The 56,472-nt window shown below is 61.6% G+C and carries 55 protein-coding genes and 1 riboswitch (1 of these 56 cut by a window edge); of the genes, 24 read left to right on the top strand and 31 right to left on the bottom strand.

Translation table 11 applies throughout. The features are described 5' to 3' along the window. Positions 1-277 carry the 5' portion of an NAD(+) diphosphatase gene (gene nudC / locus ACNPM8_RS07330; RefSeq protein WP_286134184.1) on the bottom strand. 560 nt of this gene lie to the left of the window's left edge, so only the first 277 of its 837 coding nucleotides appear in the window; it begins with the start codon at positions 275-277; its stop codon lies off the left edge, out of view. Between the two features lie 259 nt (positions 278-536). Between nudC and ACNPM8_RS07325 the strand changes: the two genes are divergently transcribed. Next, positions 537-1,847 (top strand): phosphotransferase, encoded by a 1,311-nt coding sequence (locus ACNPM8_RS07325; protein WP_448939554.1) that lies wholly within the window; start codon positions 537-539, stop codon positions 1,845-1,847. A gap of 23 nt (positions 1,848-1,870) precedes the next feature. On the opposite strand, the gene ACNPM8_RS07320 is transcribed toward ACNPM8_RS07325, so the two are convergent. Genes ACNPM8_RS07320 through ACNPM8_RS07310 form a run of 3 tightly spaced genes read right to left on the bottom strand, consistent with a single transcriptional unit; the run spans position 1,871 to position 8,783 of the window. Then, positions 1,871-5,188: an ATP-dependent helicase gene (locus ACNPM8_RS07320; RefSeq protein WP_448939553.1), complete on the bottom strand. Its 3,318-nt coding sequence runs from the start codon at positions 5,186-5,188 to the stop codon at positions 1,871-1,873. Next, on the bottom strand, positions 5,185-8,397 hold the full coding sequence (locus ACNPM8_RS07315) for an ATP-dependent helicase (RefSeq protein ID WP_448939552.1): 3,213 nt from the start codon (positions 8,395-8,397) through the stop codon (positions 5,185-5,187). Before ACNPM8_RS07315 ends, ACNPM8_RS07320 begins: the two co-directional genes overlap by 4 nt. Next, positions 8,394-8,783, bottom strand: coding sequence for an MGMT family protein (locus ACNPM8_RS07310; protein WP_400342167.1), 390 nt, complete (start codon positions 8,781-8,783; stop codon positions 8,394-8,396). Before ACNPM8_RS07310 ends, ACNPM8_RS07315 begins: the two co-directional genes overlap by 4 nt. 88 nt (positions 8,784-8,871) lie before the next feature. Here ACNPM8_RS07310 and ACNPM8_RS07305 point away from each other — a divergent pair, with 88 nt between their 5' ends. From ACNPM8_RS07305 to ACNPM8_RS07290, 4 genes are all read left to right on the top strand, one after another. Further along, positions 8,872-9,555: a 3'-5' exonuclease gene (locus ACNPM8_RS07305; RefSeq protein WP_105657505.1), complete on the top strand. Its 684-nt coding sequence runs from the start codon at positions 8,872-8,874 to the stop codon at positions 9,553-9,555. A 246-nt stretch (positions 9,556-9,801) separates the two neighbouring features. Then, a complete protein-coding gene (locus tag ACNPM8_RS07300) occupies positions 9,802-10,794 on the top strand; it encodes a methionine ABC transporter ATP-binding protein (RefSeq protein WP_448939551.1) in 993 nt (330 codons plus the stop codon). A 3-nt stretch (positions 10,795-10,797) separates the two neighbouring features. Further along, positions 10,798-11,463, top strand: coding sequence for a methionine ABC transporter permease (locus ACNPM8_RS07295; RefSeq protein ID WP_105657507.1), 666 nt, complete (start codon positions 10,798-10,800; stop codon positions 11,461-11,463). Between the two features lie 103 nt (positions 11,464-11,566). Continuing rightward, complete coding sequence (locus tag ACNPM8_RS07290; protein ID WP_332489383.1) at positions 11,567-12,415, top strand: MetQ/NlpA family ABC transporter substrate-binding protein; 849 nt, start codon at positions 11,567-11,569, stop codon at positions 12,413-12,415. 176 nt (positions 12,416-12,591) lie between these two features. Here the strand turns inward: ACNPM8_RS07290 and hemL are convergent, their stop codons facing one another. From hemL to hemE, 8 genes are all read right to left on the bottom strand, one after another. Continuing rightward, positions 12,592-13,899 carry a glutamate-1-semialdehyde 2,1-aminomutase gene (gene hemL / locus ACNPM8_RS07285; RefSeq protein ID WP_402695962.1) on the bottom strand — a complete coding sequence of 436 codons (1,308 nt, stop codon included), beginning with the start codon at positions 13,897-13,899 and terminating at the stop codon, positions 12,592-12,594. A 4-nt stretch (positions 13,900-13,903) separates the two neighbouring features. Beyond that, positions 13,904-14,887, bottom strand: coding sequence for a porphobilinogen synthase (hemB, locus tag ACNPM8_RS07280; protein ID WP_448939550.1), 984 nt, complete (start codon positions 14,885-14,887; stop codon positions 13,904-13,906). Between the two features lie 62 nt (positions 14,888-14,949). Next, entirely contained in the window at positions 14,950-15,741 is a 792-nt protein-coding gene (locus ACNPM8_RS07275) for a uroporphyrinogen-III synthase (RefSeq protein ID WP_448939549.1), read from the bottom strand. 9 nt (positions 15,742-15,750) lie between these two features. After that, positions 15,751-16,725, bottom strand: coding sequence for a hydroxymethylbilane synthase (gene hemC / locus ACNPM8_RS07270; protein ID WP_448939548.1), 975 nt, complete (start codon positions 16,723-16,725; stop codon positions 15,751-15,753). After that, positions 16,722-17,927: a ferrochelatase gene (locus ACNPM8_RS07265; protein WP_133833702.1), complete on the bottom strand. Its 1,206-nt coding sequence runs from the start codon at positions 17,925-17,927 to the stop codon at positions 16,722-16,724. The genes hemC and ACNPM8_RS07265 overlap by 4 nt, the downstream gene beginning before the upstream one ends. Next, the gene (gene hemQ / locus ACNPM8_RS07260; RefSeq protein WP_105657676.1) at positions 17,924-18,610 is read right to left on the bottom strand and encodes a hydrogen peroxide-dependent heme synthase; all 687 of its coding nucleotides are present in this window, start codon (positions 18,608-18,610) and stop codon (positions 17,924-17,926) included. The genes ACNPM8_RS07265 and hemQ overlap by 4 nt, the downstream gene beginning before the upstream one ends. A gap of 92 nt (positions 18,611-18,702) precedes the next feature. Beyond that, a complete protein-coding gene (gene hemG / locus ACNPM8_RS07255; protein ID WP_332594822.1) occupies positions 18,703-20,295 on the bottom strand; it encodes a protoporphyrinogen oxidase in 1,593 nt (530 codons plus the stop codon). A gap of 106 nt (positions 20,296-20,401) precedes the next feature. Then, entirely contained in the window at positions 20,402-21,457 is a 1,056-nt protein-coding gene (gene hemE / locus ACNPM8_RS07250; RefSeq protein WP_448939547.1) for a uroporphyrinogen decarboxylase, read from the bottom strand. Positions 21,458-21,605: 148 nt separating this feature from the next. Between hemE and ACNPM8_RS07245 the strand changes: the two genes are divergently transcribed. The 6 genes from ACNPM8_RS07245 (at position 21,606) to ACNPM8_RS07220 (ending at position 28,393) form a co-directional block, all read left to right on the top strand. Next, a complete protein-coding gene (locus tag ACNPM8_RS07245) occupies positions 21,606-22,925 on the top strand; it encodes a glutamyl-tRNA reductase (protein WP_332498431.1) in 1,320 nt (439 codons plus the stop codon). 138 nt (positions 22,926-23,063) lie between these two features. Continuing rightward, on the top strand, positions 23,064-23,687 hold the full coding sequence (locus ACNPM8_RS07240; protein WP_448939546.1) for a TetR/AcrR family transcriptional regulator: 624 nt from the start codon (positions 23,064-23,066) through the stop codon (positions 23,685-23,687). Between the two features lie 64 nt (positions 23,688-23,751). Further along, entirely contained in the window at positions 23,752-23,973 is a 222-nt protein-coding gene (locus ACNPM8_RS07235; RefSeq protein WP_105657517.1) for a DUF3107 domain-containing protein, read from the top strand. A gap of 121 nt (positions 23,974-24,094) precedes the next feature. Then, positions 24,095-25,540 (top strand): RNB domain-containing ribonuclease, encoded by a 1,446-nt coding sequence (locus ACNPM8_RS07230; RefSeq protein WP_448939545.1) that lies wholly within the window; start codon positions 24,095-24,097, stop codon positions 25,538-25,540. Positions 25,541-25,804: 264 nt separating this feature from the next. Further along, complete coding sequence (locus ACNPM8_RS07225) at positions 25,805-27,430, top strand: DEAD/DEAH box helicase (RefSeq protein WP_448939544.1); 1,626 nt, start codon at positions 25,805-25,807, stop codon at positions 27,428-27,430. A gap of 78 nt (positions 27,431-27,508) precedes the next feature. Then, positions 27,509-28,393, top strand: a complete 885-nt coding sequence (locus tag ACNPM8_RS07220; protein WP_448939619.1) for a DNA-methyltransferase — start codon at positions 27,509-27,511, stop codon at positions 28,391-28,393. On the opposite strand, the gene ACNPM8_RS07215 is transcribed toward ACNPM8_RS07220, so the two are convergent. Then, entirely contained in the window at positions 28,378-29,223 is an 846-nt protein-coding gene (locus ACNPM8_RS07215) for a PHP domain-containing protein (protein WP_448939543.1), read from the bottom strand. The two genes, ACNPM8_RS07220 and ACNPM8_RS07215, sit on opposite strands and share 16 nt — an antisense overlap. A 65-nt stretch (positions 29,224-29,288) precedes the next feature. On the opposite strand from ACNPM8_RS07215, the gene ACNPM8_RS07210 reads away from it, so the two are divergent. Continuing rightward, the gene (locus tag ACNPM8_RS07210; RefSeq protein ID WP_448939542.1) at positions 29,289-30,836 is read left to right on the top strand and encodes an aminopeptidase P family protein; all 1,548 of its coding nucleotides are present in this window, start codon (positions 29,289-29,291) and stop codon (positions 30,834-30,836) included. An 86-nt stretch (positions 30,837-30,922) separates the two neighbouring features. On the opposite strand, the gene ACNPM8_RS07205 is transcribed toward ACNPM8_RS07210, so the two are convergent. Further along, positions 30,923-31,780, bottom strand: coding sequence for a general stress protein (locus ACNPM8_RS07205; protein ID WP_448939541.1), 858 nt, complete (start codon positions 31,778-31,780; stop codon positions 30,923-30,925). Positions 31,781-31,912: 132 nt separating this feature from the next. On the opposite strand from ACNPM8_RS07205, the gene ACNPM8_RS07200 reads away from it, so the two are divergent. The 3 genes from ACNPM8_RS07200 to ACNPM8_RS07190 are packed head-to-tail and all read left to right on the top strand — an operon-like array spanning position 31,913 to position 34,921. Beyond that, on the top strand, positions 31,913-33,163 hold the full coding sequence (locus ACNPM8_RS07200) for a magnesium transporter MgtE N-terminal domain-containing protein (protein ID WP_448939540.1): 1,251 nt from the start codon (positions 31,913-31,915) through the stop codon (positions 33,161-33,163). A gap of 42 nt (positions 33,164-33,205) precedes the next feature. After that, positions 33,206-33,814: a DUF1003 domain-containing protein gene (locus tag ACNPM8_RS07195; RefSeq protein WP_332498436.1), complete on the top strand. Its 609-nt coding sequence runs from the start codon at positions 33,206-33,208 to the stop codon at positions 33,812-33,814. Between the two features lie 3 nt (positions 33,815-33,817). Next, positions 33,818-34,921, top strand: coding sequence for an Mrp/NBP35 family ATP-binding protein (locus tag ACNPM8_RS07190; RefSeq protein WP_448939539.1), 1,104 nt, complete (start codon positions 33,818-33,820; stop codon positions 34,919-34,921). A gap of 12 nt (positions 34,922-34,933) precedes the next feature. Here the strand turns inward: ACNPM8_RS07190 and ACNPM8_RS07185 are convergent, their stop codons facing one another. Both ACNPM8_RS07185 and sigE read right to left on the bottom strand, forming a co-directional pair. After that, a complete protein-coding gene (locus ACNPM8_RS07185; RefSeq protein WP_105657525.1) occupies positions 34,934-35,338 on the bottom strand; it encodes a sec-independent translocase in 405 nt (134 codons plus the stop codon). Between the two features lie 77 nt (positions 35,339-35,415). Continuing rightward, complete coding sequence (gene sigE / locus ACNPM8_RS07180; protein ID WP_105657526.1) at positions 35,416-36,033, bottom strand: RNA polymerase sigma factor SigE; 618 nt, start codon at positions 36,031-36,033, stop codon at positions 35,416-35,418. Positions 36,034-36,171: 138 nt separating this feature from the next. Here sigE and ACNPM8_RS07175 point away from each other — a divergent pair, with 138 nt between their 5' ends. Next, positions 36,172-36,837: an O-methyltransferase gene (locus ACNPM8_RS07175; protein WP_105657527.1), complete on the top strand. Its 666-nt coding sequence runs from the start codon at positions 36,172-36,174 to the stop codon at positions 36,835-36,837. A 96-nt stretch (positions 36,838-36,933) separates the two neighbouring features. Here ACNPM8_RS07175 and ACNPM8_RS07170 read toward each other — a convergent pair whose 3' ends face one another. From ACNPM8_RS07170 to ACNPM8_RS07160, 3 genes are all read right to left on the bottom strand, one after another. After that, positions 36,934-37,101 (bottom strand): DUF3117 domain-containing protein, encoded by a 168-nt coding sequence (locus ACNPM8_RS07170; RefSeq protein ID WP_013349509.1) that lies wholly within the window; start codon positions 37,099-37,101, stop codon positions 36,934-36,936. A gap of 123 nt (positions 37,102-37,224) precedes the next feature. Beyond that, positions 37,225-37,569 carry a DivIVA domain-containing protein gene (locus ACNPM8_RS07165; RefSeq protein WP_105657528.1) on the bottom strand — a complete coding sequence of 115 codons (345 nt, stop codon included), beginning with the start codon at positions 37,567-37,569 and terminating at the stop codon, positions 37,225-37,227. Between the two features lie 3 nt (positions 37,570-37,572). Continuing rightward, a complete protein-coding gene (locus ACNPM8_RS07160; protein ID WP_434692795.1) occupies positions 37,573-38,358 on the bottom strand; it encodes a TIGR00730 family Rossman fold protein in 786 nt (261 codons plus the stop codon). Between the two features lie 177 nt (positions 38,359-38,535). On the opposite strand from ACNPM8_RS07160, the gene ACNPM8_RS07155 reads away from it, so the two are divergent. From ACNPM8_RS07155 to ACNPM8_RS07140, 4 genes are all read left to right on the top strand, one after another. Next, positions 38,536-39,267 carry an amino acid ABC transporter ATP-binding protein gene (locus ACNPM8_RS07155; protein WP_181148852.1) on the top strand — a complete coding sequence of 244 codons (732 nt, stop codon included), beginning with the start codon at positions 38,536-38,538 and terminating at the stop codon, positions 39,265-39,267. A gap of 31 nt (positions 39,268-39,298) precedes the next feature. After that, on the top strand, positions 39,299-40,129 hold the full coding sequence (locus tag ACNPM8_RS07150; RefSeq protein ID WP_105657531.1) for a glutamate ABC transporter substrate-binding protein: 831 nt from the start codon (positions 39,299-39,301) through the stop codon (positions 40,127-40,129). 139 nt (positions 40,130-40,268) lie between these two features. Then, entirely contained in the window at positions 40,269-40,946 is a 678-nt protein-coding gene (locus ACNPM8_RS07145; protein ID WP_105657532.1) for an amino acid ABC transporter permease, read from the top strand. Further along, the gene (locus ACNPM8_RS07140; protein ID WP_105657533.1) at positions 40,943-41,854 is read left to right on the top strand and encodes an amino acid ABC transporter permease; all 912 of its coding nucleotides are present in this window, start codon (positions 40,943-40,945) and stop codon (positions 41,852-41,854) included. Before ACNPM8_RS07145 ends, ACNPM8_RS07140 begins: the two co-directional genes overlap by 4 nt. An 89-nt stretch (positions 41,855-41,943) precedes the next feature. Here the strand turns inward: ACNPM8_RS07140 and dapE are convergent, their stop codons facing one another. Continuing rightward, a complete protein-coding gene (gene dapE, locus ACNPM8_RS07135) occupies positions 41,944-43,020 on the bottom strand; it encodes a succinyl-diaminopimelate desuccinylase (RefSeq protein WP_105657534.1) in 1,077 nt (358 codons plus the stop codon). 82 nt (positions 43,021-43,102) lie between these two features. Here dapE and dapD point away from each other — a divergent pair, with 82 nt between their 5' ends. Next, complete coding sequence (gene dapD / locus ACNPM8_RS07130) at positions 43,103-44,056, top strand: 2,3,4,5-tetrahydropyridine-2,6-dicarboxylate N-succinyltransferase (RefSeq protein ID WP_105657535.1); 954 nt, start codon at positions 43,103-43,105, stop codon at positions 44,054-44,056. 62 nt (positions 44,057-44,118) lie between these two features. Here dapD and ACNPM8_RS07125 read toward each other — a convergent pair whose 3' ends face one another. From ACNPM8_RS07125 to fdxA, 4 genes are all read right to left on the bottom strand, one after another. Beyond that, positions 44,119-44,667, bottom strand: a complete 549-nt coding sequence (locus ACNPM8_RS07125) for a hypothetical protein (protein ID WP_133833694.1) — start codon at positions 44,665-44,667, stop codon at positions 44,119-44,121. 202 nt (positions 44,668-44,869) lie between these two features. After that, positions 44,870-46,156: a citrate synthase gene (locus ACNPM8_RS07120; RefSeq protein ID WP_105657537.1), complete on the bottom strand. Its 1,287-nt coding sequence runs from the start codon at positions 46,154-46,156 to the stop codon at positions 44,870-44,872. Between the two features lie 98 nt (positions 46,157-46,254). Further along, positions 46,255-47,370, bottom strand: a complete 1,116-nt coding sequence (dapC, locus tag ACNPM8_RS07115; RefSeq protein WP_448939538.1) for a succinyldiaminopimelate transaminase — start codon at positions 47,368-47,370, stop codon at positions 46,255-46,257. Between the two features lie 12 nt (positions 47,371-47,382). Further along, a complete protein-coding gene (fdxA, locus tag ACNPM8_RS07110) occupies positions 47,383-47,706 on the bottom strand; it encodes a ferredoxin (protein ID WP_013349521.1) in 324 nt (107 codons plus the stop codon). A gap of 214 nt (positions 47,707-47,920) precedes the next feature. Here fdxA and ACNPM8_RS07105 point away from each other — a divergent pair, with 214 nt between their 5' ends. Both ACNPM8_RS07105 and ACNPM8_RS07100 read left to right on the top strand, forming a co-directional pair. Continuing rightward, positions 47,921-48,163, top strand: coding sequence for a putative acetyltransferase (locus tag ACNPM8_RS07105; protein WP_400288366.1), 243 nt, complete (start codon positions 47,921-47,923; stop codon positions 48,161-48,163). A gap of 125 nt (positions 48,164-48,288) precedes the next feature. Next, complete coding sequence (locus ACNPM8_RS07100; RefSeq protein WP_448939537.1) at positions 48,289-48,798, top strand: helix-turn-helix domain-containing protein; 510 nt, start codon at positions 48,289-48,291, stop codon at positions 48,796-48,798. 63 nt (positions 48,799-48,861) lie between these two features. Here ACNPM8_RS07100 and ACNPM8_RS07095 read toward each other — a convergent pair whose 3' ends face one another. The 7 genes from ACNPM8_RS07095 to thiO all read right to left on the bottom strand — a co-directional run bounded on the left by ACNPM8_RS07095 (position 48,862) and on the right by thiO (position 55,280). Beyond that, a complete protein-coding gene (locus ACNPM8_RS07095) occupies positions 48,862-49,299 on the bottom strand; it encodes a hypothetical protein (RefSeq protein WP_105657541.1) in 438 nt (145 codons plus the stop codon). Beyond that, positions 49,280-51,187 (bottom strand): translational GTPase TypA, encoded by a 1,908-nt coding sequence (gene typA, locus ACNPM8_RS07090; protein ID WP_105657542.1) that lies wholly within the window; start codon positions 51,185-51,187, stop codon positions 49,280-49,282. Before typA ends, ACNPM8_RS07095 begins: the two co-directional genes overlap by 20 nt. Positions 51,188-51,334: 147 nt before the next feature. After that, positions 51,335-51,877: a GNAT family N-acetyltransferase gene (locus tag ACNPM8_RS07085; RefSeq protein ID WP_448939536.1), complete on the bottom strand. Its 543-nt coding sequence runs from the start codon at positions 51,875-51,877 to the stop codon at positions 51,335-51,337. A 67-nt stretch (positions 51,878-51,944) separates the two neighbouring features. Then, entirely contained in the window at positions 51,945-53,090 is a 1,146-nt protein-coding gene (gene moeB, locus ACNPM8_RS07080) for a molybdopterin-synthase adenylyltransferase MoeB (RefSeq protein ID WP_448939535.1), read from the bottom strand. Next, positions 53,087-53,908: a thiazole synthase gene (locus ACNPM8_RS07075; RefSeq protein ID WP_448939534.1), complete on the bottom strand. Its 822-nt coding sequence runs from the start codon at positions 53,906-53,908 to the stop codon at positions 53,087-53,089. The genes moeB and ACNPM8_RS07075 overlap by 4 nt, the downstream gene beginning before the upstream one ends. A gap of 2 nt (positions 53,909-53,910) precedes the next feature. Next, the gene (gene thiS / locus ACNPM8_RS07070) at positions 53,911-54,156 is read right to left on the bottom strand and encodes a sulfur carrier protein ThiS (RefSeq protein WP_448939533.1); all 246 of its coding nucleotides are present in this window, start codon (positions 54,154-54,156) and stop codon (positions 53,911-53,913) included. A 26-nt stretch (positions 54,157-54,182) separates the two neighbouring features. Next, a complete protein-coding gene (gene thiO, locus ACNPM8_RS07065) occupies positions 54,183-55,280 on the bottom strand; it encodes a glycine oxidase ThiO (protein WP_448939532.1) in 1,098 nt (365 codons plus the stop codon). After that, positions 55,278-55,382, bottom strand: a riboswitch (TPP riboswitch). It overlaps the preceding gene by 3 nt. A gap of 79 nt (positions 55,383-55,461) precedes the next feature. Here thiO and ACNPM8_RS07060 point away from each other — a divergent pair. Continuing rightward, positions 55,462-56,421, top strand: coding sequence for a GNAT family N-acetyltransferase (locus tag ACNPM8_RS07060; protein WP_448939531.1), 960 nt, complete (start codon positions 55,462-55,464; stop codon positions 56,419-56,421). Positions 56,422-56,472: the final 51 nt, after the last annotated feature.

Genomic DNA, 56,472 nt, shown 5'->3' with positions numbered 1-56,472 from the left:
CGAAGAGTTCTGCATGCAGTTCATTGAGCAGGTTGAAGCCTTCACGTAGCGTCGTCCAGCGCTCGATGCCGCTGGAGGCATAGTCCTCGGCATCAACGAGAGCCAGAACGTATTCCGTGCCTGATGCACGCCCCAGGTACACCTGGCGCTCGGAGTCTTTTGCGAGGTAGTCCGTGCCGTTGAGAAAGAAGAGATCAGAGCCGATAGTTGCCGCGCCACCACCACTGATCAGCAGCACCTTGGTGCTGCGCTGCTTAAATAGGCCAGGCAAAAGCATCGGGTCTTGCTTTTCGGTCAGTGGGCGCTCAATCAGAGACTGTCCGAAGTGAAGTCCGGTAAGTGGGGTTCGATAAGTTTCTGCCAGAGCCATACCTCTAACCTAATGCACGTAGCGCTCCAGAATCTTGATGCTTGCTCAATGTGGATAGCTGTTGATCAATGAGATTCGTCGCAACTCTGAATGTTGCCGGTGAATCCCGCCATATTCCGTGCGTCATTCAACGATAGAAAAGGGAATCTCGCATACGGTGGAACTTGTGAAACGCACTGCCATGGAACTCGCCGCAATTGCCACCGCCGCCGTCCCCGGATTGAGTCCGGTAGGCTTCGCGGCGCTGTCCGACGATGCAGAAGATTTTGACTCAGCATTGATCGTCGACGCACTCAAGCATCGCTGGCGCGTTCGTTCACCTCGGCATGACGAGGCAAGCATGCGTCTGGAAGCAGAGCTTTCGGCCTTGCGCGCTTTCTCCGCCAAGGTCCGCGCTTCACTGCCGTTTTCCTTGCCTGCCGTAGCCGGCACCGTGCGCCAGGGCCCACTGCGCACCTTTGTCTACAAGGATATGCCCGGACACGTTCCGACCCTCGATGAATTGGTTGATGTCGGCAGCAACCTGGCCAAGTCGCTGGGCCAGTGCATGGCTGCCATCCACCAGATCCCAGATGAAGCTGTTGAAGTGGCAGGCCTGCCGACCTACACTGCCGACGAGATTCGCCAGCGCAAACTCAACGAACTGGATACCGCCGCGGCTACGGGCAAGGTGCCAAGCGGTTTGCTGCGCCGTTGGGAACACGCCATGGAGGACGTGGCGCTGTGGCGTTTCAACGCTGCCGTAGTTCACGGCGACTTCGATGAAGAGCAGCTGCAGATTTCCCATTCCAGCATCACTGCAGTCAAGGGCTGGACAGATTTGCACGTCGGTGATCCCGCTGATGACTTCGCTTGGCTTTCGGCCATAGAAGACCAGAGCTTCAGCGAGCGCGTTTTCACCGCCTATGTCGAAGCCCGCGGCAAGGCTGCGGATCCGCACATCATGCGTCGCGCCGCGCTGGCCGCCGAATTCGCGCTGGCGCAGTGGCTGGTGAAGTCTTTGGATTCCAAGGACTACGAGCGCATCGCCGAGGCCGAAGAGATGCTACGCGAATTGGACCAGAACATCGCGGAGTACGGTGGCCAGCCATTGTCGGTCGTGGAAGCTCCGCGCCCTTTGGCTCCCCAGCCAGAAGCACCGGCCCAGAAGGCTCCGGAAAAGCCGGCCGCCGTCGCCGCGCCAAGCATTAACACCGACAAGGTCACTCCCCTGGCAGCGGAATCGCCGAACTCCGCAACACCCCGAAGCACAGCGTCCAATGTCCAGGCCGCGCCAGAGGAGTCTGGTGACCAGCCAAAATCTGATGCTGTTCAGGCTGATGCCAAGAACAGTTCGCCTGCGAAGGATGAACCCGCCTCCAAGGCCGCCGAACACGATAGTGATGCAGCGGAGGCCGAGTCAGCTGCCGCACGGCCAATGAGCACGGCTGAGCCTGCTGAAAAGAACAACAAGCCTGTTGAGGACGCCGGGAAGTAAAGACTTCCCAGCGTCCTGAGCGGCTAGCCTTCGAGCTGTTCAAACGCGCTGCTGATCATCTGTTCCAGTTCTTGCTCATCGGAGAGATACTCCGCGTGGATCGTAATGCCCGCCGCCACATAGTAGAAGGCGGCCTTGATCTCCTCTAGCGGGATTCCGTGCAGGCGTGACCAGCCCAGACGATACACCGCGAGCTGGACCAGCTTGCTCTTCAGATCCTTGCCGCTAGGAACTCGACCGGTTTTCCAGTCCAGCATCAGCCACGTACCGTCGTCCATCCGGAAGACGGCATCAATGCGGCCACGCACAGCCACCGGACCCACACGGGTCTCCAATGGAACCTCGACATAGGCCGGCTGCAGCTTGGACCATTCGCTGGATAGGAACGCTTCCTTCATGGATTCAAGGTCCAGCGCCTCATCAAGATAGCCATCTGCCGGATCCTGCAGGTCTCCCAGATCAAGCATTGACGTCTTCTCGTAGAACTCTTCAATCCAGGCATGGAACGCGGTACCGCGCCGTGCAGCGAGCCCCGGTCGACGCGGCACCGGGCGTCGAAGGTTTTCCAGTACCCCAACCGGGTCCTCGGCCAGCTCGACAAACAACGAAGCACGCACATGCTCTGGTGCCTCGATGCTGCGCTCACGGCCAGCCAAGAACTCGCGCTGGCCTAGAAGTTTCTCGGCTTCTTCAGCCCACTGCCTCCCGAAGCTGGTCAGCGGCTCATGATCTGTTGGAACGGATTCGAGATCCTTCGCCACTTCCGCAATGACATTGCGCCGTGAATACGGGTATGGAGTCTTTTGCACTCCCCCCGTGACGACGGGGCCTTCCAATGGATCGTACGGCCACAGCGCTTCAAGGGGCGTCAAAGTGCTCGGGTTTTGTTCCGGCGCTTCTTCGTCCTTCACCCAGACCCCGATCTCCGCCTGGGGTTCCTCGCCTTCGGCCAGCGGAAGCAAACAGGTGAAGAATTCTGATGGCTCGGTTGGCTTGGTACGGGTGCTCGTCCAGACGCTGCTACTGCAAATCAGCAATGACTTGGCGCGGGTCACCGCAACATAGGCCAGGCGACGCTCTTCGGCAATGTGGTGGTCCTCTACCTGGTCCTTGAAGACCGATTCGGCTTCCAGCAGTTCCTTCAAGGCCGGCTGTTCGGTGTCCCATTGGGGCAGGTCGCGGGCGTCGCCACGGATTTCCCAGGGCAGCGCTTTGTCACCGCTGGTCCACCGGTCGGATTTGGAACCCGGGAACACCCCGTCGTTCAAGGTCATCACCGCCACGATGTCCCATTCCAATCCCTTGGACGCGTGAACCGTCAGCAATTGGACTGCCGCGGGGTCAGCATCTTCGCTTGGCAGCGGTAGTCCCTTTTCCTTTTCGGCGGCCTGTTCCAGCCACATCAAGAAGCCGGACAGTTCAACGCGTGGCGCATTGCGGCAGTATTCGCGCACCACATCGGCGAAGGCATCGAGGTTGGCTCGCGCCTTGTCTCGAGATATCCACGGACGGGCAGCCACCTCGATGTCCAGGTTCATGGCGCGTTCGGTCTCGCGAATCAGCGTTTCAAGGTCGTCATTGGCCAGCAGCCGCAGGCCGGCGAGTTCATCGCGCAGGGCCGCCAAGCGCTCGTAGCCCGCTGCGCTAATGGTCCTGCCGTCATTGCTGGTCCACCCTTCCCTGGGCAGGAAGTCCAGTGCTTCGACGAGGCTGGCCGCATCATTGAGTTCGGCGCGGGCCGCCTCGGTCACTGCTTCTTCGGGGCTCTGCGCCTCTTCGCTTTCTGCCGGGTCTGGCTGCAGCCCGCGGGCTCGCCGCCGTTCCAGCTGGCGGGACCAATCGGCGAAGGCCATCAGGTCTGCGGCACCCAGCCGCCAGCGCGCTCCAGCCAATAAGCGCATGAGCTTGTCGGAGCGCAGCGGGTCAACCAGCACGTGCAGGTACGAGACCAGGTCGGTGAGCTCAGGGGTGCTCAGCAATCCGGATAGTCCCACGAGCTGGTATTTGATGCCCCGCTCAGCGAGCACCTCGGCCATGATGCTCAACTGGGTACGATTTCGCGAGAGGACCGCACTGGTCTTCGGCTCGGAAGATGCCCTATTCTCGGCAACAATCATGTCGGCTATGGCGTCTGCCTCGTCGCGAACCGTTGCGCAACGGTTGAGCACCACACGACCTGGCTTGGCATGCGCCGAGGAATCCAAGGGCTTGACCGAGACCGGGCCTTCATGCTGCGGCCCGCCGGCAGTGATGCTATTCGCTGCCGCGAGCACGTTGACGGTATTGCGCCATGCGATGGTCAGGTGCTTCACGTGGGCGACGTCCCGGCCTGTGTCCCGAACAATCGGGAAGACTTCTGGGAATCGGAACAGCTGACCGGCGCTAGCCCCGCGGAATCCGTAGATGGATTGGTTAGGGTCACCCACCGCGGTGACCGGATGGCCTTCGCCATAGAGTTGAGAGAAGAGCACCATCTGCGCGTGCGAGGTGTCCTGGAATTCATCCAGCAGCACCACCTTGTGGCTAGCCCGTTCGGCGAGCGCAGCTGCCGGCACCTCCTGGGCGATACGCGCTGCGTGGGCCACCAAGTCGCCGTAGTCCATCACCCCGAGGCGCTTCTTTTCCCGGGCGTACTCTTCAGCCAACTCAGCGATGGTGGCACGTGAAGCCAGCTTGTCGATGAGCTTGAGGGCTGCTTGGGTAGTTTTCTTGGGCTTCTCTGCGTCCATCGGCAAGGTGCGCAGGCGTGCCACCAGTACATCAATCCACTGATGGGCCTCCGGTGCGGTGACCAAGTGCTCGGATGCTTCGGAACTGAAGGAAACGATGGCATCAATCAGTGTGCTGGTGGCACTGTTCAGGTGCTCGTAGTTGCCGGTGTATCTTTCCAGCACCGAGTGGGCCACCTGCCATGATTGGGCCGCGCCCAACAAGGCACTGTCTTCTTCAAGGCCAAGCCGCAGCCCATGGTCTTGGACCAGGGTGTTGGCGTAGGAGTGGTAGGTGGATACCGCAGGGTTCAGGAAGTCCCGGGTTTCTTCTGGGCTGAGCAGACCGGTGGCCACAAGCTGCGCGATCTTGGCACGGATACGCACGGAAAGCTCTCCCGCTGCCTTGCGGGTAAAGGTCACCCCGAGAATCTCTTCCGGCCGGACCAGCTGGTTGGCTACCAGCCAGACGACTTTATCCGCCATGGTTTTGGTCTTGCCCGAGCCGGCGCCGGCGATGACCAGCATCGGTTCCAATGGCGCAGCGACTATCTCAGCCTGCTGCGCGGTGGGCGGAAACTGCTCGCCCAGGGCTGCGGAGAGTTCTTCTGGAGTGAATCTGATATTGCTCATGGTTCGGTGACCTGTCGTCCTTGGGCGCACAAAGGGCAGATTTCAGGCAGCGTGCAGTTGCCGAGGATCCCTGCGGCTCCCGAAACGTGCCGGGTGATGAATTCACTGTTTCCCATCAGCGAGGCAGCTTCGAAGATGAGCGCGCGGGCCCAGTCCCCTTCACCAATTGATGGTTGTTCACGGACCGAGGCGCCCTTGGTGCTGGTACCGACGTAGACCAAGGATGCGCCGGCTGGCTCATCCGGGAGTCCTGCAGTTTCCTCGTGATCTTGCAATGCACCGAGCTGGATTGCGGTTTGGTAGACGCCTAGCTGCGGGTGTTCCAAGGTTGCGTCCTTGGATGGCGCAGTGGAACCGGTTTTCAGGTCAACGACCCTCACCTTGCCGTTGGCGTCAGCTTCGACGCGGTCGATAATTCCGCGAAGCTGGATATGCGTGCCGTCAGGGGCCGGGACCTCGATCTGGAACGGCATCTCGCGAGCCACCAGTTCGCGTCCTTCTTGGCGCATGGTGACGCAGTAGGCGGCGAACTTCTTGAGCATGCTATTGGCACGGTCGAAGTCCCTTTGACCTTCCCAGTTCTCCAGTTTTTCCAGCTCTGGCCAGCGTTGCTCTAGGATCTGCTGGTATTCGCTTCCGCTTGCATCGGGATGCTCTTCGGCGATGGAGTGGATCAGCGTACCCAAGGAGGCCGCGAAATCGCGGGCAGCGGTTCCACCAGCGCTTTGCACAAACCAGTTCAGCGGCGATTTCACCAGGGTTTCCACCTTCGACGGTGACACCCGCCGAGGCTGGTCTCCCGGGATAACCGGTTCATGGGTAGTCAGTTCGCGCAACCCCCACCAGGAACTTGGATGCGCTCCTCGCACCGGGCGATCTGCCTGAGCCAGGCGTCCAAGCACGTGGGTGGCGTCCTGGTACAGGTTAGCTGCTTCCACATCGTCCGGCGCTGGCACTGCCCCAAGGCCGGCGGCCCTGGCTCTCTCGGCGGTGCTGCGCAGCTCTGCCACCAAGGTTGGAAGCGAACGGATGCGCGCAACCGCGGTTGGTTCCCTGCCTTCTGGCCCCGGTGGCTCGACCAGGTCCAGGAAAGAGGAAGGCTGGCTGTCTTCGTTATCGACCGCCGTGCAAATCAGCTGGTCTCCAGCACGGGAGACGGCATTGCTGAAGCTGCGCAATTCGTCGTTGCGGATTTGGCGTACCAGATGCGTTGGCGTTCGGGTGGCCAGGAATTCAATGCCATGCTCCGCGGCGTCGGCGAGCGCATTGGAACCGAGCAGCTCGCCACGGAGCCGGAGGTTGGGCCAGGAGCCTTCTTGCAGCCCGGGGATAAAGACCACTGGCCATTGCTTTCCGGCAGCGGCAGCGGTAGTGAGAACCGTGACGGTTTGCCCACCGGCAGCACGGGTTGCCAAGGAGTCCATGGGCAATTCCTGCTGCAAGATGTGCTCGATGAACTGCTGGACGCTGGCGCCGGGAAGCTGATCCACAAAACGTTCTGCGGCTTGGAAAAGCGACAGGACAGCATCCAGGTCATGATCTGCGCGGCGGGCGGCAGTGCCGGTGCCCAGGGCCTCTTCGCGCCAGGCCTTTGCCCGGCCCGAGGCCTCCCACATCACCCAGAGCGCTGTTTCCGGTGTAGCGGTTCCGCTGGCCAGTTCGTCTTGCAGCGCGGAGTACATCTTCAGCAGCCGGTTCAATCCGTAACCCGGCTTGCCCAATTTCTCGGCCATTGCCGGTTCACGCAGGCAGGATTCAAGCAACTCCTGGCTGGAGCGGCGTCCGCCGGCTGCGGCTTCCTGCTGGCGCAAGAGCTGGCGGATCCGGCGGATTTCCAAGGCAGTGCTCATCCCATAACGCGACAGCAGCAGGTTCTGCATCAGGAGCGGGTCATCGGTGACAGAATCGCTGAACGCCAAGTTCAACAGGTCAAGCAGCGGACGGACCGCACCTTCATCCTTCAATGGAATTTCGGCCGGCGGCACCTGCACGCCGATTCCCTGGCCTTCAAGAAAACGGCTGAAGGAGCGCACCTGTGAACCGTTGCGCACCACAATCGCAATTTCAGCTAGGCTGCGGTTCTCGTAGAGGTTCAGATGCACTATCCGCTGGGCAATGAAACGTTCTTCCAAGGTGGAATTCTCGAATACCAGTGCCTGGCACAGTTCGTGTTCCGGCATGTTCAACGGCTCAATAGCTCGTCCGCGCAAGCCTGCAGCCAGCGGCACGCGGCTGACGATCCGTTTCCATGCCTCGGTGATCTGTCCAGACATTCGATAGCCGTGGGTCAGTTCGAGGCACGTCGCTTCGCCAGCACTCGCGTAATTCTGTGCGAAACGATGCAATTCATCGGTGCGGGCACCGCGGAATCCCTGAACTACGCTGTCGGGTGCAGCGAAAGCGACCATGGCGCGGTCCTTGCCGAGCAGAGCCAGGAGGCGGTGCTGCGACAGGGTGGCTTCTTGCAGGTCATCCACGAGGATCAGGGCCAACCGGTCCTGTTCTGCGTGCAGGAACGCTTCATTGTCTTCCAGAATTTGTGCCGCCCGGGTAATCAGCCCTGCCGGGTCGAAGGCTTCGGCGCTGCCCAAGTCCAGCAGGTCGCGGTATTCCTGGTAGAACAGCGCCGCAGCGTGCCATTCGGGGCGGTTGGCTTGCTGGCCGAGGTCAGCGATGTCTGCAGGTTCCAATCCCAGCTCTGAAACACGGTCGAAGAACTCGCGGATTTCCTTGCGGAAGCCGCGAGTCCCTACTGCCAGCGCCAGTTCGCTTGGCCACTGCGGTCCTTCGGTGAGGCCTTCGGCATGGCCTTCCAGCAGGTGGCCGATGAGGGTGTCCTGTTCCGGACCGGAGAGCAAGCGGGGAATGCGTTCGAGCTGGGGCAAGAGTCCTTCAACGCGGGCACGGCGGATCAAGTCAAAGGCATAAGCCGACCAGGTGCGAACCACCGGTTCGGTGAAAGTCCGTTCTGCTCGGCGGCTGAGCTCATCACGGATCGAGGCAGCGGTCAGTCGAGTTGGCCCGATGATCAAGAGGGCCTGCGGATCGAGCCCGGCGTCAAGGTGCGCCACCGCGGTGTCGATGAGCAGATGGGTCTTGCCGGTACCCGGAGCCCCAGTGACCAGGACCGGGCTTTCCACCGAATGCAAGTGGCCAAGGACCGAGGTGGCTTCTTCGCGGGGCTGGCTTCGGGCCTCTTCCATACTCATAGTTGATCATCCATCTCGGACATTTTGGGGTTGCCCAGCGCCGTACGCAGCGCGTCAATTTTTTCCCACGCCCAGTCGTTGGGGTTCCAGCGGTATCTATTCATGTTCACGTGACGGCCAGGTGCTGACAGTTCTTCTGCGATCCAGTGCCGTTCTGCTGCTTCGGCAAGCGCATCGGCCATGGAACCGTTGGAGCGGATAATCCGCCACCATGGTGTCCCTTCCGGCGCGCTTGCCATCGCCTTGCCCGTTTGGCGTGCTCCCCCGCTTCCGAGAAGTTCTGCCACGTCCTTGTAGCTGAGCACCGCCCCTGCCGGGACGAGTGCTGCGAGGCGATGCACCGCCTCTGAATAGTCCAGGGGCTTTTCGGCTGCGTCAGATGTCATAGCCCTATTCTGCCAATTAGCTTGCAGGACTCCACAACACGCAATTCGCAGGGCCGTCCTGTCCCGCCTTGGCTGTAGCGTTATATCCATGACTGAATGGCACAAGGGCCTGGCAATTGGCTTTGATTTGGAAACCACTGGTGTTGATACCAATACTGCACGCATCGTTACGGCATCGGTTGTCTTGCTGGATGCCGATGGCAAAGTGGTGAACAACCGCGAGTGGCTGGTAAACCCCGGGGTCGAGATTCCAGAGGCCGCGGCCGCAGTTCACGGAATCTCCACCGAGAAAGCCCGCGCCGACGGTGCCCCGGCGAAACAGTCCGTTCAGGAGATCTTGAATTTGCTGAAGTTCGCCTCGGAGCAAGCGCCAATCGTTGCTTTTAATGCTTCGTACGATTTCTCAGTGCTCTACAGCGAAGCCGTTCGCTACGACCTTGAGCCGTTTTTCCCGGGCAATGTGATCGATCCGTTCATCATCGACAAGCAGGTTGACAAGTTCCGCAAGGGGAAGCGCACCCTTGCGGCGGCTTGCGAGTTCTACGGTGTAGTCCTCGAAAATGCGCACACCTCGTTGGCCGATGCAGTTGCCTGCGTCGAGGTCGCTCGCCAGCTGGGCGAACGCTATCCGCAGTTGCAAGTAGATCCGATGGTGCTGCACGGCTGGCAGATCGGTTGGGCGAAAGAACAGGCAGAAAGTTTCCAGAAATACTTGCGCAAGACGAAGCCTGAAGCTGTTGTCGACGGCGCTTGGCCTATCACCGAGTCGTAAAGATTGAAATAATCAGCTTCTTGTGCCCCGTTTCACATGGGGTCAACAGGCCTCGCGACCACCATGCGGAAGCCAATCGTTCATTTTCTGTCACAAATCAACAAATTATATTCGAAGGCTCCCCCATTAAGACCTCATACTAAGAATCTTGACTGTAATTTCCCCTTGATTCGGGCGATTTTGTTCGATGATGATTCAATGGAGGGTACTCTCTACACCCTTTGAGAATCTGAAGGAACACGCCTAGTGATCACAGTCAGTGACCTGCGCAAGGTCTACCAGCAAGACGGCAAGGATGTTGTTGCCCTTGATGGTGTCAGCCTTGAAGTCCCTACCGGGAAAATTCATGGCATCGTCGGACATTCCGGAGCGGGTAAATCCACTCTCGTCCGTTGCTTGACCTTGCTCGATGAGCCTACATCCGGAACCGTTGCCGTTAACGGCAAGGAGCTGACCAACGTCAGCACCGACGAGTTACGGAATGCGCGACGTCGAATTGGCATGGTTTTCCAGCACGCGAACCTCTTCGACTCGCGCACCACCGAGCAGAATGTGGCATACCCGCTGGAGCTTGGTGGCATGCCCAAAGCCGAAATTGATGCCAAGGTCGCTGAACTCCTGGAGCTCGTGGGCCTAACCAGATTCGCCAAAGGGTACCCATCCCAGCTTTCCGGTGGCCAGCGCCAGCGCGTTGGTATCGCCCGGGCGCTGGCCACCGATCCGGATGTCCTGCTCTGTGATGAGCCGACCAGTGCCTTGGATCCGAAGACCACCGATGAAATCCTCGATTTGGTCAAGAAGCTGCGCGATCGGTTGAACATCACCGTGCTGATCATTACCCACGAAATGCACGTCGTGAAGCAAGCCTGCGATTCCGTTTCGCTGCTGGAAGGCGGCAAGATCGTGGAGCACGGCAATATCGAACAGGTCATCACCAACGCCGAAGGCACTTTGGCTTCCACGTTGCTCCCGCTTCCGGGCGACGCACCACGCATCGAGGGCGAAGGACCGATCCTGGACCTGCTCTACACCGGCGGCCAGGCGACCCAGCCTGTCATCTCTTCCATTGCCCGCTTGTTCAATACCGATGTCAATGTCTTGGCTGGTTCGGTCGAGCAGCTTGGCAACCAGCAGTACGCGCACTTGCGCCTGCAGCTGGCTCCCGACGCGGATCTGGATGCAATCGTGAACCACCTGAAGTCCACCGGCATCGCCGTAACCGTGAAGGGAGCCAAGTAAGCAATGGATTTCTTCACCCCCACCGTACTCAAGGCCGTAGGCCAAGCGACCGTCGAAACCCTGCAGATGGTCTTGATCTCAGGTGTGATCACCGTGATCATCGGACTGCTGCTGGGTATCTTGCTGCATGTCACTGGCAAAGGCGGACTGGCGCCGGTCCGCTGGCTAAACGCGATTCTCTCCACGGTGATCGTGAACATCACCCGTTCCGTCCCGTTCGCCATCTTAATGGTCGCCCTGATTCCGTTCGCCGCGATGCTCATCGGCACCGCGCTGGGCCCGATCGCTGCCTCGGTCTCTTTGACCATCGGCACGGTCCCATTTTTCGCCCGCCTGGTGGAAACCGCCTTGCGCGATGTTTCCGCTGGCAAGGTCGATGCCGCGCTGGTGATGGGTTCCACCAAGCTGCAAACCATTCGCAAGGTCCTGGTGCCTGAAGCCATGCCCGGCATCATTTCGGCCGTCACCACCACTCTGGTGACCTTGATCGGCTACTCCGCGATGGCTGGCTTGGTAGGCGGTGGCGGTTTGGGTCGTCTGGCCTACAACTACGGCTACGTCCGCTACAACATGCCCATCATGCTTGCGACCATCGTGATTATCGTGATCATGGTCCAGCTGGTGCAGGTCATCGGTGATGCGATCGCCCGCAAGGTCGATCACCGCTAGTCAAAACTTCCGCCGGTCTATCCGGCGGAGCCGTGGAACCGCTGAGGACACGGCAAATCCACTCGCATCGTGCCTCACGGCTCTACCTAAGGAAAGACAAGTTATGCGCAAGAAACTCGCACTCGCCATCACCGGTGTTGCCACCGCATTCGCCCTGACTGCTTGCGGCAGCAGCGAACCAACTGCTGATGCTGCAGCGACCCTGGATCCGGCAAACCCTACGGTTATCAAGGTAGGCGCCAGCCCGGTCCCACAGGCAGACATCCTGAACTTCATCGATGAGAACTTGGCGAAGGAAGCCGGCATCGACTTGGAAGTCATGGAGATCGATGACTACGTCACCCCGAACACCGGACTTGCCGACGGCTCGCTGGATGCCAACTACTTCCAGACCGAGGCCTACCTGGCTACCGAGATGAAGGAAAAGGGCTACGAGTTCGCGCACGGCGCTGGCGTTCATGTGGAGCCAATGACCGTCTTCTCGAAGAAGTTCAAGGACGCCAAGGACGTCGCAGAAGGCACCAAGGTACTGCTGAACAACGACCCGGTGAATCAGATCCGCGGCATGCGCGTCCTGGAAGAAGCAGGGCTGCTGCAGAACCTCAGCGATGATGATTCCCTGCTGACCGTCAACGGCAACGCGGACAAGAACCCGCTGAACCTCGAAATCACTGACGCCAACGCCGAGCAGGTCGTCCAGTACTACAAGTCCGATGATTCCATCGGCTTGGCGGTCATCAACGGCAACTACATCGTCCAGGCCAAGCTGGACAAAGCAGAGATGCTTGCCCAGGAGTCGGGCGAGAACAACCCCAACGCCAACTTCCTGACCTGGCGCGACGGCGAAGAGACCCCGGCTGTTGCGAAGCTTGAAGAGCTGTTGCACTCCGATGAGGTCCGCGATTACATCGAGAAGACCTGGACCGACGGCAGCGTTATCGCCGCTTTCTAATCCGGTTTCCAGCCACGGGGCATTCCCGAACGCTTGAACCTTGACTGCCCGAGTTCCATATACGGAACTCGGGCAGTTCCGTTTCCCACCGTCTTTCCAGGCTTAAATGAGCCAGGGCCAGACAAGCACCTCACGGTGCCTGCCTGGCCCTGGCTGTTGACCTCGGGAGCCTGCAATTAGGCCGTGGCGGCCGCAGCGGCCCGGGCAGCTGCTGGGAGGGCCGCGAAGATCTTCTCCATTGCGGCATCATCATGGGCCGCCGAGACGAACCATGCTTCGAAGACGCTTGGCGGCAGGTACACCCCGGAGTCCAGCATCGAGTGGAAGAACGGTGCATAGCGGAAGGCTTCCTGCCCCTGCGCGTCAGCGTAGTTGCGCACTCCCCTTTCGGAGGTGCCGAAAGCTACCGAGAACAAGGTACCGGCGCGCTGGATCGAGTGGTCCAGGCCAGCGGCATTGAAGGATTCGGTGATGGCACCCTGCAGCGCCTCGGACTGCTTGGCCAGGTGCGCGTAGACGTCCTCGGTCGCGTGGGTCAGCTGGGCGATGCCGGCAGCCATCGCTACCGGGTTGCCCGACAGCGTGCCTGCCTGGTAGACCGGACCCAATGGTGCCAGGTAGTCCATGACCTCAGCGCGTCCGCCCAGGGCCGCGGTGGGCAAACCGCCGCCGATGACCTTGCCGAAGGTGTAGAGGTCTGCGTTCCAGCCCTCTTCCTTGCCGGTCAGGCCCCAGTAGCCCGATGAGGAAGCGCGGAAGCCGGTGAGGACCTCGTCGAGGATCAGCAGCGCGCCGTGCTTGGCGGTAGTTTCCTTCAGGAACTTGTTGAATCCGTCCTCTGGAACTACGACACCCATGTTGCACGGAGCAGATTCGGTAATCACCGCAGCGATATTCGCACCGTGCTCGGCGAAGGCGGCCTCGATGGCGGCGCGATCGTTATAGGGCAGCACCAAGGTCTCTGCTGCCGTGGCAGCGGTCACGCCGGCGGAACCTGGCAAGGCCAGGGTGGCAACACCCGAGCCGGCGTCGGCCAGCAGGCCATCGAGGTGGCCGTGGTAGCAGCCGGAGAACTTGATGACAAGGTCACGGCCGGTGTAGCCGCGGGCCAGGCGGACGGCGGTCATGGTGGCTTCGGTGCCGGTGGAGACCATGCGCACGCGTTCCACCCCGCCCATGCGGGACTTGATCAGCGCGCCGAGCTTGGCCTCATCCGGAGTGGATGCGCCGAAGGACAAACCGCGGTCCACGGCCGCGTGCACTGCAGTCTGGATCTCCGGGTGGGCGTGGCCCAGCAGTGCCGGACCCCATGAGCACACCAGGTCGACATACTCCTTGCCGTCGGCGTCGGTCAGGTATGCGCCCTTGGCGCCGACCATGAATGGAGGAACACCGCCGACCGAACCGAAGGCGCGCACCGGGGAGTTCACGCCACCTGGCATGACTTCGCGGGCTTCGGCGAAAAGCTTTTCAGAGTTCGACATGTTATTACTTGCCTTCCTTGAGCCAGCCGGCAACTTCGGCTGCATAGTAGGTGAGGATCTGCTGGGCACCGGAGCGCTTGATCGACAGCAGCGATTCAAGCACGGACGCCTTGCGGTCAATCCAGCCGTTGGCGGCGGCGGCCTCGATCATCGAGTACTCGCCGGAAATCTGGTAGGCGGAGACTGGAACTGGGGAAATATCGGCAATATCGCGCACGATATCCAGGTAGCTCATGGCCGGCTTGACCATGATCATGTCCGCGCCTTCGGCAATATCCAGTTCAGCTTCCAGCACCGCTTCGCTGCGGTTGGCCGAATCCATCTGGTAGGTGCGGCGGTCCCCCACCAGCTGGGAGTCCACTGCCTCGCGGAACGGGCCGTAGAAGGCGCTGGCGTACTTGGCGCTGTAGGCGAGGATGGAGACATCCTGGCGCCCGGCAGCATCCAGTGCCTGGCGGATGACGCCGATCTGGCCGTCCATCATGCCCGACGGGCCCAGCATGTGGGCGCCGGCCTCGGCCTGGGCCACTGCCATCTGGCCGTAGATTTCCAGGGTGGCATCGTTATCCACGTTGCCCTGGGCATCGAGCACGCCGCAATGGCCGTGCGAGGTGAATTCATCCAGGCAGACATCGGACATGACCACCAGTTCATCGCCTACCTCGGCGCGCACCGCGGCAATGCCGCGGTTCAAGATGCCCTGCGGGTCCAGACCGGCCGAGCCGTTTTCGTCGCGTACTTCCGGGATGCCAAAGAGCATGATGCCACCCAGCCCCAGCTCGGCCGCGTTCGCCGCGGCAGCCTTCAGCGAGTCCATGGTGTGCTGGTAGACCCCCGGCATGGAGGTGATCTCGTTGGGTTCGCCCAGTCCCTCGCGCACGAAGGCAGGCAAGATCAGTTGGCGTGCCGAAAGCTCATTTTCTGCCACCAGGCGGCGGATGGCAGGATTCTGCCGCAACCGGCGCGGGCGATGCTGAGGGAAACCCATGGCTCCTCTTTCTCCAGTTCTCGTAACTTCTTATTCCGTTGTGCACACTTCCGGTCCCGGAGTTACCGGTGCCGGAGCAAATCTTGGGCCGCACGGGCCAGGCCCTGCGGGGTGGGAGCGGAAGCCACGGCATGCACCGGCAGCCCGGCACCCTCCATAGCCCGGGCCGTTGGATGGCCAATCGCGATGGTCTGCAGCTTCCCGGGCAGCTGCGTCCCTGCCAGCTGCACGAAGCGGCGGACCACGCTGGGCGCCGAGAAGACCACCAAATCCTGTTCTTCCAGTCTGTCACCGATCCGGTTCGCCGGTAGGACGTTGAGTCCGGCTGCCGCTTCCGGCTCAGAGACCGGGGTGCCGGGCGCCGGGGCATCCACGGTTTCATAGGCAATGAATTCGTTGACCTGCACCGGGTATTTGCCCAGCCCATCAGCCAGCGTGGAGCTGGCCAGATCGCCGTGCGGATAGCAGATCCTGGCACCCGGCTCAGGGATCCATGCCGCAAGCATGCCGGCAGCCGATTGCTCTTCAGCTTCGAAGTCCACGCTGCGGCCCAAGTGCCGCTTGATGGCCTCGGTGGTCTTCTCTCCAACCGAGGCCAGACGCAGCTGCTCCGGCAGGAGCGCTCCAGCCAGCACTTGCTGCACCACCTTGACGGTATTCACCGAGGTGAAGACCAGCCAGGAGTAGTCTCCGGCGACCAGATCGCTGGCCATGCGATGCAATGCGCTGCGGTCGGCGGGCCAAACAGTTTCGATCAGCTGGGCGCACCACGAGGTGATGCCCAGCCGATCGAATTCCTGCACGGTGGCCGCGGCACGTGCCGGGTTGCGCAGGATCAGTGCCTGATAAGCCATGGTCCGGAACTAGGCCAGCCCGGCAACTACGGCAGCGCCATCAGCGATCATCGACTGCGCCAGCGAACGGCCCAGCTGCTGTGCTGCATCCGCCGTGCTGCAGGAGATCCGCGCACTGCGGCGCATGGTCTGCGAGCCATCGGGGTTGCAGGCCACCGCTTCGAGGACCAGCTCATCGCCCTCGATATGGGCCAAGGCGCCAATCGGGGCAGCACAGCCTGCTTCCAATTCGGAGAGCAGCGCACGTTCGGCCTCCACCTGCATGCGGGTGGCGGCATCATCGAACTGCGCCAGAGCCGCATCCAATGCGCCGTGGCCGGTGCCCGCGGTACGGGTTTCCAGCGCCAAGGCGCCCTGGCCCGGGGCGGGCAGCATGATGGAGGGATCCAGGTACTCGGCGATGTGCTTGTCCAAGCCCAGGCGGCGCATCCCGGCAGCTGCCAGGATCACCGCGTCCAGGTCACCCTGGGTGCCGCGGCCCACGCTGCCATCATCCAGCGTCTTCCCGACACCCTTGACCCGGCCTAAGCGGGTGGGGACGTTGCCGCGGATATCGACAATCTCGAAGTCGCTGCGGTAGGCCAGCAGCTGGGCTGCACGGCGCGGCGAACCGGTACCGATCTTCGCACCCTGGGGCAGCTGGTCCAAGCCCAGCGAGTCGCGCGAGCACAGGGCATCGCGGACATCCTCGCGCGGCGGGATCGAGGCCAGGACCAGGCCCTCGGGCTGCGCAGTGGGCAGGTCCTTGAGCGAGTGCACGGCCAGGTCGCAGCCGGAATCGAGCAGGTGCTGGCGCAGCGCGGCGGCGAAGACGCCGGTGCCTCCGAGGGTGGCCAGCGAGCCGGTCACCACATCGCCTTCGGTCTTGACCAGCACGGTCTGCGCGGCCAACCCGGAAATCCCGGCCAGCTTCTGCGCGGCCCATCCGGTCTGGGTGGTCGCCAGCGCGCTGCCGCGCGTTCCTACGCGAAATGCTTCGGTCATGGCTGGGGTACACCAACTTCTGAATCGACTGCGCCGATGGTCGGGCGCAAGGTTCCGTCCAGGGCGCGCTTCTCGCAGCAGCCCGGACGGCAGACATCAAACCATGGGCCGCATTCGAGAACCGAGGTGCGGCCGGCGCGCAGGGCCTTGCCATCGGGGCCGGCCAGGCGTTCTTCGACCAAGTCCACCAGTCCGGAGATGAACGCCTGGTGGGTGCCCGGGGTGGCGACGCGGTCAAAGGCCAGGCCCAGTTGGGCGCAGCTGTCCTTGGCTTCGGTATCCAGATCCCACATGACTTCCATGTGGTCCGAGATGAAGCCGATGGGCACGACCACGACGCCGGCGACACCGGCTGCGGCATCCTCTTCCAGCGCGTCGTTGATATCCGGTTCCAGCCATGGCACATGCGGTGCCCCGGAGCGGGACTGGTAGACCAGGCTGTGCTCCAGGCCCTTGGCCTCCTCCACCTGGGACAGGATGTAGTTGGCCACCGCCTGGTGCTGGCTGGTGTAGAGATTCCCGTAGCCTGCGGCCCGGATACCTTCGGGTCCTGCGGCCTCGGCGTCGGCCATCGGAATGGAGTGGGTGACGAAGACGATCTTGATCGCCCCGTCTTCCTTGCCCGCTTCGGCCAGCTGCGCACGCACATTGGCCAGCGAGGAACGCAAGGACTGCGCAAAGGGCGTCACGAAGGCAGGAGTGTCGAAGAACTGGCGCAGCTTGTCCACTTCCACCACACCGTCCAGCCCGGTGTTGACTAGGCCCATGCCCGCATCCTCGCGGTACTGGCGGCAGGCCGAGTAGCCGGAGTAGGCGCCGGTGCCCATAAGCAGCACCTTGCGGTGGCCGTCGGCAGCCAGCTGCTTGAGGGTGTCGTCGATAAACGGGTGCCAGTTGCGGTTGCCCCAGTAGATGGGGAGGTCGATGCCGCGGGTAGCCAGCTCTGCCTCCAGCGCGGCCTTCAGTGCACGGTTCTGCGCGTTGATTGGCGAGACGCCGCCGTTCTTGCGGTAGTGCACCGCAACTTCTTCCAGGCGCTCGTCAGGGATGCCGCGGCCCTCGGTGACCTTGCGCAGGAACGGGATGACATCATCCTGCCCTTCCGGTCCGCCGAAGGATGCCAGCAAGATGGCATCGTAGGACTTGGGAATCATCTGGCCGTTGCGGTCATATCCCTCGCGGGGGTCAAAGGCCTGGCTCACTTCAGTACCTCTAGCGCTTCAGCTGCCGAGATGCGGCGGCCGGTGTAGAACGGAGTCTCCTCACGCACATGGTGGCGGGCTTCGGTGTAGCGCAAGTGGCGCATCATGTCGACGAGATCGATCATGTCGTCGGCTTCGAGGCAGATCTGCCATTCGTAGTCGCCGAAGGAGAAGGCCGCTACGGTGTTGGCCAGCACGTTCGGGAATTCGCGGCCCAGGATGCCGTGGTCGCGCAGCATCTTGCCGCGGGCCGCTGGATCCAGGGTGTACCACTCGGTGGAGCGGACGAATGGGTAAACGGTCATCCATTCCTTCGGATCCAGGCCGCGCGCGAATGCTGGCGAGTGGTCCTTGGCGAATTCCGCTTCACGGTGCACGGCCATGGTGGAGTAAACGATTTCGGTGCCGGCCAGCAGGGCCGAACGGCGGATCTTGCGCATCGATGCCTGCAGCAGCTGGGCCGATGGCCCGTGCACCCAGAACATCACGTCAGCGTCCTCGCGCATGGCCGAAACGTCGTAGATGCCGCGCACGGTGGCGCCTTCGGCGGCCAGCTCGGCGACCAGCGCATCGAATTCAGCGGCAGCAGCCTCGGAGCGCTCGACAATTTCCGAACGCTTGAAAATGGTCCAGAGAGTGTAGAAGAACGTCGGGTTTTCTCCTGCATTTTCGCGTTCACGAATTACTGGGGAATTATGCTCCGGTGCGTTGCTCACTTGATATTCTCCTTGATCTGGTTTCGGACAAAAGTCCAGGATAGTTGGCCCGGGTGCGGTTAGCGGGCGCTGATCGCGACGGCACTGCGGGCTTGGGCGATAACTCGCGCCAGTCCGGTGCCGGCAATCCATGCGCCAACCACATCGAGCCCTTCGAAGCCCGACAGGCTGCGCTGCAGTTGCGCGCGGCGCGCGGTAGCGGCCTGGCCCTGCAGCGGAACCATGTCGCTGAAGCGTGAAACGGTGCTTCCCAAGACATCATCAAGATGCAATTGAACACCGAGAATCTTTGAAGCATCTTTGATTGCCTGGTCGATGAGAGCTGAATCATCTCCGGATTCGACAAGTTGCTCATGTTCGCCGATTCGTCCAAAGGACAGGCGCAGTACGTGGGTGCCAGGGCCGGCCTCTGCGGCGAGCCAGGGCCACTTGGCCGTGGAATGGGTCAGCGCCTTGGCCGTCAGCGGGGCGTTCCTGGAGACCAGCACACCCGATCCGCGCGGGGCATCATCGAGTTCCGGCTTATCGACCACCAGGATCGCCAAGGCAATGGCATTGGCACCGCTTTCGCCGGCGATCCGCTCTTCTGGTGCCAGCAGGGGGTTCAGCAGGTCCAGTGCCGGCTCGGCCGGCGTCGCGAGAACTACCCGGTCAGCGAGCAGTTCATGGCCCAAGGTCGTGACTGCATACGGAGTTGGCGACTGCGCATCGTGGCGCAAGGAGGTCACCGGCGAATTGCGCACCAGCGCAACGCCAGCCTGCTCCAGCTGGGACACCAGGGCTTCGACCATGGTGTACATGCCGCCGTTGAGGCCAGCCACACGGGAACCAGCCGGAGCCGAAGCCTGCAGCCGGGTGACGGCGCGGGCCAGCGAACCGGTCTCCTGCATGGCTTGGCGCAGGCCAGGCGCGGCGGCGTCAATGGAAATCTTGGCAGGGTCGGTGGAATAGACGCCGTTGATGACCGGGGCCACCAGCTGGTCCAGTACCGCCTGTCCCATGCGGGAACGGACCACTTCAGCGATGGTCAGGTTCTCCGTGGCCCACTTCTTGTTCATTGGCGTGATCAGATCCGCTGCGGCACGCACGGTGGCCGGTCGGCCAATGATGCCGCGCACCTCGTCGGTGCGCACATTGCCCGGGATGCCCAGCATTGCGGTGGCAGGCATCTGGTGAGCATGAATTTCCTGCTCTTCCCCCTGGATGAGCCAGGCCCGCTCTCCGGAGGTCCTGGCGATCTGCCCGCCCAGATCCAGCTCGTCGAGGTAGGAGGAAACAATGCCGCCACGCAGGGCGAAGGATTCCGCGCCAGCATCAATCTCCATGCCGGCAACTTCGGTGGTGCGCACGCAGCCACCGAAGTTCGCGGTTGCTTCCAGCACGGTCACTTCGTGTCCGGTCTGGCGAAGTTCACGGGCAGCGACCAGGCCGGCGATGCCGCCACCGATCACCACCGCATGCGGGGCCAATGGCTTCTGGGCCTGATCGGCCGATTCGCTCTTCGCTAGGCGTGCTTCGCTGGCGCTGCGCACCTTTTCCAGCAGGCGCAAGGCATGCGCTGCGGCATCGTTGGCAATATCGCGTCGCGGTTTGGACGCACCGGTGGCTTCAGCTGAATCCCCTGCGCGCAGATTGCGCTGTTCCTTGCTCACGTGCCTAGCACCTTCTACCTTCACAATATGCCGATGCCCTGTTCCCTGCCCATGGCCTCGGGGGCCAGTTGGAACACAGCGTTAAACCTAGCTTAGACCTGTTGAATTACAGCGAGTGAACGAGCTCCACCACACGGGTCAACACGGTTGGGTCGGTGGTTGGCGGAACGCCATGGCCCAGGTTCACCACATGTCCGCGGGCCTTCTTGCCTGCTGCAACCACTTCGCGCACGTGCGCCTCGAGGACTTCCCACGGGGCATCGAGCAACGCCGGGTCAATATTGCCCTGGACCGAAACGTCCTGGCCCAAGCGTTCAATCGCGGTTTCCAGCGGGATGCGGTAATCCACGCCCACGGTATCCACGCCAGCATCGCGCATGGCGGTGAGCAGTTCGCCGGTGCCGGTGCCGAAGTGGATCAACGGCACGCCCAGGTCGCGGACGTAGTCCAGGGACTTCACCGAGTACGGGGCGACGTGCTTCTGGTAGTCCGGAAGCGAGAGCGAACCAGCCCAGGAGTCGAAGAGCTGCGCGGCCGAGGCGCCGGCTTCAACCTGCGCCCGCAGGAACTTGCCCGAGGCGTCGGCAGCCCAGGTCATCAGTCCGTCCCAGACATCCGGGTCGGTGTGCATCATGGTGCGCGGGCCCAGGTGGTCTCGGCTTGGCTTGCCCTCGACCATGTAGGCGGCGACGGTGAATGGCGCACCGGCGAAACCGATCAGCGGGGTCTTGCCCAGCTCGGCCACGGTCAAGCGCACGGCTTCGCGGATGGGTTCCAGCGACTCGTCAGTCAGCTCCGGAAGGGCAGCTACCTGTTCCCTGGTGCGAATCGGGGTGTCCAGCACCGGGCCAACGCCTGGCACGATGTCCACGCCAATGCCTGCAAGGCGCAGCGGGATGACGATGTCCGAGAAGAAGATGCCGGCGTCCACCTTGTGGCGGCGCACCGGCTGCAAGGTGATCTCGCTGGCCATGGCAGGGTCAAGGCAGGAGTCGAGCATGCTCACCCCTTCACGCAGCTTCAGGTATTCAGGCAGCGAACGGCCAGCCTGGCGCATGAACCACACCGGGTGATGCGACGGCTTCTTGCCGGTCAAAGCTTGGATCAAAGCGGAATCTTGGGTACGTCCATCAATCAACGGATGGTTCTGCGACAGGGTCATGCCCCAATTCTGCCAACTCTTCAGATTAAAAGCCCATTTACTGCGTTCGCCCGCAGGGGAAGGTGAGCAAACTAACCCCTTGGAACCATGCAGATTTAGGCACACCTGCGTTGTCTGCCGGTATTTTCCGGCCTATTCTGGGGTCACTGTGGTTTTCTTATCTCTTGTCGCATCGCATTCCCAGCTCGATCTGGAGACCGTCGCACAAATCAGTGCTTCGGCCGACGGGCTGGCAGCTGCCTCCGTTAACGGTTCGGCGGCTATCAATGGCGCCGTCGTGCTGGCCACCTGCAACCGCTTCGAAGTCTACGCAGACGTGGACCACGTGGAGGACGCAGCAGAACATCTGGTCAACGAGCTGGCAGCAAGCACCGACCTCTCCCCCGAATTCCTGGCCCGCCGCCTCACCACGCTGGAAGGCGACCCGGTAGTTGAGCACCTCTTCTCCGTAGGCGCCGGACTGGACTCGGCCGTTGTCGGCGAACGCGAAATCGCTGGCCAGGTGCGTCGAGCACTGACCCAGGCGCAGCAAGAGAAGACCACAACCAGCAACCTCACCCGCCTGTTCCAGAACGCCACCCGCGCGGCCAAGGATGTCGGTTCGAATACCGACCTTGGCACCCAGGGCAAGTCCGTGGTTTCGGTGGCTCTCGATCTGGCCGAAGAACTGGCCACTGAAGGCCGCGACTGGTCCGAGCAGGATGTTGTGCTCTTTGGCACCGGCTCCTACGCTGGCGCCACCATGGCATTGCTCAAGGAACGCGGCGTCCAGCGCATTTCGGTTTACTCGCATTCCGGGCGCGCCGCAGATTTCACCGCGAAGCGCGGCGGCTTCCCGCTCAGCGACGAATTGCTGCCGCAGGCCCTGCGCGAAGCTGACATCATCGTTGGCTGCTCCGGCGGCGGTCACCAGTTGGCCCGTGCAGAGCTTGAAGCGCTGCGCGTGAAGAAGCACCCGCTGATCGCCATCGACATGGCGCTCACCCACGACTTCGATCCGACCATGGTCGAACTGCCCGATGTTGAACTGATTACCTTGGAATCGGTGCGCATGGCCGCCCCGACCGAGCAGGCCATGGCCGTTCACGCGGCTAGCCGCATCGTCAAGAACGCCACCGCAGAATTTGCCGCCGCTCAGCGTGAACGCGAGGCCGACTTCGCGATTGTCGCGCTGCGCCAGCACACCAAAGCCGTTCTGGATGCCGAGATCGCGAAGGTCCGTGCCCAGCACGGCTGCAGCGCCGCGGCCGAAGAAGTCGAGCTGGCCATGCGCCGCATGGTGCGCCAGCTTTTGCATGTGCCTACCGTGCGTGCCCGCGAACTGGCAGGCGAAGGCCGCACCGGCGAATACGTCTCGGCCCTGGAAACCCTCTACGGCTTGGAGCTCTCGCAGCCGGAGCCCGGGAAATCGGAGACTACGCAGGCCCCGGGCAACTGCCCGGCCGCCCCGGAAGCCAAATCAGCGTAGAAAACCTGATTTCCCCCAGCATATTTCCACTTTCCGCACAGAAGCATGGAATACTACTTCCAAGTAGATTATCCACCCGAGAATTCCTTTGATGACTTGGGAGCTGATCACTCTGCAGCTGGAAAGGCCCCATTCGACATGACGGAACTCGAAAATATCAAAGGCACCCGCTCGCAACGGATGCCCCGTGAAGCGCGTCGTCGCCAGCTGCTGCAGGCAGCGCACCAGGTTTTCGTGGCCCATGGGTACCATGGTGCGTCCATGGACGAAATCGCTGAAGTCGCCCTGGTTTCCAAGCCGGTGCTCTACCAGCATTTCCCCGGCAAACGCGAACTCTACCTCGCCTTGCTGGATTCGCACCTGGCCGACTTCAGCCGTCAGCTGGATGAAGCGATCCGCTCCACCAGTGACAATCGCGAGCGCGTCTTCGCCACCATCAACACGTACTACAGCTACATCAAGGGCGAATCCCAGGCGTACCGCCTGATCTTCGAATCCGATGTGCTCTCGGACCCGCTGATCGCCCATCGCATCGAGCAGTTCAACAGTTCGCTGGCTTCCTCCATCGCCCGCGTCGTGGTGGAAGATACCGACATGAGCGAGGAGGAAGGCCTGCTGGCAGGCCGTGCCCTGGCCGGCCTCTCCCAGGTTTCGGCGCGTTACTGGGCCACCAGCAGCTCCTCGGTGGACCAGAATGCCGCCGTGGATCTCATCTCCCGTTTAGCTTGGCGCGGAATTTCCCAGTTCCCGAAAGAAAACTAGCTAAATTAGTGTTCAGAGGCCCCATACGGGACACCTATTTCGTTCGAGAGGATCTGCGACAATCATGGAAATCCGCATTGGCATTCAGAATGTAGCCCGCGAAGTTGTACTTGAATCCGAGCTCAGCAACGCCGAAGTCAATGAGCTGGTCTCGAAGGCGATCGCCGACGGCACCGTTCTGGCACTGAAGGATCCAAAGGGCCGCGAGGTCCTGGTGCCTGCTGCTGGCATCGCTTACGTTGAGGTTGGCCCGGAAGAAGTCCGCCGCGTCGGCTTCGCACAGTAGAGCTTGTTGCGCGCCGAGGCATCGCCTCGGCAGCTGGTGGCCGGTTTCGCTTAGAAGCGAAACCGGCTATTTCTTCGCCCAAATAGTGATTTGACTCACCGAGTCATGGTATTGCTAAAGGGTGACTGAACGAAGAATCCGCAGCCCCCGCCCGGTTCCCGCCAACTCGCTGGCCCAGCTACTGCTCGGCCTTGAAGCAGAGTTCGAGGTACCGGCACCCTTCGACGAGCAAACCCTGAAAGCCGCGGAACTGGCGGTAGCCCAGGTCCAGCACCCCGAAGAAGACGCCACCGGCATCCCGTTCTTCACCATTGACCCGCTCGGCGCCACCGATCTCGACCAGGCGATGTTCCTTGAACGAAACGGCCAGGGCTATACCGTGCACTATGCGATCGCGGACGTCCCCGCGTTCGTCACCTTGGGCAGCCAGCTGGACCAGGTGGCCCGCCAACGCGGTCAGACCTATTACCTGCCGCACCGCAAGATCACCTTGCACCCGCCCCTGATTTCCGAAGACCAGGGCTCGCTGCTGCCAGACCAGGACCGGCCGGCCTTCCACTGGAAAATTTCCCTGGATGCCGATGGCGCCCTGGGCGAGGTCCAGCTGAACCGCGCGCGCATCCGTTCCCGCGCCCAGCTGGACTACGCCTCGGCCCAGGCCCGGCTGGATTCGGGGGAACTCGATGAGCAGCTGGAATTGCTCGCCGAAATCGGTACTGCGCGCCTGCTGCAGGAGCAACTGCGCGGCGGAGCCTCATTGAACCTGCCGGACCAGGAAATTGAAGAAGCAGGCGACGGCTACAAGCTGGTCAGCCGCACCCCGCTGCCCCTGGAAGGGCACAACGCGCAGATTTCCCTGCTCACCGGCATAGCCGCGGCCCGCATCATGCTCGAGGCCGGTGTGGGCATCCTGCGCACCATGCCCGCACCGGATGAGGCGGACCAGCAGGAATTCCGCACCCAGACCCAGTTGCTGGGCACGCCGTGGGACGCAACGCAAAGCTACGGGCAGTACCTGCATGCATTGGATGTCAGCGACCCGAAGCAACTGGTGATCATGCATCGTGCCGCCGCACTGTTCCGTGGTGCAGACTACCGGGTCATAGCCGGGCAGCCTGAAGAGGAACTGATCCAAGCGGCACTGGCAGCGCCCTACGCGCACACCACCGCGCCGCTGCGCCGGCTCGTGGACCGCTTCGTGCTGCTCACCTGCCACCTGCTTTCCACCAGCCAGCCGATCCCCGAGCAGCTCGCCTCGGCCCTGGAAGAGCTGCCCGGGCTGATGCGTACCAGCAGCATTGCCGCCAACCGGGTGAACAATGCGGCCGTCGACCTGCTCGAAGCCTATGTGCTCAAAACACGTGTCGGGGAAGAATTCCAAGCCATCGTGCTGAAGTCAGCCGAGCAAAAGGAAGATGGAAAGATTCGTCCCGGAGTACTGCAGCTGGCCGATGAACCGGTCACCGGAAACTTTTCCGGTTCCGCCCAGCCGGGCACCTTGGTGCACGTAAAGCTGGTCCAAGCTGATCCCGCGGCCCGCAAGATCAGCTTCGAAATCGTGGCCTGAGACTCCTAAACCCGGGTTTCCGGGCAAAACCGGCTATGCTTGGCCTATTAGTAAATAGGATGCCCGATCGCAATGGGCTGATAGATGAAACAGTTTTATGGCGACTTCCCAGCGGCCGCCATCCCGCAGGTGCTTGACCAAGCCACCTAACGTGAAAGTAGCGATCGGCTCCGCTGGATTCGTGCGGTATCCGCATGCTCCTGGCTTGTTGCGAGCCGGAATGGAGCAGGTACCGTGCCCACATGAAACGAGAACAAAGACATCGTGACTGACACGACGCTTTCGGCCCCAGTGGCCGAACCACAAGACAATGAGCCAACCATCGCAGAGCCGATCAAGCAGAGCTTTGCCGATTTGAAGGTTCGCGAAGACATCGTTGCTTCGCTTTCGGAAGCCGGGATCGAGTACCCGTTCCCCATCCAGGCCCTGACCCTGCCAGTTGCCCTGGGCGGCAACGACATCATCGGCCAGGCCAAGACCGGCACCGGCAAGACCCTGGGCTTTGGCATCCCTGCCCTGCAGCGCGTGATCCGCGAAGGCGACAAGGGCTACGGGGATCTTGAATTCCCCGGTGCCCCGCAGGCACTGATCGTGGCCCCGACCCGCGAGCTGGCCATCCCGGTCGGCGCCGCCCTGGCCCAGGCATCGAAGCACTCGAACATCTCGATCACCACCATCTACGGCGGCCGCCCCTACGAAGAGCAGATCAATGCCCTGAAGGCCGGCACCGACGTGATTGTCGGCACCCCGGGCCGCTTGATCGACCTGAACCGCCAGCGCGTGCTGAACCTCAAGCAGGTTCGCACCGTGGTACTGGACGAGGCCGACGAGATGCTGGACCTGGGCTTCCTGCCCGATGTAGAGCGCATTCTGGCCGCGTTGCCGCCGGTACGCCAGGCGATGCTGTTCTCGGCCACCATGCCCGGCGCCGTGATCACCATGGCACGCCGCTACATGACCCGTCCCACCCACATCCGCGCCCAGGATCCCGGTGATGATGACTCGCTGACCAAGCGCAACATCCGCCAGCTGGTCTACCGCGCGCACAACATGGACAAGGACGAGATGGTGGCCCGCCTGCTGCAGGCAGAAGGCCGCGGCAAAACCATCATCTTCACCCAGACCAAGCGCTCGGCTGCCAAGCTGTCCGATGAGCTGGTGGACCGCGGCTTCAACGCCGGTTCGCTGCACGGCGATCTGGGCCAGGGCGCCCGCGAGCAGGCCTTGAAGGCCTTCCGCGCCGGCAAGGTCGACATCCTGGTAGCTACCGATGTCGCGGCCCGCGGCATCGACGTGGATGACGTCACCCACGTAGTCAACCTGCAGTGCCCGGATGATGAGAACACCTATCTGCACCGCGTAGGCCGTACCGGTCGTGCCGGCAACACCGGTATTGCGGTCACCTTCGTGGATTGGGATTCGGTGCCCCGCTGGTCGCTGATCAACAAGGCGCTGGGCCTGAACGTTCCCGAGCCGGTAGAGACCTACTCGTCCTCGCCGCATTTCTTCGCCGACTTGGGAATCCCCAAGGGCACCAAGGGCCGCTTGCAGCGTGCCAAGAAGACCGCGGCAGCTGAGGGCGATGGCTCGCCACGCCGCGAGGATTCGGCGCGCACCCCGCGCCGCCGCAGCAATTCGCGTACCCGCACCCGCACCGTGAACGGCGAGCAGACCCAGCAGCGCGGTGCGCAGGACTCAGGCGCCGAGCAGGAGGGCGCACGCCACGGCCACTCCAAGGGCAAGCAGGACCGTCCGGCACGCGAAAACGAGCGCCACCGCGAAACCCATGCTTCCGGCGGCGAGCAGGCGGCGACCGAGGGCGCATCCGCTGCCCGCCGACGCCGTCCGCGCCGCCGCACCCGCAGCACCGAAGCAGGCGGCCAGGACTAATTCCCAGTCCAACCGGTCAGCCAACTTTTCCGAAAGGAACCTACACCAGCGGTGCTCGCTCTACCCGAAGAACCAGCTTTGCCCGACGCTGGAACGCAGGATGCCCCGGCGTCCGTCGTTCCAGCCTCGGGTAATACCGTGTATCACGGTGATAACCTCTCCATCCTTGGCACCCTGCCCGATCAAAGCTTCACCTTGATCTATGTGGACCCGCCGTTCAACACCGGGCGCAAGCAGACCCGTGCCCAGCGCACCATGGTCCGCGCTGCCGAAGGCGAAGGCGACCGCACCGGATTCAAGGGACGCGAGTACAACACCGAGCTGGGGATCGCCCGTTCGTATCACGATACCTTCGACGACTACCTCAGCTTCATCGAGCCGCGGCTACGCGAGGCCCACCGCCTGCTGGCCGAGGACGGCACGCTCTATGTGCACCTCGACTACCGCGAGGTGCACTACGTGAAGGTGCTGCTCGATGGGATTTTCGGCCGGGACTGCTTCCTGAACGAACTGATCTGGGCCTACGACTATGGTGCCCGCGCCAAGAGCCGCTGGCCGGCCAAGCACGACACCATCCTGGTCTACGTGAAGGATCCGAAGAAGTACCACTTCGATTCGGCCGAGGTAGACCGCGAGCCGTATATGGCTCCCGGCCTGGTCACCCCGGAGAAGCGCGCCCTGGGCAAGTTGCCGACCGATGTCTGGTGGCACACCATCGTCTCGCCTACTGGCAAGGAAAAGACCGGCTACCCGACGCAGAAGCCCGAAGGCGTGCTGCGCCGGATTGTGGCCGCGTCGTCGCGCCCCGGTGATTGGGTGCTGGACTTCTTTGCCGGCTCAGGCACCACCGGTGCAGTGTCCGCGAAGCTGGGACGCCAGTATGTGCTGATTGACCAGAACACCGAGGCCATCGAGGTGATGAAGGCTCGTTTACCTGGAAGCACCAGCTATATCGAGGCCTGAGTTCCGGTCCCCTGGGCAATAATCCTATGCAGCATTTCCGGCTCGGTGAGATTCTCGCCGAGCCGGTTCAGCTTTCCGGTGCCGTGGTAGTCGGAAGATCCGGTGACAATCAGATCGCGATCGGCGGCCAGCTTGAGCAACCAGGCCTTTCCCTCGGCGGTGTTGTCCCGGTGGTGCACTTCGACCCCCGCTAGCCCGGCATCGATCATCTCGTAGAAGGTGGAATCGGGAACTACCCGTCCGCGTGCAGAGGCCTTGGGATGCGCGAACACCGGAACGCCACCGGCTTCCCGCACCAATTGCACCGCAGTGGCAGGATTCACCGCTGGATGCGAAACGTAGTAGCGCGACCGCGAGGAGAGGATGTTGGCGAACGCTTCATTGCGGTTATCCACCACCCCCGCGGTCACCAGCGCATCGGCAATATGCGGGCGGCCCACGGTTGAACCCGGCAGGCAATGCTCCCCCACCAGATCCCAGCTGATCGGATAGTCCTCGGCCAGCAGGTCGACAATGCGGCGGGCGCGAACGATCCGCGAGTTCAGCGCAATATCCAGCTCCTCGAGCAGCGGCTGGTAGGTGGGGTCATGCAGGTAGCTGAGCAGATGCACGCTGATGCCGTGGGTATCCTGGCAGGTGATTTCCATGCCCGGAATGAATCCCAGTCCCAGCTTCCCGGCTTGCGCCGCGGCTTCGGTCCAACCGGTGGTCTGGTCATGATCTGTCAACGCCACGACATCCAGGCCCGCAACCGAAGCGGCGCGCATGAGCTCGGCCGGAGTTTCAGTTCCGTCGGACACATTGGAGTGGGTGTGCAGGTCGATTCGCATATGCCTAGGTTATCCCCTGCGCTGATTCTTTGCTGGGATACAGCTGATGGTGACACACTTGGAACATGACCAATCAAGATTCATCTGCACCAAGCACTGATCAGCCGTTGGAAGACCGCGTGAACAACCGTTCCCAGCGTCCAACGTCCAAGGCATTCCAGGACTTCATGGCCTCCTCGTGGGCGCAAGACACTTCTGATCTGCCAGAACAAGATGCCGCTGCCAGCTACGCAGCCGCTCGCCGTGCCAAGCTCTCGGAGAATTTCCCCGGTGAGCGCATCGTCATTCCGGCAGGCCCGCTCAAGGTCCGCTCCAACGACACGGACTACCGTTTCCGCCCTCATTCTGCGTTCGCCCACCTGACCGGCCTGGGCGTCGCCCACGAGCCCGATGCCGTACTGGTCATGGAACCGACCGATGACGGCGTGGGCGAGCACGGCTCCAACCACGTTTCCACCCTGTATTTCGCGCCGATGGCCGGCCGCGACACCACCGATTTCTATTTGAATTCGCGTTCCGGCGAATTCTGGGTGGGCCCGCGCCCAACCCTGTCCTCGCTGTCGGCGCGCACCGGGATGCCCACCGATTCGTTGGAACAGCTGGAAATCGCGATCACCAAGAATTCCGGCCCGCAGGCCCTGGGCGGCATCCGCATCCGTCTGGTGCGCGAGGTGGATCTGAACATCGAGGCGCTGGTGGATACCTCGCGCATCAACACCGGCCAGGATCTGGAAGCCAGCGATGCCCTGGATACCGAGCTGGCCGAGTTCGTTTCCGAGCTTCGCCTGGTCAAGGACGCGTACGAAATCGCCGAACTGCGCAAGTCGGTTGCCGCGACCATCAACGGCTTCGAAGACGTGGTGCGCAACCTGGACAAGGCCGTCGCGCACGAACGCGGCGAACGCGTTGTCGAAGGCGCGTTCTTCGCCCGCGCCCGGCTTGAAGGCAACGAGCTGGGCTACGACACCATCGCCGCCTCGGGCAACAACGCCACCATCTTGCACTGGATCCGCAACACCGGAACCGTCAAGCAGGGCGAGGTGCTGCTGCTGGATGCAGGTGTCGAGGCCGAATCCCTGTACACCGCAGACATCACCCGCTCGCTGCCGGTGTCCGGCAAGTACACCGAGGTGCAGCGCAAGGTCTACCAGGCCGTGCTGGATGCCGCCGATGCCGCCTTCGCTGCGGCCAAGCCGGGCCTGAAGTTCCGCGACCTGCATCTGGTGGCTACCCGCGTTTTGGCTGAGCGGCTCTCCGAGTGGGGCATCTTGCCGGTATCTGTGGAAGAAGCCATGGATCCAGAGGGGCAGCATCACCGCCGCTGGATGCCGCATGGCACCAGCCACCATCTCGGTCTGGACGTGCACGACTGCGCCCAGGCACGCGCCGAGCTGTACCTGGATGCCGAGCTGGAGGAGGGCATGGTCTTCACCATCGAGCCGGGCCTCTACTTCAAGGACGAGGATCTGGCGATCCCCGAGGAGTACCGCGGCCTGGGCGTGCGCATCGAGGATGACATCCTGGTCACCGCCGATGGCGCCGAGAACTTGAGCGTTGCCCTGCCACGCAAGCCTGAAGAAGTTGAAGCATGGATGGCTAGGTTGCGCGGCTAAGACGTCCCGCAGCGTTAACCAGCGAAAGGCATGGGCGCAGTTACCGAGGTAACTGCGCCCATGCCTTTCTTTGGCCTAGCTGGTCCCTATGCTTCAGGATCCTTGCGAGGCGCTGGTTCCTGGACCGGGGCCTGCGGCTGCTGCGAGGTATCCACTCGCGGCTCTACCTGCGACAGGTCCTGCGTGTCCTTGGCCTCGGCGGCCGGTGCTTGCGCTTCGTCCTTGGCTGGCTGCTCGGCTGGTGCGACTGGCGCAGCTGGCTTGGCCTCGTTGACGCGCACGCCATAGCGGGGACGCCCATCTGGCAGGTCGGGGAACTGCGAGCTGCGCTCTTCTTCGGCGGCCGGCTGCGCAGGCGTGGCCGGCACTGCAGCGGCTGCCTGGGCCGACGGCGCGGCAGCTGCGGCAGGCTGCTGCTGCGGGGCCTGGGCAACTGGTTGCGCAGGTGCCTGCTGCGGACGCATGGGCAGCTTGGAGGCCAGCGTGCGGGCCGACTGCGCATGCTCGAAATCCACCACCACGTCAAAGCTGGTGGCAACGAACTGGCTGGAGGACGCGAAATCGCGCTTGCCGCGACGCGTCGAATAGCTGATCACGCCGGCGATCATCCAAATAGCCATGCCCAGGCCGATGGCGGAGAGAATCTGGTACAGCCCGTTGCCGCCACCGCCGAAAAGGGTCAGGAGCAGGCCGACAAACAGGCCCATCATGCCGCCCTGGGCCGCACCAGCCAGCGCCACGCGCGGGTAGGAAAGTTTCGCGGTGACTCGCTCCACGGTGCGTACGTCATTGCCGACGATGCTTACCGCGGCGACCGGGAAATCATTATCGGCCAGGTAATCCACGAGCTTCTGCGCGTCGAGATAGCTGGTGTAACGTCCAAGCAGTTCTCCGCGCGGCAGGCCGCTGGTGCTAATCGAATTTACTCCATGAGGCGAGGTCATATCTATATTGTGCACAGGTTTACTGTGAGCCTGCCTAGTTGTGAAGCAACTATCGCTGAGGGTGAAAGAAACAGCACTGGTCCTGTGGCTTTGCACACCGGGAACGGGGCTGAAACACGATAGTCTAGGAGGGTGAGCGCACAAGTGTCTAAAATCTTCGTCGCCCGGCTGCTCGGGCTTGATGTCTTTGACCCCTTGGGCGACCGCTTAGGCCGCTTGCGCGATGTCGTGGTGGTCTCCCGCGGCCCCAAGAAACCCGCCGCCTGCGTGGGCTTGGTCGTCGAGGTCCCCGGCAAACGGCGGGTGTTCGTTCCGATGACCCGCATCCAGTCCATGGAAGCCAACCAGGTGATCTGCAACGGCCTGGTGAACATGCGCCGCTTCCAGCAGCGCGGCCAGGAAATTCTGGTTGTCGCCGAAATGTTCGACCGCACCATCACCTTCGTTGATGGTTCCGGTCGCGGTGTCATCGAGGACATCGGTTTGGCGCAGACCCGTCGCGGGGACTGGGAAATCAACGAATACTATGTCCAGCGTGGAGAACCGACGGCCAATTTGCTGGGACTGCGTTCGCGCCGCCGCAACAAGGTGCTGGTCACCTGGGACGAGGTCAGCCACGGTTCGAAGAATGAACCGCAGTCCGCTGACACCTTCGTGGCCGCCCACGATGAGATGAAGCCTGCCGACTTTGCTGACGCCCTGCATGAAATGAATGAGAAGCGCCGCCTGGAAATCGCGGCCCATCTGCAAGATGAGCGCCTGGCCGACGTGCTCCAGGAACTTCCGGACCGCGAGCAGGTGGAGATCCTTTCCGCCCTGGGCCTGGAACGTGCCGCGGACGTGCTTGAGGAAATGGACCCGGATGACGCGGCCGACCTTCTGGCTGAAGTCAGCGAAGAGACCAAGCACCAGCTGCTGGATCTGATGAACGAGGAAGAGGCCAAGGATGTCCGCCGCTTGCTCGCCTACCCGGAAGGTACCGCCGGGTCGATCATGACCCCGGTTCCGGTGATTCTCACCCCTGAATCCACGGTCGCTGAAGCCCTGGCTTCGGTGCGCCTGGAGGAATTGAGCCCCGCGCTTGCTTCGACCGTATATGTGGTGCGTCCGCCGCTGGAGACGCCCACGGGACGCTACCTGGGCCAAGTCCACATCCAGGCGCTGCTGCGTGCCGCTCCCCCGGAGCCGCTGGGCGATATCCTTGATACGGAGCTGGAGCCGATGTCGGACCTGTCCAACATCACCGAAGTAGTTCGCCATTTGGCCACCTACAACCTCACCAGCGTAGGCGTGACCAACAAGGAAGGCCGGCTTGTAGGGGCCATCACCGTGGATGACGTGCTGGACCACATCCTCCCGGATGACTGGCGTTCCCAAGACTAGCCAACGCCCCACCCACCCATCAGCAGCAAAGGAGTTCCAGCTATGGCTGAGCAGCGCAAGAGTAACGGCCTGGATACCCCGCTTGCAGCACGACAACGCTTCTGGCCCCGGTTCTCCCCGAACCCCGACCTCTTTGGTTCGGCCACGGAGAAGTTCGCCCGCTTCATGGGCACCCCGACCTTCCTGCTGTACATGACGGTGTTCTGCGCCTTCTGGCTGATCTGGAACTCGGTCGCCCCGATCAATTGGCGTTTTGACGATGCCACCATCGGCTTCACCGCGCTGACCTTGATGCTCTCCTTGCAGGCCTCCTACGCGGCTCCGCTGCTCCTGCTGGCGCAGAACCGCCAGGATGACCGCGACCGCGTCTCGCTGACCGAGGACCGCGCCCGTGCTGAACGCAATCTGTACGACACCGAGTACCTGACCCGCGAGCTGGCTTCCCTGCGCTTGGCACTGCGCGATGTTGCCACCCGCGACTACGTGCGTTCCGAACTGCGCAATGTGCTTGAAGAGCTGCTGGAAACCTCTGATGGCGAAGAGCTGCACCTGCGCGCGAAGAAAAAGGGCGGCAATAAGAATTCGCACCCGCAAACCGGGATGATCGAAACCGTCAAGCCCCAGCAGGGCCAGTACCGGAAGAGCAAATAAGCATTGAGCACCACGCCAGAACTCCTAGCCGCCCTCGCAAAGGTCAACGACCCGGAGCTTCGCCGGCCGATCACCGAATTGGGCATGGTGGATTCAGCTGTCCTGGCCGATGGCACCGCCAAGGTCAAGATCTTGCTGACCATCGCCGGTTGCCCGATGCGCTCCACCATCGAGGAAGAGGCCACCGCGGCCCTGCTGACCGTAGCAGCGGTGCAGCGCGTTGAGGTGAGCCTGGGCGTCATGGATCCGCAGCAGCGCGCGGAGCTGCGCGAGTCACTGGCCAGCCGCCGCACCCCGTTCTCCGATCCTGCTTCCCTGACCCGGGTGATCGCTGTGGCCAGCGGCAAGGGCGGCGTGGGCAAGTCGTCGATTACCGCGAATCTGGCCTGCCTGCTAGCCTCCCAGGGCTTGAAGGTCGGCCTGATCGACGCCGATGTCCATGGTTTCTCCATTCCCTCGCTGATGGGTATTTCGCAGAACCCCACCCGGGTTGATGACATGATCCTGCCGCCGGTGGCGCACGGAGTGAAGGTTATTTCCATTGGCATGTTCGTGGATTCCAACCAGCCGGTGATCTGGCGCGGCCCGATGCTGCACCGGGCCCTGGAGCAGTTCCTCTCGGATGTCTACTTCGGGGACCTGGACTACTTGTTGCTGGACCTGCCGCCAGGCACCGGGGACATGGCCATCTCCGTGTCCCAGCTGCTGCCCAATAGCGAGCTGCTGGTGGTCACGACTCCGCAGTCCACGGCTACCGAGGTTGCCGAACGCGCCGGCACCATCGCCTTGCAGACCCATCAGAAGGTGATCGGGGTGGTTGAGAACATGAGCTTCCTGCAGCTGCCCGACGGGTCGCGCATGGAGGTCTTCGGTTCCGGTGGCGGTGCCAAGCTCAGCGAATCGCTGAGCCAGCAGCTGGGCTACCCTGTTGGGATGCTGGCCCAGATTCCGCTGGAAGAGTCCGTACGCGTGGGTTCGGATCAGGGCCAGCCGGTAGTGCTCAGCACCCCGGGAGCACCGGCCGCGGCAGCGATGCGTGAATTGGCCGGGAAATTGGAACAGCGACCGCGCGGGCTTGCCGGGCGATCGCTGCCGATGTCTTTCTGAGGACTTCTGGGCCTAGGTGGCTTCTGAGTCGAAGGGTGCCGGTTCGTTGGCGCCCAGCTGCAGCTGCTGCGCGGTAGCCGAAGGGACCGCGGTGCGCACCGGTGCTGGGGCCACGGTCTTGGCTGGAGAACCCTTTGCGGCATTCACGGCGTCGTCGAATTCATCGACAAGCGCCTCCTTGATGATTCGACGTGGATCATACTGGCGCGGGTCCAGCTTCTTCCAGTCGATGTCGGCAACCTCGTCGCCTACTTCCTCGCGCAGCTGCTCCTTGGCGCCATTGGCCATGCGCCGCACTTCCTTGACCAGGTTCGCTAGCTTTTTGGCGTACTCGGGAAGCTTTTCGGGGCCCAGAATAACGACCGCCAGCACGGCGAGAACGACAAACTCGCCACCATTAATACCAAAAAGATCCACGTAAGAAGATTACCTTGTTCCAGTGCCACTAACGAAGTCACCGCGCCACGCCAACGGTGAACACGCGATGAACGGGGTTAGCTGGCGGCGCGCAAGCCTCGCGGGATGCGCGGCAACGACATGGTCTTTGCAGGGCGGTTGGCTGGATTGCGGTGAGCGAGCGCATCACGAAGCATGGCGCGGCCACGGTGGATGCGAGAACGCACGGTCCCGAGCTTGACATCCAGGATGCGTGAGACTTCCTCGTAGGAGAAGCCTTCCATATCGCACAGGACAATAGCGGCACGGAACTCCGGCGACAACGCACGCAGGGCTTCTTGCACGTCGACATCCAAGTTGTTGAATTCGAAATAGCGTTCCGGGGTTACCGCGGTACCGGGCATCCGGTCTTCGGATCCCTCGGCGAAACGGTCGAAGCGGATCTTGCTCTTGCGCCGAGCCTGGTCCAGGAACAGGTTGGTGGTAATGCGGTGCAGCCACCCGCCCATGGTTCCGGGGGTGTAATTTTCCAAGGCTTTGAATGCGCGAACGAATGCCTCCTGGGAGAGGTCCTCGGCATCTTGGCGGTTACCAGTCAAACGGTAGGACAAACGGAAGACCCGTTGCCCATGTTCTTGGACCATCTGATCCCATGTCGGAGTCGTGGTTTCGGCAGTCACCGTAGAAGAAACTGTTTCACTTCGTGCATTGTTCACACTCCAAGTATGAAATGGGAAGCTGAGCTGAAGCTAAGAATACCCTGCGCGAGAACCTCCAAGTTCAACAACTTCAGGTAACGACGTAGGTACGATGGGAACTGGCCCCGCCAATTCAACCCTTGAGGACCTCCGCCGATGCCATCGATGAATCCAGAACTCTTCGCGAGCTGGACCTATACCCAGAACCACGTCAACGAACCAGAGCATGTCGCCCCGGTTCGCGAACGTGCGGAAGACCTGGGCGTGCGCTGCATCGATCAGGCCGGCCGCTCGATGCTGCAGATGCTCTGCACCCTGCGCCAGCCGCGCAATATCGTGGAGATCGGATCCGGTGTGGGCGTCGCATCGCTGGCGATGCTCGAGGTCATGGGCAACGCCATGACGTTGACTGCGATTGAATCGGATCTGGAGCACGCCAACGCGATGCGCCAGGGCCTGCGCGATTCAGGCATCCCCACGGCCCGCGCCCGCATTATCAATGAGCGCGCAGAGAACGTGCTCTCGCGCTTGGCCGACCACGCCTACGACCTGGTACTCATCGACGCCGGCGCTGAGCTGCTGCTCGAGTACGTGGCCGAGGCCAAGCGGCTGGTCGGAACCGGCGGGGTGATCATAGTGAACAACGCCTATGACGAGCACCGCCTGGCCAAGCCCGCGGTTCGCCGCCCCTCCACCGTCACGACCCGAGATGCGCTGCGCATGCTCCGCGAGGACCCGCGCTTGCAGACCCACCTGTTCCCTACCGAGCAGGGCCTGTTTGTGGCCACTGTCCTTCCTGCCAAGGCCGCGACCCGCCTCTAGCCGCTGATTTCGGGAAAGACAAAGGACCGACATTTCTGTCGGTCCTCGATTGCCGCACCAGCAACCCGTGCGGCCAAAGCTAGAACTTGGGCAAGCTTACTCAGTTACCTTGAGCAGGCACTCACGCAATTCGGTTGCCTCGTCGTTGTTCAACTCGACTACCAGTCGTCCGCCTCCGTCGATTGGCAGGCGCAAGATGAGGCTGCGGCCTTCCTTAGCGACTTCCATTGGTCCATCACCGGTGCGTGGCTTCATAGCAGCCATTAAGCTGTTCCCTTCGTCTGTGGCTAACGCATGCACTGGCGCTTGCCGTGCATACAACCGAATGCCTAGTCCATCCTCAGCAAGGATTCCCTGCTGAGTTGGGACACTTATCTTTTATTATTACTAATTTTCGCCCGTGTCGCTAATCACACGCCGTGACTCAAGGTCACGAACCGTATTCTCCAGCTCGGTAATTTCTGCCGCGAGGACATCGAGCACCTCATCCACCTGGTCGCAGCGGTAACCGCGCAAGCCCAAGGAGAAGCGAACTTTCTCCACATCTTCAGCGCGCGGATTCTTGGCCAGCAGCACCGGCGGCAACGAAGCCTGGTGTTCCACCAATCCCGTGATGGGCTCCCCAGTAGATTCGAAGTGGCGACCTGCCGGTACATTCTTCCGCTGGCTGGACAGCAGCAGCGCAACAGCACCCACCAGCAATACTGCGATGGCAACAAGGAGGAACGGCATCGCCTACTGCCCCTTCGCCAGGTCGCCGACCTTCAGGTTTTCTTCATGCGCACGCAGCACCAGATCCACCGCTTCATCAGGATCATCGGTGATAGTGAACAAGTCCAGATCACCGGGGGAAATGGTGCCTTCAGCAACGAGCGTCTTGGTCATCCAGTCCACCAAGCCGCCCCAGTATTCGGTGCCCACGAGCACAATCGGGAAGCTGGTGATCTTCTTGGTCTGGACCAAGGTCAACGCTTCGAACAGTTCGTCCAGGGTGCCAAACCCCCCGGGCAGCACGATGAAGCCCTGCGAGTACTTCACGAACATCGTCTTGCGCACGAAGAAGTAGCGGAAGTTCAGGCCCTTGTTGACCCAGGCATTCAGCCCGGTTTCAAAAGGCAGCTCAATGCCCAGGCCTACGGAAACGCCGTCCTTGTCAGCAGCTCCCTTGTTGGCCGCTTCCATGGCGCCGGGGCCGCCACCGGTGATGGTAGTGATGCCTTCCTCGGCCAAGCGGCTGCCGACACGCTGGGCGATCGCATAGTACGGGCTGCCCGGATCCGTGCGCGCGGAACCGAAAACTGCGATGGCAGGGCCGGTGCCGGCCATATTTCCAAAGCCAGAGACGAATTCCGATTGGATTCGCAACACGCGCCACACGTCGCTATGCGTGACATCGACCTGCGGGCTTTCCAGAAGATGGTGGTCAAGCTGATCTTCCGGTTGCTTTCCTGGCCAGCTCGCTTCGATGTGGCGCTTTTGCCCGACCCGGGCATTTTCTTCACTCTTACGCTGATGAACCATAACTTCACTCTATCGGTTACTCCTGCGCATCTTCGGATGTGACCTACCGCTGATTGGAGAACAGTTTGATAACAACTAGGTGTGACATGGTCGACGGGTCGCGTAGTCGCCGTCACATCAAGTAATGTCTACAACATGAAAAGCGATCATCAGGCTCAAGCTTCTTCTGAAGGCCCTATCGTCCAGCTGACTGGGGTCAATAAGCACTACGGTGCGCTACATGTGCTCAACGGCATCAATCTCGAAGTGACCAAGGGCGAGGTCGTTGTGATCCTCGGCCCGTCGGGCTCGGGCAAGTCCACGCTGTGCCGCGCCATCAACCGACTGGAAACCATCGACGAAGGCACCATCAAGATTGATGGCAAGACGCTTCCCGAAGAGGGCAAGGCACTGGCCAATCTCCGGGCAGATGTCGGCATGGTCTTCCAGTCCTTCAACCTCTTTGCCCACAAGTCGATCTTGGAGAACGTGACCCTCGGTCCGATGAAGGTCAAGGGCATGAAGAAGGACGAGGCCAAGAAATTGGCGATGCAGCTGCTGGAGCGTGTGGGCGTGGCCAATCAGGCCGGCAAACTGCCCGCACAGCTTTCTGGCGGCCAGCAGCAGCGTGTGGCGATCGCCCGCGCACTGGCCATGAAGCCTAAGGTGATGCTCTTCGACGAGCCAACCAGTGCCCTGGACCCGGAAATGATCAACGAGGTCCTGGACACCATGGTGGGTCTTGCCAAGGAAGGCATGACCATGCTCGTGGTCACCCACGAGATGGGCTTCGCCCGCAAGGCGGCGGACCGCGTGATCTTCATGGCCGACGGCCAGATCGTCGAGCAGGCCACTCCTGAGGAATTCTTCACCAATCCCAAATCCGACCGTGCCAAGGATTTCCTTGGCAAGTTGATCACCAACCACTAATTTCATCATCACGCATCCAATAGGAGGAATAATGCGCAAGACTCGTTTCGGCACTGTAGCCGCAATGGCCGCCGTCGCAGCCCTGGCCCTGACTTCATGTGGCGGCTCCGGCGACAGCGAAGCCGACGGCGACAAGATCCGCATCGGCATCAAGTACGACCAGCCGGGACTCGGTTTCAAGGACGGCGATAACTACACCGGTTTCGACGTTGACGTCGCCAAGTACGTAGCCAGCGAACTGGGCTACACCGAGGACAAGATCGAATTCATTTCGGCACCGTCGGCCAACCGCGAGACCATGCTGCAGAACAACCAGGTTGACATGATCTTCGCAACCTACTCGATCACCGATGAGCGCAACAAGGTTGTCGACTTCGCTGGTCCATACTTTGTCGCCGGCCAGGACCTGCTGGTTCCATCCGACTCGGATATCGCCGGCCCAGAAGACCTCGATGGCAAGAACCTGTGCTCGGTCACCGGTTCCACCTCGGCCCAGAAGGTCAAGGACAACTACGCCCAGAACACCAACCTGCAGGAACTTCCGGGCTATGCAGAGTGCACCACCCAGATGAGTGGCGGCACAATTGACGCGGTTACCACCGATGACATCATCCTTGCCGGCCTGGCTGCGCAGCCTGCCTACAAGGGCAAGTTCAAGGTTGTCGGCGCGCCATTCACCGAAGAGAACTACGGCGTGGGCCTGCCTGATGGCACCGACAAGTGCGGCGACATCAATGCGGCAATCACCAAGATGATCGAGTCCGGCGAGTGGCAGAAGGCCCTGGACAAGAACACCGAAGGCACCGGTTACAAGCCCAACGCTGAAACCAACCCGCCAACCCTTTCGGATTCCTGCGCCTAGCAGCATCTGATGCGATGGGGGCCAAACGCAGCGTGTTTGGCCCCCATCTGCAATCTGCGTTTCCCAGGTACCAGCTAATGCAGGTACCGGACCCATAGCCGCTTGGCCGGTTTTCCGGCCATCGAGACAGAGGCTTGCAGTGGAGAATTACTTATCCATATTCACTGAGTACGACATTCCCGGAGCTTTCTGGGTCAATATCCAACTAACTTTCTGGGCTGCCATTGGCGCCCTCGTGCTGGGCACCATCTTGGCCTTGCTGCGCATCTCCCCCGTGGGGAGCTTCCAGGCCCTGGGCACCAGCTACGTTAACCTGATTCGCAATACCCCGCTGACCATCATCATCCTGTTCTGCGTGCTGGCCCTCTACGGCCAGCTCGGATTCGTGCTCAGCAGCGATTTCCAGGGAAACTTCTTCCGCCTCGCCGTCCTTGGCCTTGCGGTTTACCACGCGGCGTTCGTGTGCGAAGCGATCCGCTCGGGCGTGAACACGGTTCCCCTGGGACAGGCAGAAGCTGCTCGTGCCATCGGCCTGAGCTTCTTGCCCGCAGCGCGCTTGGTGATTCTGCCGCAGGCCTTCCGCGGCGCGATTGTCCCCTTGGGCAACACCTTGATCGCCTTGATCAAGAACTCCACCGTCGCAGCGGTCGGTTCGGTTGCCACGGAATCCTCCTCGGTCATGAAGACCATGATTGAGTTCCGCGCAGATATCGTGATCCCGATCTTCTTGACCTTCGCAGTGGGCTTCGTGATCATCGTCATTCCGGTGGGCCTGTTGACTACTTGGGCTTCTAAGAAACTGGCGGTGGCACGATGAGCGCGTCGATTCTTTTTGATACTCCCGGGCCAAAGGCCCGCCGCCGCATCTTGGCGGTAAACATAGTTGGCGCCTTGATTGCCTTGGGCATCGTGGCGTGGATCGTCCTCGGCCTGGCAGCCAAGGACCAGATGCAGCCTTCGCAATGGGATGACTTCATCGAAGGCAGCACCTGGAAGAACTACCTGCTTCCGGGTTTGTGGAACACCACCAAGGCAGCAGTCCTGGGCATCATCGGCTCGGTGATCTTCGGCCTGATCTTCGGTGTCGGCCGCTTGGCGCAGAATAAGCTGATCAACGGAATCTCCACCGTGATTGTCGAATTCTTCCGCGCGGTACCAGTGCTGCTGATGATCGTGTTCTTCAACGTCTTCTTCTCCCGTTCCCTGCAGCTGTCAGGTGATACGGCGATGTGGGCCGTGGTCGCGGCGCTGATCTTCTACAACGGCTCGGTCGTTGCGGAGCTGGTCCGTTCCGGCGTGCACAATCTGCCTAAGGGACAGCGCGAGGCAGGCATAGCGATCGGCCTGACCCGTGGCATGTCGCTGCGCCACATCGAGATTCCGCAGGCGCTGGTCGCCATGCTGCCGGCGTTGATCGGCCAGTTCGTTGTGATCTTGAAGGACTCGGCTTTGGGCTACATCATCAGCTTCAACGAGTTGCTGTTCTTCGCCCGCACCTACTCCTCGCCTAACGGCAACGTCCTGCAGGCGCTGATTGTGGCGGCAGCCATCTTCATCATCATCAACTTCACCTTGAGCAAGATTGCCGTGATTGTCTCGCGCCGGCTGAGCAGCCGGGTGAAGAAGGAGAAGAATACCCCGGCCGGCCCGGCCGCAGCTATAGTCGGCGCCCCAGCCGGCCTCGACGTGCCAGCGCCACAGGATCCTTCCGATCCCAAGGCCTAGCAGCTGAAACAAAAAATCTCCGTACCGCATGATTCACGCGGTACGGAGATTTTTTGTCTCTTCAAAGGCTGATCATCCCAGCCTCTGCGCTAGCCCAACCAAGTGCGCAGGGTCTGCAGGCAATCGCGGATGGCCTGCTGCGGCACATGCTCATCATCGCTGTGCGCCAGCAGCGCATCGCCCGGGCCGAAGTTCACGGCAGAGATGCCCAGGGCGGAGAAGCGGGAAACATCGGTCCATCCGTACTTCGGCTTCGGTTCCTGGCCCAGTACCTTGATCAGGTCTGCCGCGATCTCCTGGTCCAAACCGGGTTTGGCGCCATCAGCGCCATCGGTGCGTTCAATGTCGAAGCCGTCGAAAAGCTCAAGGACCACGGCTTCAGCTTGGGCCAGTGTCTTGTCCGGAGCGAAGCGGTAGTTCACTTCCACCTCGCAGTAATCGGGAATCACGTTGCCGGCAATGCCGCCGGCAACACGGACCGCGTTCATGCCTTCACGGTAGTCCAAGCCTTCAACGGTGATGGTCCGGGGCTGGTAGGCAGCCAAGCGCTGCAGGATCTCCCCCGCATCGTGGATCGCGTTATGCCCCATCCATGCACGTCCCGAGTGGGCTGCCTTGCCGCGGGTGCGAATGACGAAGCGGCTGGTTCCGTTGCAGCCGCCTTCGACGGTGCCGTCGGTCGGTTCCAGCAGGATCGCGAAGTCGGCCTCCAAGAGTTCCGGGCTGTTCTTGGCCAGGCGGCCCAGACCGGATTTGGCTGCTTCTACTTCCTCGTGGTCGTAGAAGACGTAGGTGATATCGTATTTGGCCTCGGTCAGTTCTGCAGCCAGCGCAAGCTGCACGGCGACCCCGCCTTTCATGTCCGTGGCACCACGGCCATAGAGCACCCCGTCGATGACTTCTGCGGGCACGGTGCCCTTGGCGCCCTCGGTGCGCGGCAAAGGCACGGTATCGAGGTGCCCGGCCAGCACGACGCGGCGTTCGCGGCCGAAGTTGGTGCGCGCTACGATGGCGTCCTGGTCCCGGTGCACCTCAAGGTGCGCCAGCTTCCGCAGCGCCTGGTGCACCTTGTCGGCCAGCTCTTGCTCGTTGCCGGAAACGGATTCAATGTTCATGATCTGCTCGGTAAGCAGGGCAACGTCTTGCTGCAGGTCCAATTCGTTCACGGCTGGCTACGTCCTGAGTCTCTAGCTTCACTTTTTTGTCATTTATCAACGTTACTCCGGGCAACAAAGATACGATCAGTGTATGACTTCAGAATCTGTGACATCCAGCGAATCATCTGTCCGTTTAGCCTCAGCCCATGGCCTGGCAACGGTCGCATCCGATGGAACGATCCTTGATGTTTGGTACCCGGCTCCAGTCTTGGGCGAACTCGCCAAGGCTGAAGGGCTCTCCGGTGAACTCGCTGCCGCCGCGCAGGACGATGCAGCCCGCGGCACCACCCAGAAGGTCGTTTCACTGACCATTAATCTTGATGTAGCACCAGCTGACACCGCCGATGTGTGGCTGCGCCTGCACCTGCTCTCGCACCGTCTGGTCCAGCCGAACAGCATCAACCTCGACGGCATCTTCGGCCACCTCGCCAATGTCGTGTGGACCAACTTCGGGCCTTGCCAGGTAGAGGGGTTCGAGGTGACTCGCTTGAAGCTGCGCGCCCGTGGAGCGGTCACCGTGTACGGCGTGGACAAGTTCCCGCGCATGGTCGACTACGTGGTCCCAGCCGGCGTGCGCATTGCCGACGCTGGCCGCGTGCGCCTCGGCGCCCACCTGGCCGAAGGCACCACCGTCATGCATGAAGGATTCGTCAATTTCAACGCCGGCACCTTGGGCACTTCGATGGTGGAAGGCCGCGTTTCCGCTTCGGTCGTTGTCGGCGATGGTTCGGATGTCGGCGGCGGCGCCTCGATCATGGGCACCCTCTCCGGTGGCGGCAAGGAGCGCATTGTCATTGGCGAACGCGTACTGCTGGGCGCCAACGCCGGTGTAGGCATTTCCATCGGTGACGACTCGGTAGTGGAAGCTGGCCTGTATGTGACCGCCGGCACCCGCGTGGTTCTGGGCGAGAAGCAGGTCAAGGCGCTGGAGCTTTCCGGCGTGCCGAACCTGCTCTTCCGCCGCAATTCCATCACCGGCGCCGTTGAGGCGTTGCCGCGCGCCGGCCAGACCGTTGAGCTGAACAGCGCACTGCACGCCAACTAGTTCTTGCCCTGCAGTCCAACTGGCAGATCACGGAAGTGATCTGCCAGTTTTTTATTGCTGGGCTATCCGCCGGGGAAGATGATGGTCACCATCGGCTGAATGAAGCCGTGGAAGGCCTTGGAGTCGCGTAGCAGCGACGTGCTGGCCACGATGGTAGCCGTGCCGGTCAGCCATGCCCTGGGCTCGTCCAGGGGCACGTCAATGAGCTGGATTTCCTGGCGGGTGGATTGCATGCCGTGCTCCACCCCGTGGTCGATGAGGATTCTTTCCAGCTCATCCATGCGGTGCGGCACGTACTTGCCACTGTTTTCTGCAAAGTCCTGGGCATGCTGCTGGGCAAAAACCGTGGCCTGGCCGTAGTGCGCGCGGGCCAGCCGGGCCAGGGCCGGGTAGCCGTCGTCTTGAAGCCGTTCAATCAGTGCATCGCTGGCCGCCGGCTCCTTGGCCGGCGCTATTGCGGTCAGCGAATCCCACCAAGAGCTCCATTCCTGCTTGAGCTGTCCATGCGAGTCGTCGATCTTGTTGCGGTTCTTGATATTGGAAGCCAGCCGGCTATTGGGTCCGGCCTCCGCGGGGTGGACGCCTGACAGTTCGCGCAGGTACAACGCCATCAGCATATTCTGATTGGTATTTATGGCTAGCGACCAATTATTTCCACGACGTTGGTACATGCATACCACCTGACTCTTCGGCACACTTGTCGTTCCCTCTGCCTCATAGGATACTCCCGAAGTACCGCTTAAAACAGGGAAGGACCTGTCGCCCCACTTGCGTGGAAAGACAGGTCCTGCCGCCGGGATCCGGAAACTCGCTCTAGGCCTGGTAGCCTGGGTAGTCGCGAGCGGTTTCACCCATGTACAGCTGGCGTGGGCGGCCGATCTTCAGCTCTGGGTCCTTGATCATTTCGCGCCACTGTGCGATCCAGCCTGGCAGACGGCCGATGGCGAACAGCACGGTGAACATCTTCTCCGGGAAGCCCATGGCGGTGTAGATCAAGCCGGTGTAGAAGTCCACGTTCGGGTAGAGCTTGCGCGAGATGAAGTACTCATCATTCAGCGCAGTCTCTTCCAGCTTCATCGCGATCTCAAGCAGCTCGTTCTTGCCCTGCTTTGCCAGCAGGTCGTGAGCGGTCTTCTTGATGATCTTGGCGCGTGGATCGTAGTTCTTGTACACACGGTGGCCGAAGCCCATCAGGCGTACGCCGTCTTCCTTGTTCTTGACCTTCTGCATGAAGTCTTCTGGGGAGATGCCGGAGGACTGGATCTCGCGCAGCATCTTCAGCACGGCTTCGTTGGCGCCGCCGTGGGCTGGGCCGGACAGTGCATGGATACCTGCAGAAACCGAAGCGAACATGTTGGCTTCGGAGGAACCGACCAGGCGCACGGTGGAGGTGGAGCAGTTCTGCTCGTGGTCAGCGTGCAGGATCAGCAGCAAGTCGAGGGCCTTGACCACATCCGGATCCGCAAGGTAAGGCTCGGCAGCGGTGCCGAAGCACAGGCGCAGGAAGTTCTCGACCATGTTCATCGAGTTGTCCGGGTACAGCAATGCCTGGCCGATGGACTTCTTGTGCGCGTACGCAGCCAATACCGGCAGCTTTGCCAGCAGGCGCAGGGTCGAACGCTCAACCTGTGCGTCATCCTTCGGATCCAGCGAATCCTGGTACCAGGTCGACAGGGCCGAAACAGCCGAGGACAATACCGGCATCGGGTGCGCGTCGCGCGGGAAGCCGCCGAAGAAGCCCTTGAGCTCTTCGTGCAGCAGGGTATGGCGGCGCAGCGAATTGTCGAACTCGGCCAGCTGATCAGCAGTCGGCAGTTCGCCGTAGATCAGCAGGTAGGTTACCTCGATGAAGCTGGACTTCTCGGCCAGCTGCTCGATTGGGTAACCGCGGTAGCGCAGGATGCCCGCGTCGCCGTCGATGTAGGTAATCGCGGACTTGGTAGCCGCGGTGTTCATGAAGCCGGGATCGTAGGTCACGTTCCCGGTAGTCTTCAAAAGTGGGGCTACGCCAAATCCGTCATTGCCCTCTGCTGCCTGAATTACTGGCAGCTCGAGGTTGGATTCTCCAAAGTGTAGCTGTGCAGATGTGGTATCTGTCATTGCATCTCCTAACCGGAAAGCGTGTAGTTCCGAAAGGTCAGTCGTCACCGTAGAACATACCGCGATTTGACCCATTCAAGCTAATTAGGGTGTCATCTTCACCGGTTGGCGGAAGAATTCAACCGTTCAACGGCAGCCGCGATCCGCTCATCGGAGGCGGTCAAGGCCAGGCGTACATGGCGTTCCCCCGCGGTGCCGTAGAAGACGCCAGGACCGGCAACGATGCCCAGTTCCGCCAGCGCCCCGATGGTTTCGAAGCTTGGCCGCCCAGCGGTGCACCACAGGTACAGTCCTGCCACCGAATCATCGATGGCCAAGCCGAAGTTCTCCAGCGCTGGCCGCAGCATGGCCCGGCGTGCCCGGTACAGCTCGCGCTGCGCCGCAACATGCTCGTCGTCATTCAATGCCACCACCATGGCGTGCTGGATTGGACCGGGCACGATCATGCCCGCATGCTTTCGGCTGTTGACCAGAGTTGGCATCAGGTTCGGGGCGCCGGCAACGAAAGCGGCGCGGTATCCGGCGAGGTTCGACTGCTTGGACAGCGAGTACAGGGCGAACAGGTCATCGAGGTTTCCTCCGTTGACCGCCGGGTCCAGGATGCTTGGCACCTGGCCCTCGTATTCATCCCAGCCCAGTTCGGCGTAGCACTCATCGGAGGCCACGACGGCACCCATTTCACGCGCCTGGGCCACGATGCTTGCCAGCTCGGCGGTAGCACGGACCTTGCCGGTCGGGTTGCCTGGCGAGTTGACCCAGATGAGCTTCACGCGTTCACGCTGCTCAGCAGTCAATTCCGAAAGGTCGTCGGTGGCGATGGGGGTCGCGCCGACCAGCTGGGCGCCGATGTCATAGGTGGGGTAGGCGATCTCTGGACGGACCACGATGTCGCCGGCACCCAGGCCCAGGAACAGCGGCAGCCATGCCACCATTTCCTTGGAGCCGACCGTTGGCATGACATCATCGGTGCTCAAACCGGTGACATTGCGGCGACGGGCGAACCAGTCGACGATGGCCTGGCGAACTTCAATGGTGCCGTGCGTGGTCGGGTATCCGTGCGAGTTCGCCGCCTCGGCCAGCGCCTGCTGGATCAGCTGCGGCGTGCCATCGATCGGTGTGCCGATCGACAGGTCCACGACTCCCCCCGGATGCGTGGATGCTTGCTCGCGGTATGGGGCAAGCTGGTTCCAGGGGTAATCGGGGAGCTCAAGCATAAAAGTGAAAACCTAGCCTTGGTTCTGTGGTGGCAAGGCGCTGATCAGTGGGTGGTCAGTGCCGGTGTTACCAATTTTAGCGGCGCCGCCCGGGGATCCAAGTTCGTCGAAAAAGTCGACGTTTGCCTTGTAATAGTCGGCCCATTCATCCGGCACGTCATCTTCGTAGTAGATGGCTTCAACGGGGCAGACAGGTTCGCAGGCGCCGCAGTCAACGCATTCATCCGGGTGAATGTAGAGCGAGCGCTCACCTTCATAGATACAATCTACCGGGCACTCTTCGACGCACGCCTTGTCTTTAACGTCGACGCACGGCTGAGCGATGATGTAAGTCACGAGGGCCGAGACCTTTCCTTGCACTGGGTGGTTTCAACAGGAGCTAGTGGTTTCCTCAGATGCTCTTTGAATCCTTTACCAGCTCAAACTACAGTCTAGTCCTGATACCCATGCATCGGACCGCCCATTGGCTCGCTGTGACGTAATCGACCATTCACATTTCAGCTTCCCGGGGTCCAGATGAATTCTTCTTACGAAAAGATGACGTTTCCAAATGCTTAATTTCAGTGATGTGACGCCCGGTGAACGGCTTGTTGTCCGCTACCGCTTGGCCGACGGGCGGGCCGGTGAGCATTTTTCCGATGCACTGGGCGAGTTGCAGGAAGTGACGGAGGAATCGGTGAGCATCCAAACCCGAGCTGAACTGGTATGCATCCCCCGCGCGGCGATCACTCACGCCAAGCGGGTACCGCCGGCTCCGACGCGCCGCAGGCCCCGTGCCCCTCGCGCCGAGTAGCAGCCTGCAAGCCGCGCAATTTTCCTGCTTCCAGGTGTTGCTGCCGCGGGCACACCCATACCGCTTGGGACGACATGTGATTTGAAACTGCCAATCACTCAGCGCTTTTCGCGTATGCTGTTTCCATGCCCTCCGATAAACTTGTCCAATCGCGAGCACGAGCTCTCAGCTCCCCGCTGAGGCTTCGCATCTTGCGCTTGTGCCTCCATGAGTCACGAACGAACAAGGAAATTGCGGACATTCTCGATTTGAATCCCGCCACCTCCTTGCATCACGTGCGAACCCTGGTCAGCAACGGTTACCTCGCGGCAGAAGAATCGCGCCGAGGCAACCGTGGCGCCAAAGAAGTGCCCTACCGCAGCACCAAGCAGTCCTGGGGCACGCGCATTCCCGACGCGGCCCCCATGCTGGTGGACACCTTCCTGCAGGAAATCGAGGGACTTGATCCCCAGGAGATGCAGGTAATCCGCTTGGGCCTGAAGCTCAATGAAGAAAGCCAGAAGGATCTCATGAGCCGGCTGCGCGCTGTGATCGAGGACTACGCGATGCGAGATCCGGATCCAGACGGCGTTGCCACCTCGTTGTTCTTGGCCCACCACCTGGATATCACCGGCAATGCGCGCAAAGACCAGTAGCCTGCTTTTCGCCTAGTTAAACACAGAAGGAGCTCTTCCCGTTGGGAAGAGCTCCTTCTGTTTTCAGTTCTGGCGTTGTTGCTTGCGCAGCACTCGCAAGGAGCACAGCAGGGCAATCACCGATGGAATAACCATTCCATACATCCACAAGGCCGAGGCCAGCGTTGGCCCGGGCAGGTACTTGTAGTACTCCATACCCAAGATCAGCTGGTCATCGCCCACATAGGAAATCAGGCCAACGGTCACATAGCAACCGATGAACCCCAGCGCACCGGCCCACAGCTTCGATGAAGAAACCGCAGCCCAGTACACCAGAACTCCGAGCAGGAGCCAGGCCAGACCCACACCCCAAACCAGCGGGATGTCGTTTCCGACATAGCTGATGGAGGCGTGGATTGCGGTCCCGAATAATCCTGCTGCCACGGCGGCAACAACACCGCGCCAGAGCGCGGAGAAGTTGCTGCCGAGGGATTTGCGCTTATTAGGAGCGAGCGCGTGCACGGGTAGCCTTGGCACGGTCGTTGGCGTTCAGCAGAACCTTGCGGATGCGGATGGCTTCCGGGGTAACCTCAACGCACTCGTCTTCGCGAGCGAATTCGAGCGACTCTTCCAGAGTCAAGTTACGTGGTGGGGTCAGGTTCTCGAACGAGTCCGAGGAAGCAGCACGCATGTTGGTGAGCTTCTTTTCCTTGGTGATGTTCACGTCCATGTCGTCGGCGCGGGAGTTCTCGCCGACGATCATGCCCTCGTAAACCTCTTCGGTTGGCTTCACGAAGAAGTTCATGCGCTCCTGCAGGTTGATCATCGCGAATGGAGTCACAACGCCTGAACGGTCGGCAACGATCGAACCGTTGATGCGGTATTCGATTGGGCCTGCCCATGGCTCGTAGCCTTCAGCCAGCGAAGCAGCAATGCCGGCGCCGCGGGTTTCGGTCATGAAGCGGGTACGGAAGCCGATCAGGCCACGTGCTGGAACCATGAATTCCATGCGAACCCAGCCGGTGCCGTGGTTAGCCATGTCGGTCATGCGGCCCTTGCGCGATGCCATCAGCTGGGTGATAGCACCCAGGTACTCTTCAGGCACGTCGATGGTCATGCGTTCCATTGGCTCGTGAACCTTGCCGTCAACCATCTTGGTAACAACCTGTGGCTTGCCAACGGTCAGCTCGAAGCCTTCACGGCGCATCTGCTCAACGAGGATGGCCAGTGCCAATTCGCCACGGCCCTGGACTTCCCAAGCATCTGGACGCTCGGTAGGCAGGATGTTCAGCGAAACGTTGCCGATCAGTTCCTTGTCCAGGCGATCCTTGACCTGTCGTGCGGTGACCTTGGCACCCTTGACCTTGCCAGCCAGTGGCGAGGTGTTGATACCGATGGTCATCGAGATCGCAGGTGGATCAACGGTGATCAGTGGCAGCGGCTTAGGGTTCTCAAGGTCGGTGAGGGTCTCGCCGATCATGATGTCTTCGATACCGGCAACTGCAACGATCTCGCCTGGACCAGCTTCGTCAGCTGGAACGCGGGTCAGGCCCTGGGTGGCCAGCAGTTCGGTGATCTTGACCTGCTTCATGGTGCCGTCCTGGCGAGCCCAGTTAACCTGCTGGCCCTTGCGCAAGGTGCCGTTGATCATGCGCAGCAGCGCCAGGCGGCCAAGGAATGGCGAAGCGTCAAGGTTGGTGACGTGGGCCTGCAGGACTTCACCTTCGGTGTAGGTCGGTGCAGGAACATGCTTGATGATGGTCTCGAACAGTGGCTCAAGATCTTCGTTGTCCGGCAGGGTGCCATCGCCAGGCTGGTTCATCGAAGCGTAGCCGGCCTTGCCCGAGGCGAAGACGACAGGAACGTTCAAGATTGCGTCCAGGTCCAGATCAGGAGCTTCGTCAGCCAAGTCCGAAGCCAAGCCCAGCAGCAGGTCCATGGAGTCGGAGATGACGCCATCGATGCGGGAGTCGGGACGGTCGGTCTTGTTGACCACGATGATCACTGGCAGGTTGGCGCTCAATGCCTTGCGCAGCACGAAGCGGGTCTGCGGGAGCGGGCCCTCGGATGCGTCAACGAGCAGAACCACGCCGTCAACCATGGACAGGCCGCGTTCCACCTCGCCACCGAAGTCGGCGTGGCCTGGGGTGTCAATGACGTTGATGGTCATCTTCTTGCCCTCGGCTGCTGGGCCGTTGTAGAACACGGTGGTGTTCTTAGCAAGAATGGTGATGCCCTTCTCGCGTTCCAGCTCACCTGAGTCCATCACGCGATCTTCGGTTTCACCATGGCTGTCGAATGCGCCAGTCTGCTGGAGCATGGCGTTGACGAGGGTGGTCTTGCCGTGGTCAACGTGCGCAACGATGGCTACATTGCGAAGTTCATCGCGAGTAATGGTGTTTGCTGACATGCGTGAAGGCTCACTTCCGCTCGAAAATTTGGGTCTGTGGAGTCGGGGCCAAAGTCGACCCAACAATCCAGTTTACGCGCTCGAGACTCATAGTCTGTTGATCTGTGTCAGAACATACAGGAATTTCATGTATCAGTCGCAAAGAATTCAGCGGATTGACCGCGTTGGCATCCAAAAACGCAGCTTGCTAGGCCCAAAGTTGACTTCAATTTCCGGGAGTTCAGCGTCCAGCAAGCCGCCGCATTTTTCTATGGTGGATTTTGAACCGATGTTATCGGAATCACAGGTAACCAGCGCATGTTCAATTCCTGATTCGCGAAGTTCCTGCAACCCGAATTTGCACAGTTCCTGTGCCACACCACGGCGACGATACTCGGGAATTACACCATAGCCGATATGTCCGCCGACCTGAAACAGGCTCTCGTTGATTTCATATCTGACGGAAACCCGACCTACCAGATCCCCTTCGTCAAAGGCGGCGAACAGCGCCGAGCGAACCCAGCCTTCTGGAATGTGCTCGCCTCGGCGCCCTGCCTTCATCCGGTAGATATAGTCTTCCCAGTCCTCGGCGGCAGACCAAGTTGGCAAGAACTCGAAGTCTTCGCGAAGCATCAAGTGGTGGGCGTCGATTGCCTGCTGTTCGTCCTGGCTTTCCAATTCACGGATCTCCAGCGTCTTTCCCAACGTCATAGCGCCAGTATGCCAGAGCGCCTTCGCCTCCCACCGGTGAATTGCGCGCCAAAGATGCGCCTGAGCCCTAGTAGCCCACCTGCTGGCCCCGCACTTGCCTGGCCCATTCCACGGTTCCGCCGCTAAGGCTGTAGACCGCAATGCCTGCATCCCGACCGGACATGGTGATCCGCGCCGCCTGCTGCGAACGGGCACCGGTTTTGCACACGAATACGACCGCCGAAGCGCTGTGCGCGAGCTTTCCCAGACCCCGTTCTTTGAGCTGCGCGAGCGGAAGGTGCTGGCTGTGCGGGATCGCTATGATGTCGCGCTCCCAGGATTCGCGCACATCCACCAGCAATACCGGTTCGTCCGCTTCCAGCTCCGCTAGCTGCTGAACCGTGAGCTCCGGGACATGCCCTTCGGCAGCGCAGGAAACCGGCAGGTACTCCCCCAGCCCGGTCACCGGCTCACGTTGCGGATCCCTGGCGAAATCGAGGGTCCGCACACTGGCTTCCAGCGCATCATAGAGCCAGAGCTTGCCGCTCAGTGTGGTCCCGATTCCGGTAATGAGCTTCAGGGCTTCGGCGCACATCACCGAACCGATAACGCCGCACAGTGCGCCGAAGACTCCTCCTTCGGCACAGCTGGGCACGGAGTCCGCGTCGGGGATTTCAGGAAAAAGATCACGCAGCATCGGGCCGGTGCGCGGATCGAAGACGGACACCTGCCCGGCGAACTGGAAGAGGGTTCCCCACACCAGCGGGGTGCCGGTGATTTCCGCGGCATCATTGGACAGGTACCGCGTGGCAAAGTTGTCGCTGCCGTCGATGACCAAGTCGTATTCACTGAATAGCGCCACTGCGTTGGATTCATCCAGCTTTTCATCCACGGTGATGATCTGGACGTTCCGGTTCTGCTCGTGGGCCATCCGCCGCACCGAATCCACTTTCAGGCGCCCTGCATCCTGTTGCCGGTGCATGGTTTGTCGTTGCAGATTGGACAGCTCGACGGTGTCATCGTCGATGATCCCGAGGGTGCCGATTCCCGCAGCGACCAGGTAGCTGGCAATGGGACTGCCCAGGCCCCCGGCTCCGATAACCAGCACCTTGGCGTTGGCGATGCGGCGTTGCCCTTCTTCTCCCACCCCGGGCAAGGACAAGTGCCGGGAATAGCGCGCCAGCTCTTCCGGTTCCAGCTCCGCGCCGGGTGCTACCAAGGCTTCCCGGCTCACGAGAAGTCACCGACCAGGGTTTGCATCATGCCTTCGGCCGGCGAGGAGGCCAGTGCGGTATCGCGGCGCGGGATCCGGCCAGCGAGCCGCGCGGCGCGCCCGGCACGCACGGCATCCTTCATGGCCCTGGCCATGAGCGGCGCGTTGTGCGCCCGGGTCACCGCGCTGGCCAGCAGCACCGCGTCGCAGCCGAGCTCCATGGCCAGAGCCGCATCCGAGGCGGTGCCCACCCCGGCGTCAAGGATCACCGGTACCTGCGCGCGCGAGACGATGGTGGAAATATTGTGCGGATTCAGGATCCCCAGGCCCGAGCCGATCGGTGCTCCGGCCGGCATGATTGCCGCAACCCCGGCGTCCTGCAGGCGCTGGGCAAGTGCCGGATCATCATTGGTGTAGGCGAAAACCTGGAACCCGTCGGCCACTAGTTGCTCGGTGGCCGCATGCAGTTCCAGCGGGTCCGGCAGCAGCGTGTGCTCATCGGCAATGACTTCGAGCTTGATCCAATTGGTTTCCAGAGCTTCACGGGCCAGGTGCGCGGTGAGGATCGCATCGCGGGCGGTGAAGCATCCAGCGGTGTTGGGCAGCGCAATCACGTTGTTGCGCTGCAGCAGTTCATACACGTTGCCTGCGCCGGCCGCCGAAAAGTGGCGGATGGCCACGGTGGTCAGCTCCGTTCCGGAGGCCTGCATCGCGCTTTCCAGGGTGGTCAGCGAACTCGCTCCCCCGGTGCCGAGGATCAGGCGCGAGGACAAGGAGCGTCCGGCGATTTGGAATGGGTCGCTGTGGATGTCCAGCTCGGTGATGTTGCGCGTTTCCATGCCTAGCCTCCCTGGGCCGCGGTAACGAGTTCAATGCTGTGCCCTTCGGCCAGCAGGTAGCTATTCCAGGCGCTGCGTGGAACGACAGCGCCATTGACGGCGGCGGCAACTCCGAGCTTGCTGCCGTCAGCGGCCACCGAGTTGGCGTCCAGTTCCTTGCCGATTTGCGTGCTGATGAATTCGCGAAGGGTGGTTCCTTCGTCCAGGTTCAGTTGCCGTGAATTGAAATTGATGCCGAAGCTTGTCATGGTTGCTGCTCCGTTCGGTGAGCGGTCTAGGTTGCGTTGGCAAAGCGGTGGGGATCCACAGCCTGGTGCAAGGGGTGGGATTGGTGGCCGTGGGCGAGATCCGCAGTGAGCGTTGCGCCCAGCGGAGCCAGCAGCACGCCGTGCCGGGAGTACCCGGTGCAGAGCAGCAGCCCTGGATCAAGGCGTCCAAGCAGCGGCCGGTCATCTGGCGTGGCGGGACGTGCCCGGGCCGTTGCCTCGTTCAGCGTGCAGTCGCTGATGCCGGGGACAAGCTTTCTCGCGTTGTCCAGCAGCAGGTGCATCGCGCCAATGTTCACCGCTTGTTGCCGGTCTTCACGGACACTGGCGCCAAGGACGAGGCTGCCGTCCCTTCTCGGCACCAGATACACCTGTTCCCGGTGCACGATGCCGCGGATGGTGCGGGTGATGAGCGGCGGGCCTGCTGGTCCCTGGATCCGGAGGATGTCCCCGTAGACCGGACGCAGCGGAAGTTCGTTCAAGCCATCGAGGGTGCCAAGACCGGTGGCCACGATGGTCTGCTCCGCTTCGAGGATTCGGCCCGATGCGGTGCACACAGCGGTGGTCCGCTTCCCGTCGGTCACCAGTGCCTGCGCCCGTTCCTCGACCAGGTGCGGACGCAGATGCTCCAACAGGATCTTGACGATGGATCGAGGGTCGACCTGGTGGTCATCTTGGCACAGGACCGCGCCAGCAATATTGGCGGCCAAGGCTGGTTCGAGCTTGCGGGCTTGGCTGGGCAGCAGCTTTTGCGCTGACAGGCCGAGGGATATCTGCAGTTCGGCCAGCTCGTGCAGGGCTTCGCGGTCCGCAGGCTCTGCGGCGACAACGAGCGTGGAGTTCTGCAAGTAGTCCGGGCGTTGCCCGGTGGCCGATTCGATGCGCTCGATGAACTGCGGATAGGCGGCATTCGAGGCGGCAAGCAGCTGGTGCAACGGGCCATTGCCCCAGACCGTTTCAGCTGCCGGGGCCAGCATTCCTGCTGCCGCGTAGCTTGCACCTTGGCCGGGTGCCGGATCGATGAGGGTGACGGTGTGTGCGCGTGAATCCAGCTCGAACGCGACGGCCAGGCCGATTATCCCGGCGCCAACAATGTTGACATGCACAAGGGCACGCTTCCTTCCTACGGCGGCATGACCCGCATCAGGTGTAGCGGTCGGCTCGGTGCCCTCTCAGCCTGGTCGATTCAGGCTCCCGCGGATTACAGCGATTATAAGCATGATGCAGCTCATAAAGTCGAACTTCACTGAACGCAGTTCCGTCATCTTCTGTGATGTACTTGCTGACATGGCATTCCATGACTTCCCTATCGAGCTTTCCCAAGGTTCTGCGCTATCCAGCACCATCATCTCGTTGGAGCAAGAACTCTTGGAATCCAGCCAACGCCATAGCCAGGAGCAATTGCAGCGGCGCTTGCATCCTCGGTTCGCCGAGGTGGGAGCCAGCGGGCGAGTCTATGATCGCGAGGCCATCATTGCCCAGCTGGCCCAGGAGCCGGCACGGGCTGCCGGGGCGTTGAAAGTCGAAAGCCCGGTGGCTCTCCAGCTTTCAGACCAGCTGGTGCTGCTGCGCTGGAAGCTGCTCTCCGGTTCCCCCAGCGAACGCAGTTCACTGTGGATCCATGAGCAGGGCCGCTGGCAGCTGCTCTTCCACCAGGGCACGGCCGCCGCTCATCCGCAGCCATCTGCAGGACCGAAGGAAACCGTGCATGCCGACGGTGAATTCACGGTGCGCCGGCTGCGCCTTTCGGATGCCGAAGCGGTCTTCGAGGCATTCTCCTCGAACCCCGACATGCTGCGCCAAGGCGACGCCGATTCCCCGCAAAAGGCTGAGTCGTATGTGCGCGCACTGCTGGAGGCCGGGGAACGCCAGCAGGCGATGGCCGTCGCATATCGGGATCGGCTGGTGGGACTGGTGTGCGGTACGGTCGACCCGGCCAATCGGAACGCGTGGATTTGGTATTGGATGAACCAGAATTACCGGGGCCGGTCGCTGGCCACCCGCGCCGTGGCAACCTTGGTGGATTACCTGTTCGACGAGCTGGGACTGTACCGCTTGGAGCTGGGCTTGCGGGCAAATAATCCCGGGTCGAAGCATGTGGCAGAAAGCAACGGCTTCCTGCACGAAGGTGTCGAGCGGGGCAAATTCCTGGTTGCCGGAGAACGCATCGATGTGCACACCTACGCGCGGTTGCGTACCGATGGCGGCTCTGCGGTCATGCCCTTGCCGTGGGGCACGCAGCAGTAGCTTGGCGGGCATCAAAAAAGTCGCGGAATCCGGTTTTGGATTCCGCGACGT

This window comes from Glutamicibacter sp. AGC46 (genome assembly GCF_053543715.1).
Note: the sequence above shows the minus strand (reverse complement) of the source record. Positions and strands in the feature narration are given on the sequence as shown.

What these genes read in the sequence shown, in the direction of transcription:
- ACNPM8_RS07315 (WP_448939552.1), bottom strand. Translation starts at nt 8,397, where the DNA reads ATGAGTATGGAAGAGGCCCGAAGCCAGCCCCGCGAAGAAGCCACCTCG.
- ACNPM8_RS07215 (WP_448939543.1), bottom strand. Translation starts at nt 29,223, where the DNA reads ATGCGAATCGACCTGCACACCCACTCCAATGTGTCCGACGGAACTGAA.
- hemL (WP_402695962.1), bottom strand. Translation starts at nt 13,899, where the DNA reads ATGTCGAACTCTGAAAAGCTTTTCGCCGAAGCCCGCGAAGTCATGCCA.
- ACNPM8_RS07290 (WP_332489383.1), top strand. Translation starts at nt 11,567, where the DNA reads ATGCGCAAGAAACTCGCACTCGCCATCACCGGTGTTGCCACCGCATTC.
- ACNPM8_RS07060 (WP_448939531.1), top strand. Translation starts at nt 55,462, where the DNA reads ATGGCATTCCATGACTTCCCTATCGAGCTTTCCCAAGGTTCTGCGCTA.
- ACNPM8_RS07175 (WP_105657527.1), top strand. Translation starts at nt 36,172, where the DNA reads ATGCCATCGATGAATCCAGAACTCTTCGCGAGCTGGACCTATACCCAG.
- ACNPM8_RS07160 (WP_434692795.1), bottom strand. Translation starts at nt 38,358, where the DNA reads ATGGTTCATCAGCGTAAGAGTGAAGAAAATGCCCGGGTCGGGCAAAAG.
- hemE (WP_448939547.1), bottom strand. Translation starts at nt 21,457, where the DNA reads ATGACCCTGTCGCAGAACCATCCGTTGATTGATGGACGTACCCAAGAT.
- ACNPM8_RS07235 (WP_105657517.1), top strand. Translation starts at nt 23,752, where the DNA reads ATGGAAATCCGCATTGGCATTCAGAATGTAGCCCGCGAAGTTGTACTT.
- ACNPM8_RS07170 (WP_013349509.1), bottom strand. Translation starts at nt 37,101, where the DNA reads ATGGCTGCTATGAAGCCACGCACCGGTGATGGACCAATGGAAGTCGCT.
- dapC (WP_448939538.1), bottom strand. Translation starts at nt 47,370, where the DNA reads ATGCTTGAGCTCCCCGATTACCCCTGGAACCAGCTTGCCCCATACCGC.
- ACNPM8_RS07085 (WP_448939536.1), bottom strand. Translation starts at nt 51,877, where the DNA reads ATGACGTTGGGAAAGACGCTGGAGATCCGTGAATTGGAAAGCCAGGAC.
- ACNPM8_RS07320 (WP_448939553.1), bottom strand. Translation starts at nt 5,188, where the DNA reads ATGAGCAATATCAGATTCACTCCAGAAGAACTCTCCGCAGCCCTGGGC.
- ACNPM8_RS07120 (WP_105657537.1), bottom strand. Translation starts at nt 46,156, where the DNA reads ATGACAGATACCACATCTGCACAGCTACACTTTGGAGAATCCAACCTC.
- ACNPM8_RS07100 (WP_448939537.1), top strand. Translation starts at nt 48,289, where the DNA reads ATGCCCTCCGATAAACTTGTCCAATCGCGAGCACGAGCTCTCAGCTCC.
- ACNPM8_RS07205 (WP_448939541.1), bottom strand. Translation starts at nt 31,780, where the DNA reads ATGACCTCGCCTCATGGAGTAAATTCGATTAGCACCAGCGGCCTGCCG.
- hemB (WP_448939550.1), bottom strand. Translation starts at nt 14,887, where the DNA reads ATGGGTTTCCCTCAGCATCGCCCGCGCCGGTTGCGGCAGAATCCTGCC.
- dapD (WP_105657535.1), top strand. Translation starts at nt 43,103, where the DNA reads ATGACTTCAGAATCTGTGACATCCAGCGAATCATCTGTCCGTTTAGCC.
- ACNPM8_RS07305 (WP_105657505.1), top strand. Translation starts at nt 8,872, where the DNA reads ATGACTGAATGGCACAAGGGCCTGGCAATTGGCTTTGATTTGGAAACC.
- hemC (WP_448939548.1), bottom strand. Translation starts at nt 16,725, where the DNA reads ATGACCGAAGCATTTCGCGTAGGAACGCGCGGCAGCGCGCTGGCGACC.
- ACNPM8_RS07150 (WP_105657531.1), top strand. Translation starts at nt 39,299, where the DNA reads ATGCGCAAGACTCGTTTCGGCACTGTAGCCGCAATGGCCGCCGTCGCA.
- ACNPM8_RS07195 (WP_332498436.1), top strand. Translation starts at nt 33,206, where the DNA reads ATGGCTGAGCAGCGCAAGAGTAACGGCCTGGATACCCCGCTTGCAGCA.
- ACNPM8_RS07240 (WP_448939546.1), top strand. Translation starts at nt 23,064, where the DNA reads ATGACGGAACTCGAAAATATCAAAGGCACCCGCTCGCAACGGATGCCC.
- ACNPM8_RS07105 (WP_400288366.1), top strand. Translation starts at nt 47,921, where the DNA reads ATGCTTAATTTCAGTGATGTGACGCCCGGTGAACGGCTTGTTGTCCGC.
- typA (WP_105657542.1), bottom strand. Translation starts at nt 51,187, where the DNA reads ATGTCAGCAAACACCATTACTCGCGATGAACTTCGCAATGTAGCCATC.
- thiS (WP_448939533.1), bottom strand. Translation starts at nt 54,156, where the DNA reads ATGACAAGCTTCGGCATCAATTTCAATTCACGGCAACTGAACCTGGAC.
- ACNPM8_RS07210 (WP_448939542.1), top strand. Translation starts at nt 29,289, where the DNA reads ATGACCAATCAAGATTCATCTGCACCAAGCACTGATCAGCCGTTGGAA.
- ACNPM8_RS07295 (WP_105657507.1), top strand. Translation starts at nt 10,798, where the DNA reads ATGGATTTCTTCACCCCCACCGTACTCAAGGCCGTAGGCCAAGCGACC.
- ACNPM8_RS07275 (WP_448939549.1), bottom strand. Translation starts at nt 15,741, where the DNA reads ATGGCTTATCAGGCACTGATCCTGCGCAACCCGGCACGTGCCGCGGCC.
- ACNPM8_RS07165 (WP_105657528.1), bottom strand. Translation starts at nt 37,569, where the DNA reads ATGCCGTTCCTCCTTGTTGCCATCGCAGTATTGCTGGTGGGTGCTGTT.
- ACNPM8_RS07140 (WP_105657533.1), top strand. Translation starts at nt 40,943, where the DNA reads ATGAGCGCGTCGATTCTTTTTGATACTCCCGGGCCAAAGGCCCGCCGC.
- ACNPM8_RS07075 (WP_448939534.1), bottom strand. Translation starts at nt 53,908, where the DNA reads ATGGAAACGCGCAACATCACCGAGCTGGACATCCACAGCGACCCATTC.
- ACNPM8_RS07310 (WP_400342167.1), bottom strand. Translation starts at nt 8,783, where the DNA reads ATGACATCTGACGCAGCCGAAAAGCCCCTGGACTATTCAGAGGCGGTG.
- ACNPM8_RS07125 (WP_133833694.1), bottom strand. Translation starts at nt 44,667, where the DNA reads ATGGCGTTGTACCTGCGCGAACTGTCAGGCGTCCACCCCGCGGAGGCC.